Here is a 57671-nt window from a genome sequence, read left to right as displayed (position 1 = left end):
ACGAGCATTCCGAGCTGCATTGCCGGCTGGTCGACATCGAGCCGGGCTGCGCCGCGCCCCCCGCGCGGCTCGTGCGCGAGCTGCTGTCGCAGCAGAGCGGGGACGAGACGCTGCTCGCGTCGGGCGGCCGCTACGTCACGCGCATGGCGCCCGCCGCGCTGCGGGACCTGCGCGGCGAGTGGCGCGCTGCGTCCGCTTCGGCGCGGCCGGCGTATCTGGGCTTCGAGGCGCCGGGGTCGCTGCGGAACCTGCGCTGGTTCCCGCTGCCGGAGTGCGACCTCGGCGCGGATGAGGTGGAGATCGAGCCGGTTGCCGCCGGCCTCAATTTCCGCGACGTGATGTATGCGATGGGGCTGCTGTCGGACGAGGCAGTCGAGAACGGCTTTGCCGGGCCGACCGTCGGCATGGAAGTGTCCGGCCGGATCGTGCGCGCGGGGCGCGACGTCGCCGGCTTCAAGGTGGGCGACGCGGTGCTGGGCTTCGCGCCGGCCTGCTTCGCGTCGCGCGTCAGGACACGCGTCAGCGCGATCGCGCTGAAGCCGGAGCGGCTGAGCTTCGACGAGGGCGCGACGATTCCGACCACGTTCTTCACCGTCTATTACGCGCTTCACCGGCTCGCGCAGCTGCGCGCCGGCGAGCGCGTGCTGGTGCACGGAGCGGCGGGCGGCGTCGGCATCGCGGCCGTCCAGCTCGCGAAGCATCTCGGCGCGGAAGTGTTCGCGACCGCGGGCAGCCGCGAGAAGCGCGAATTCGTGCGGCTGCTGGGGGCGGACCACGTGTTCGACTCGCGCAGCCTTGCGTTCGCGGACGAGATCCTGGCGAGCACGGAAGGGCGCGGCGTCGACGTCGTGCTCAACTCGCTCGCGGGCGAGGCGATGGTGCGCAGCATCGACGTTCTGCGTCCGTTCGGGCGCTTCCTCGAGCTGGGCAAGCGGGACTTCTACGAGAACACGCGCATCGGCCTGCGTCCGTTCCGCAACAACATCAGTTACTTCGGCATCGATGCCGACCAGTTGATGCGCGAGTCGCCCGAGCTGACCTCGCAGCTCTTCAACGAGGTGCTGGACCTGATCGCCGACGGCACGCTGCACGCGCTGCCGTATCGGGTCTTTCCCGCCGAGCGTGCGGAGGACGCGTTCCGCTACATGCAGCAGGCCCGGCAGATCGGCAAGATCCTGCTGAGTTTCCGCGGCGGTGTTCCCGCGCCGCAGGCGGCGCCGGGCGGCACGCTGCAGCTCGAGCCGCGCGCGACCTACCTGGTGGTCGGCGGCACCAGCGGCCTCGGCTTTGCGACCGCCGCGTGGCTGGTCGAGAAGGGCGCGCGGCACGTCGTGCTCGCGAGCCGGTCGGCGACGCTCGCGCCGGAACTGGCCGCGCAGGCGCGGCGCTGGACCGAGGCGATGGGCGTGACGCTCACGCTGTCGTCGTGCGACGTCACCGACGCCGCGGCAGTCGCGCGGCTCGTCGAGAAGATCGACGGCGCGAGCACGCCGCTCAAGGGCGTCGTGCATTCGGCGCTGTCGATCGCCGACGGCCTGATCGCGAACCTCGACGATGCGCGCATGCGCGGCGTGATGGCGCCGAAGGTGGCCGGCGCGTGGAACCTGCATCGGGCCACTGCGGGCCGCGCGCTGGATTTCTTCGTCGTGTACTCGTCTGCCACGACGTTCCTCGGCAATCCGGGGCAGTCGAACTACGTCGCCGCGAACGCGTTCCTCGAATCGCTCGTGCGGCTGCGCCGCGCATCGGGGCTGCCGGCCTGCTTCATGGCGTGGGGGCCGATCGACGACGTCGGCTTCCTCGCACGCAACCGCCAGACGCGCGATGCGCTCGAGGCGCGCATCGGCGGCCGCTCGATCACGTCGCGCGAGGCGATGTCGGCGCTGGAGCGCGTGCTGCTCGCGGGCGCGGCCGGCGAAGCCGTCGCGTGGCTCGACTGGGACGCGATCGCGAAGGTGATCCCGTCCGCGCGTTCGGAGCGGTATGTCGAGATGCGCGGCCGCGATCAGCGCGATGCGCAGCGGGCCGAGGGCGGGAGCCTGCGCGAAGACATCCTGGGGCTGGCGCCGGACGACGCCCAGGCGGTCGTCGCCGAGGCGCTTCGCGCCGAAGTCGCGCGGATCCTGAACATGACGGCGGCGAAGATCGATCCGGACCGCTCCGTGCTCGAGCTCGGGATGGACTCGCTGATGGGCATGGAGCTGCGCATGGCGGTCGAGGAATGCTTCCAGGTCAAGCTGTCCGTGATGATGCTCGCGCAGGGCGCGACCGTGAATTCGATCGCGCGCAGGATCGTCGAGCTGATCCAGGCGGATGCCCGGCCCGAGCGTCCGGACGCCGAACTGGAGGAGCAGGTGGCCGCGCTGGCGGCCGCGCACGCGGTCGAGCTGACGGACGCCGATATCAGGGAGACCGCGGACGGCGCGCGGCAGGCGGCGCTCAACGAGGAGGGCGGCCGTTGACGCGCGCGGCGGGTGACGTGCGACAACGGATGCGGCGGCGGTGTCGCGAGGCCGGCCGGCGCGCGGCGCCGCCGGCCCGGCTCGCGCCGGCGCGCCGGCATGGCTAACGGGCAGGAGATCGGAGGACGATATGGGATTGGGTCAGCAACTCAGGCAGCAGCTCGCCGCGAAGGCGCTCAAGCGTCAACTCGACCGGGTGAGCAACGACGTCGGCGGCGTGGTGCCGGCCGTGTACGAAGCGCCCGGTTCGCCGGCGCCGGGCGGGCGCGCGCCCGCGCCCGGCGCGGCCGATCTGGCGGCGATGTGCCGTTTCGACACGATGCCGGGTTATCAGCAGGTGGCGATCCTGAGGCAAATGCGCGAGCAGCTGCGCATCGCGTCGCCGTTCTTTCGCGTGCATGACGGCGTTGCCGGCGCGACGACGCAGATCGGCGACAAGACCTACGTGAATTTCGCGAACTACAACTATCTCGGCTTCTCGGGATCGGCCGACGTGTCGGCGCGCGCGAAGGCCGCGATCGACCAGTTCGGCACGTCCGCGTCGGCGAGCCGCATGGTGGCCGGCGAGCGGCCGGTTCATGCCGCGCTGGAGCGCGCGCTGGCGGCGCTCTACGACGTCGACGACTGTGTCGCGTTCGTGAGCGGCCATGCGACGAACGTGACGGTCATTGGCGCGTTGTTCGGCCCGTCGGACCTCGTCGTACACGACGCGCTCGCGCACAACAGCGTCGTGCAGGGCGCGCAGTTGAGCGGTGCGAAGCGGCTGACCTTTCCGCACAACGACTGGCAGGCGCTCGACGAACTGCTCGCGCGCGTGCGGGGCGACTACCGGCGCGTGCTGATCGCGATCGAAGGGCTGTACAGCATGGACGGCGACTACCCGCAGCTCGACCGTTTCATCGAGATCAAGCGCCGGCACGCGGCGTTCCTGATGGTGGACGAGGCGCATTCGCTGGGCGTGCTCGGCGAGACCGGCCGCGGCGTGCGCGAGCATTTCGGGATCGACGGGCGCGACGTCGACATCTGGATGGGCACGCTGAGCAAGACGCTCGGCGGGTGCGGCGGCTTCATCGCGGGCGAGCAGGCGCTGATCGACATCCTGCGCCATCTCGCGCCCGGCTTCCTGTACAGCGTCGGGCTCGCGCCGGCGCTCGCCGCCGCGTCGCTCGCGTCGATCGAGGGCATGCTGGCCGAGCCGCAGCGCGTCGCGCAGCTGCGCGAGCGCGGCCGCCAGTTCCTCGACGAGGCAGCCGGCATCGGCCTGAACACGGGTACGAGCGCCGGATATGCGGTGATCCCGGTGATCACCGGAAGCTCGCGCAAGGCCGTCGAGTGGTCGAACGCGCTCTTCGAGCGCGGGATCAACGTGCAGCCGATCTTCTATCCCGCCGTCGAGGAGAAGCTGGCGAGGCTGCGCTTCTTCATCTGCTCGACGCACACGTCCGATCATGTCCATGCCGCGATCGACGCGCTCGCCCGCGTCGCGGCCGGCAAGCCATGAAACGGCCAGCGGCGCGCCGCGCCGCGTGACAACAACCATCGGGAGCTCGACATGCTGGTTGCCGCTCGTTCATACACCGACCATGCCGCCGAAATCGACGATCTGTGCGGCACGCTTTTCGATCGCTGGTGCAAGCTGCGCAGCGTCATTCCGCTCGCGCACCTGATGCGCGGCTGGCCGCTCGCGATGGGCTCGAGCGGCACGCTGCGGCAACTGTCGGGCGCGCTGCAGAACCTGATCGACTGGCACGCGGAATCGCTGGACGGCATCGATCTGCGCCTCATCCACGCAGTCCTCGAGCTGGTCGGCGAGGCAACGCAATGACCGCCGCCGATTGACGCCAGGGGGCCGCACAGTGTGCATCCGTTTCGTGCGTGCGCGGCCCGGTCCGGACTACGTGTCGCCGCTGATGTCCGGGCCGTGCGATTCGCGCCCGGCCGACGAGATCCGTCCGAGCTGGAATATCGCGCCGGGCACCGTTCAACCGGTCATCTATCCGGCCGGCGTCACGCGTTGCGTGCGCTGGGGCTATCGCGGACGGCGGAGCGCGGGCAAGCGGCTGCGGACGATCATGGATGCCGCGGTGGGCGGCGCGGCCGGATCGATGTGGGCGCCGTGCTGGCGCGAGGGCCGCGTGATCGTGCCTTGCGACGGCTGGTTCGAATGGCTGCCGCAGGCGGACGGCAGCCAGCCTTACTTCATCCGGCGTCTCGATGCCGAGCCGCTGTTCATGGCCGCCGTGACGACGCTGTGCGCGGACGACGATGTGCGCGACGACGACGGCTTCATGATCGTCGTCGCGCCAGCCGGCAACGGCGTCGTCGACCGGCATGCGCGCCGGCCGGTCGTGTTTGCTGCGCCGGACGCGCGCGCGTGGATCGACGCGCATACGACGCCCGAGCAGGCGAGCCGTCTCGTGCATCGAGGCGCGCTGCCGGCGGACGCGTTCCTCTGGTTTCCGGTCAGCCGGGCGGTGAATCGCGCCGGCACGCAGGATGGACCGGCGCTGATCGCGCGTGCGGCATCGCGCATCTAGCGCGTCGCGGAATCGGCCGCAGCTTCATCGCCGGTCGCGATCATGGCGATCTGCCCGTCGCGGACGATCTCGGCGAGCGGCATTGGCCGGCCGAGCAGGAAGCCCTGGGCTTCATCGCATCCTTCTTCCGCGAGCAGCGCGAGCTGATCCGGCGTCTCGATCCCTTCGGCCAGGATCGGAATCCCCAGGCTCTTGCCGAGCGCGAGCACCGCGCGGACGATCGCGCGATCCCGCGGGCTGGTCGCCGCCCGGGTCACGAACGACTGGTCGAGCTTGATCTTGTCGAACGGGAACGCGCGCAGGATGTCGAGCGACGAATAACCGGTGCCGAAATCGTCCAGCGCGACGCTCACGCCCAGCGCCTTGATCTGCTGCAGCGTATGCAGCGCCCGCTCGCGGTCCGCGAAGATCGTCGACTCCGTCAGCTCCAGTTGCAGGCGCCGGGCAGGCAGGCCGGTCTCGTCGAGCACGTCGGCGACGAGCTGAGTCAGGTCGACGTGCATGAACTGCACGGCCGACACGTTGACCGCGACCGTGTACGGCGGCTGCCAGGACGCGGCCGTCCGGCACGCGTCGCGCAGCACCCATTCGCCGATCGTCAGGATCAGGCCGTTTTCCTCGGCGAGCGGGATGAACCCGGATGGCGGAATGAGCCCGAGCGTCGGGTGCCGCCAGCGCAGCAGGGCCTCGAAGCCGCGAATCTCGCCGGTCGACAGCGATGTCTGCACCTGGTAGTGGAGGCTCAACTGGTTGCCGGCGAGCGCATCGCGCAGGTCGGCGGCCAGGCTGCGCCGAGCCCGCACCCGTTCGTCCATCGACGGCTCGTAGAAGCAGACGGCGCGTGTCATGCTGCCCTTGGCGCGGTACATGGCCAGGTCCGCGTTGTTGATGAGCGCCGCCTTGTCCGGTGCGTCGTCGGGGTAGATCGACACGCCGAAACTCGCGCCCGGCGCGACATCGTATTCGTCCAGCCGCACCGGCTTGTGAAGCGCGGTTTCGAGGCGGGACAGGAAATCCGGCAGGTCCGCGCCGTCCTCCATGCGGCAGATCGCCGCGAATTCGTCGCCGCCGACGCGCGCGACGAATTCGTTGGTCTCGAGCAGGTTCGTCATGCGCCGCGCGAGCACGCGGAGCACCTCATCGCCGCTATGGTGGCCGCGCAGGTCGTTGATTTCCTTGAATCGGTTCAGGTCGATCCCGATCAGCGCAAGCTGCCGGCCCCGCTGACGGGCGAGCGCGATTTCGTGGTCCAGGCGTTCGTTGAAGCTGCTCCGGTTCGGCAGGCCCGTCAGCATGTCGCTCAGCGCCATCCGGCGCAGGTGTTCGAGCGATTCGGCCCGCACGTTGCTGTCGATCAGGTAGCTCAGGAGCCCCGTGCAGACGATCACGAGCGACATGCCGGCAATCGCGAGCGCGAGCGTGTGCAGCGCGTCGGCGTCGGAAAACGCGCTGCCGACGTTCACGGGCGTGACGCTCAAGGCCGTCATGCCGGTGAAGTGAAGCGAGAGGATCGCGGCGGCGAGCGTGCCGGCCATGTGGTTGACTGCCTGCGGGTCCGGCCGCATCGCAAGGTGCAGCGCGACGGCCGACAGCGCGATGGACAGCAGGATCGATGCGCAGAGGTAGCCGATGTCCCAGGACACGATGCCCTGCAGCCGCCACGCGATCATGCCGGTGTAGTGCATCAGGGCAATCGACACGCCGACGATCGCGCCGCCCAGCGCCGGCGTGAAACGCGTGAGGCGGGTGCCCGCCAGGATGAAGCCGATGGTGCTGCCGCCGACCGCGATGAGCAGCGAGACGATCGTCAGGGCGGCGTTGAAGCCGATCGGCACATCCGCCTTGAAACCGAGTATCGCGACGAAGTGCGTGCACCAGATCGCCACGCCGGCCGAGATGGCCGCGAGGACGTGCCAGCCGATCTTCTGCGCGCCGGTCGTGTTGGCGGTGCGCAGGAACAGCCGTGCCGTGACCCACGAGCCCGCGCCGCACAGCAGCGCCGCGAGAATCACCAGCCAGATATTGTGCCTATGAACGATGCACCCTAGTACTGTCATCACGACAACGTGCCCTTTCGCATGGTTTCGTCGACCTGTGGCCCGATTGGCCTGCGCAATGCATTGCCTGCGTCACGGGCGATGAATTTTCTTGACTGCTTTCGCTGATTGTTTTTTCAGACCTTTTCAAATCATCCCGTCAGGGGATCGGGTCGTTGTGCGCGGCGAGGGCAGGGAACTTAACCCATCAATGGGCAATGCAAACGCTTCTAAACAATATTTAACGAATTCGCGGGCTGCGCTTTGAATGACAGGCGTGACATCGCATGTCATATGCGGGTGCAACGCAATGTTTCACGAATAACCCTAATTCGAGTGTGCTTATTTGCCGAAAACCTGATTGGGCAGGTGTACGTGCCCGCAACCTCAAGGAGAAGTTCATGAACGTCGGTTCTGTCGGCAGTAACCCGGTGACGCAGCAAGTCCATTCCGCGCAAGCCAAGGTGGCGCAGCGCGGCTCGTCCCCGGAAGCGCGTGAAGTGGGTCCGGACGTTGACGGCGACGGCGACGATGCCGGCGCAAAGGCGGTCAAGGCCACCGCGCAGCAACCGGCAGCGGCGACCGTCAACGCCAGCGGCCAGAAAGTGGGATCCGTCATCAACGTGACGGCCTGAGCCCGTCACGAACCTCGCCCGCTTTGCAAGCGGGCGTCTTTGTCCGGACGGCACGCGCTGCTCGGTACCGGGCATGGGCGGGCGCCGTTCGTTGTCGTTCGGATTCGGTCGCGTGACGGCAAGCGCGGGGCGGTGAGCGCCCGAGCGGAAGGTGCCGCGTCTTTCATGGCTCGCGGCGGGGCCGTTGGCTGTCCGACCGCCACGACGCCCGGACGCCGGACGTCATCGGGGCGAGGCGACGCGCTGCCAACGTTACAGCGGGATGCTTCAGCGAGGCGCGGTCACTTCAATGCCGCCTCGGGCGCCGAAGCGATCGCTTCGGCCGCGATGCAGACGCGGTTTCTTCCCAGGGATTTGGCTTCATACACCGCCAGATCCGCCACCCGGATCAGCGCGTCCCCGCCGTGGACGGCAGGATGGGCAGACGATGAAACGCCGATGCTGACCGTGACGTAGCCGAAGCGGCTTTTCACATGCGCGACATGCATGTCACGGATGCCTTGCCGAATCTTCTCCGCGACCATTGCGGCGCCGTCGACGGCGGTCTCCGGGAGAATCACGACGAACTCCTCGCCGCCGTAACGTGCCACATGATCGGACGGGCGGGCAACGCATGCGGAGATGCAACATGCGACCGCCTTCAATGCCCGATCGCCGGACTGGTGGCCGTAATGATCGTTATAGGACTTGAAGTGGTCGATGTCGATGAAGAGCAGTGACAGAGGCCTTCCCGTGCGCTGCGTGTTCGCCCATTCCTGACTCAATACCTCGTCGAACGCGCCGCGGTTCTCGAGCCCGGTCAGCGCATCCCGACGGGCCAGTCTCTGCAGGTCGCATTCGGCGCGCTGGCGTCGGCGAAGCTCGCGAGCCAGCAACAGTGTGCCAGCCCAGATGACCACGGAGAACAGCACCATGAACCCGGTCAGCCATTCGGCGCGGGTACGCCAGCCGGCGAAAACGACGTTCCAGGCCGGGCCCGCGGCAACGACGAACGGCAATCCCGGGAGGCGCCTGTAGACATACAGCCGATGCACGCCATCGATGCGCGAGATTCCGGAGACGGCGTCGGACGGGCTGTGCGACAGGCCGGAAAAAACAGCGGAACCCTGAAGATTTTTTCCGACGGCGTCACGGTTATACGGAAGTCGCGCGATCAGCGTGCCATCGGTTGCCATGACGAAGATGGTCTCGTCGCGCCCTACCGAGAGCCCGTCAAACAAGTGATTGAAATAATCGATGCTCAATCGCCCGACGACAACGCCAGTCAACGACCCGTCCGGTCCATTAATACGGCGGCTCAGTGCGATGACTTTCTCGTGCGGCGGAAATTCGGACGGATACGGCAAACTGATATACAAGCCGGAATCGATTTTTTCCTTGTGGATCCGAAAAAAAGGCAATTCGGACCAGTCCACTCTATCCGCCGGGGCGCTGCCGGAATTCACCAGGAGTTTCCCGTTGGCATCCAGCACGGAAATCGGGCCGAGATATTTGGCCGATGCAGCGCGGTCGAAGAGCACCGGGTCTCGCAGATCGGCGGGCAATGACATGACGCGCGGATTGGTGGCGCCTTGGGCCGCGGCGCTCAGTGACAGATCGTAAAGCTCGATGCTTCGCAGAATGTCGCGCTCGAGCGCGGTCTCCAGCTGGCGAGCGTTTTGCACTTCGTTGTTGTAGGCGTCTTCCCGAGCCGCGAGCAGCATCGCGGCAAAGAACACGCACGTGCACAGCCACAGCAACCCCGCGCAACCGATGACCCCAATGGGCGTCAGAACCATGGACGCCGCCGCCCGTATGCTGCGGCTTGCGAACTTCAAATGTCGGGACATCGCTTTCTTTGTGAGCTGCCAGGTGGGGCCGAAGCGGGTGCAAATTTCAGAGCCTGCGCCGAATCATAGCAAAAGTCGCACCATGATTGATTCGAGTCAAATATGCATGCGAAGGTTAATTGACGCGCGTGGCAAGTCGATGTAAATGGCCTGATTGTTTCTCATGCCGCGCAGGACGGGCATTCGCCGGTGATCGATCGCCCGGTGGCGATGGCCTTTGCGGGCAGAGCGGGACCCCCTCGGTGGCGAGCGGAAGTGCATTGTCGCGGAGGGGCATAGTGGGCATAATTAATCACACCAAATCTGGCTTCCAACCCTTTCAGATGAAGAGCCGTGAACGCGTTGCCCCCGAGTCGACTGGCGAATCTTCAGCTCCCGAGCTGGCCGTGGATTCTTCGGTCAGTAAACAGCCGTCGCGATGGTATGTGCCGGTCAGGCTCAAATTCACGGTGGCCATTCTGTGCGCCGTGCTATGGAGCATTGCGTCGCTTTACCTCGGCCGGCGCTGGCTCGGGGACATGGCCGCCATATTCGGCGTGGTGCCCGCCTATCTGATTCTGTTTGGCGTGGCGATCCTGCCGGGTTTCATGAATGCCTTCCTCATCGCGAGCCTGCTGCTGGATCGCCGGCCATCGTTTCGCCCTCTGGCCGGGCCTTTGCCGGATCTCAGCATTCTGGTTGCCGCGTACAACGAAGAGGCGTGCATCGCGCAGACGCTCGAGAGCATCGCCAAACAGGAATATGCGGGCGCGCTGCAGGTGATCGTCATCAACGACGGCTCTTCCGACGGCACCGCTGCCGTGCTCGACCAGCTCGACTATCCGTGGCTCAGCGTCATCCATCTGCCCCGCAACCAGGGCAAGGCGCAGGCCCTGAACGAGGGGCTGAAGCACGTGCGATCCGCCATTACCGTGACGGTGGACGGCGATTCCTACCTGTATCGCAACGCGCTGGAGAATCTGGTGCGTCGTTACCTGAGCGATCCGCCTGATACGAGAGCCGTGGCGGGCGCCGTGCTGGTGCGAAATTCGCGCACCAACCTCGTCACGCGTATCCAGGAATGGGACTATTTTCATGGCATCGCCGCGATCAAGCGGCTGCAGAGTCTCTATCAAGGCACGCTTGTCGCGCAAGGGGCATTTTCCGCGTACGACACCGACCTGCTGCGACAGGTCGGGGGCTGGCCGGTGGCGGTGGGGGAGGACATTGTCCTGACCTGGGCGATCCTGAGCGCAGGGTATCGCGTCGGCTTCGCGGAAAATGCATGCCTGTTCACCAACGCGCCTGCCACGTGGCGCCAGTTCATTCGGCAGCGGCAGCGATGGTCGCGCGGCCTGATGGAAGCGTTCAAGGTGCATTGGCGGCTGCTGTTCAAACCCCGGATGACCACGCTGTTCATCTGGTGGAACCTGCTGTTTCCGTACATGGACCTCGCCTATACGCTGGCGTTCATACCCGGGCTGGTGCTGGCGTGTTTCGGCATCTACTGGATCGCGGGGCCCATGACCCTGCTGGTGCTGCCGATGGCGATGGTCGTCAACGGGATCATGTTTCATATCCAGGCGGGCATGTTCAGGGAGCAGCACCTGAAGGTGCGGCAGAATCCGCTGGGTTTTCTGTTCTACAGCTTGTTCTACGGGCTTGTGCTGCAGCCCGCCTGCGTGGTCGGCTACGTGCAGGAATTCATCACCCGCAGCAAGCGCTGGGGCACCAAATAATTCGAAACATATAAAACCAGGAAGGGACTATTCATGCATGCGACGCGTACTCCGGACGTGCGGGTGCTTTGGGGTGCGTTATTCGCCGTCGGCACATTGTTGATCAGCACGCACGCGAATGCCGATTCCGGTTCCGGGCAAGGGGCGGGCGGCGCGCTGATCGGCGACGCGCTCTACAGCAACGACAGCGATCGCTTCGACGAACTGCGGACAAGCGCAGGCTATCTGTTCCCGAACAACTGGGGCGTGGGCGCGAGCGTGACGTATTTTCACGCGCCGGACTGGACGGCCAGCGGGCGCGGCCTCTACGCCATGTATCGCCAGGTCAATGCGCAGCAGACCATCGACGCGCGTCTCGGCGTCATGGATACGAACGGATACACCACGGCGGTGGGCATGCTCGACTACCAGCGGCACGTCACCGCCAGCACCGCGCTCGGCGTGAGCGCCGAGCGCGACGTGGTCGACTCGATCGTCGGCCTCCAGCGAGGGCTGACCTACAACAGCCTGGCGTTCGTGCTGGACCATCAATTCACCCCGCGTTTCACGATGGGCGCCGTGTTGGGCGGGATGTGGTTTTCGGATGACAACGCGCGTCCTTTGCTGCGTACGCGGTGGAATTACGAACTGGTGGCGAACAGCGGCTTCAATGCGTACGTCAAGACGAGGACTTACTACAACAGCCGGCCCTATCTGGGCGACTACTACTCGCCGCGCTGGCTGTCCGAGTATTCGGGGGGGCTGTCGTGGCGGACCGCGCTGAGCGACATCGCGGTGTTTTTCGTGAACGCCGACATCGGGCGTCAGAATACCGCCGATGCGGCAAACAACATCTGGAGCGCGCGGATCGGGTTGGAGAACCTCCGCAGGCGCTCGGTCCAATGGCGCATCGCGGTTGAAACGACCAACAACCGTGCGTCGAGCTTTGTGGGCGGGGGAGAGGGGTACCGCTATACGAGTGTGACGGGCAGGTTGCTGTTTCCGTTTCAGTGAGTGTCGCAGCGGCGAAGGCGTGGCGCCAGTCGGGCCGGATGACGGCCATCGCGGTGCCACGCACTGCCACGCACTGCGGTGGCTGTCGCCGAATTCACTTGTCGTTGCAGCTCAATGAAGCTCGCCGGCGCTGAGGGCTTCGATTATTTCCATTCGCTTCTTGCTCGAATCGGGCAATCGATTGGTGACGCTGATCAAGATTGCCTCGCACAGTGCAAGCGCCGGTACCTTGGTTTCGAGCATCGCGAAAGGGCGGCCCTTGATGGAAAGGATGACGTCGGCAAATTCTCCGATCGGTGAAATCCATTCGTCGGTTATCAACAAGATCCTGACGCCCAGTTTGCTTGCCGCTTCTGCGAATCTGACGCTGTCTTCCTGGTAGCGTCGAAAATCGAAGATCACCAGGATGTCCCCGGGTCCCATATCGGCCAACGCAATCGAGGCGATCTTCAGATCGGGCTCGATGCAGCGAACGTTGGGGCGCATGTAGCCCAGCGCATACGAGAACATCGAAGCCAGCGGCGAGGTGTACCGCCCGCCTCCGCAGAAAATGCGGGCGTCCAGCTCGACCAATAAGGACGCGGCCTCATTAAACGCCTTGATGTCGAGCCCCAGGATCATCGTATTGAGGGATTGGGACAGGCGCTGGAAAACAGTCATCGGACTTTCATTCTGAGCGGGAGTGGAATGAAAGGTGCGCATCCGATCCAGAGGCGAATTCATTGCCTCGTCAATTTCGTTGTGCAGCGCTTGCTGGAACGATGCATAGCTGGGGAAGCCCAGCCGGACGACGAAGCGAAAGACGGTCGGATCGCTGACGTTTGCCTGTTTCGCGACGCCCGAAATGGGTCCGAGTCCAAGGCTCGGATAGCGGTCGAGCAATGCTTGCGCAACCTTTTGCTCCCCCGGCGTAAATGAATCCATTTGAGACAACAACAACGCCCTGATACTTGCTTCCATTGAGGTGCTCCACCCTTCGTGCTTCTCGCTCCAATCGGCAGCGAGCGCTCCTGTCTGACCGTTATGGATCTTATCGCATCGTGTGAGGCGGCGATCCTTCGCGGGAACGGGCGTGCGTTGGCAAGAAATTGTCTGAAGATATGTAATGAAATAAATATTTCAGACCAATTTGCCGTGTGCATGCACCACAAGTAGGCGTTAACCCCAGATTTTCTTCACGAAATTTCATGTGTTATGCTCGCCGCCGCCTTGGATGTAATGAATGTTACATCTCTGCGCTTGCGGGCATGCACGCCGTGCCGCCGTGAATATCGATCTAACCCTACTTACGTCTGGAGACTCCTCTTATGAGGCGGTATGTTGCACTCACCCTGTTGGCCATCCATTGCTGTGCGTTCGCCGCATCCGAACCTGCGGTCGAAGCCCGAAACGGGATGGTCGTCTCCTCGCAGCGTCTCGCATCCGAGATCGGGGTCGAGATACTGAAAGAAGGGGGCAATGCCATTGATGCTGCCGTTGCCGTCGGCTACGCGCAGGCGGTCACGAATCCCTGTTGCGGCAATATCGGCGGCGGTGGTTTCATGACCATTCACCTTGCCAATGGCCAGGACCGGTTCATCAATTTCCGGGAGACCGCACCGGCTGCCGCGTCGGCGAACATGTATCTCGATACCTCGGGCAATGTCCGGCCGGACGAAAGCCTTTATGGCTATCGTGCCGTCGGTGTGCCGGGGACTGTCGCCGGTCTGGATCTCGCGCTGCGGAAATACGGCAACCTGACCCGCAAGCAGGTCATGGCCCCCGCGATTCGGCTCGCGCGTGATGGATTCATCCTGACGCGCGGCGACACCGACATCCTCGACACGACGGTTCAGCATTTCAAGTCGGACCCGGACGCGGCTCGCATCTTCCTCCGGGCCGACGGCACGCCGCTGCAACCGGGAGACCGTCTGGTTCAGAAGGATCTGGCGCGGACGCTGGAGCGAATCGCGGCGCAAGGGCCCGAAGCGTTCTATCGGGGCGAGATTCCGAAGAGGGTCGAGGCGGCGGCCAGGCAAGCCGGTGGCGTGATCACTGCCGCTGACTTCGCGTCCTACCGGGCCCAGGACATGGAGCCGTTGAAATGTACGTATCGCGGCTACGAGTTCGTTTCCGCCCCGCCTCCGAGTTCCGGCGGCGTGACCATGTGCGAGACGTTGAACGTCCTGGAAGGGTATGACATGCGCAAGCTTGGCTACCATTCCGCGTCGGCGATTCACTACATGACCGAAGCGATGCGGCACGCGTACGAGGACCGCAATACCCTTCTGGGCGATCCCGACTTCATCAGCAATCCGGTCAGCAAGCTGACGAGCAAGGAATACGCGGCGGACATTCGCAAGCGCATCAGCGGCGAGACGGCGACGGCATCGGTCGACGTGCAGCCCGGTCTCGGCGTGCACGAGAAGCCGGAGACCACGCATTACTCCGTCATCGATCATGCCGGCAATGCAGTCTCGACCACCTATACGGTCAACGGTCGCTTCGGTGCCGTGGTCATTCCGCCGGGAACGGGCTTCTTCCTGAACGACGAAATGGATGACTTCACCGTGAAGGTCGGCGCGCAGAACCTGTTCGGCCTCGTGCAGGGCACGCGCAACGCGATCGCGCCGGGCAAGCGGCCGCTCTCGTCAATGGCGCCGACGATCGTGAAGAAGGACGGCAAGGTGTTCATGGTGGTCGGCTCGCCCGGTGGCTCGCGCATCATCACCATTACGCTCCAGACGGTACTGAACGTGATCGACTACGGCATGTCGCCGCAGGATGCCGTCGATGCGCCGCGCATTCACCATCAGTGGCTGCCTGACGAGGTCTATTACGAAACCTATGGCCTGTCTCCCGACACGCTCGCGATCATGCGCAACATGGGCTACAAGATGGTCGAACAGACGCCGTGGGGTGCGGCAGAGCTGATTCTCGTCGGCCTGGCGGGTACCGAGGCCGCAAGCCGTCAGAGTTCCGGAAACGACTCGTCGGTATCCGGCAACGTGCGGGTTGGCTTCATCTACGGGTTCAATGACCCGCGCCGCCCTGCGGGATCGGCAGTCGGCTATTGACCGCTCATTGCTGAATCGCCGGAATCAGACGTTCGGGAGATTGCATGTTTGATCCGGCGACAGCGTGTGGGTGACTGCGCGCTCATGGCACGGCATGGGGCGCACATGTTTCATCTCTTTGTACGGTTACCGTGTACGGAATTCCAACATGAACAAAAGAATCCCTGCGGCCGTATGGATTTTGATCGCGATGGTGATCGGCATCCTCATCGGCTACATGATTTTTACGCAACTTCCGGACAAGAAGTCCGCCGTCGAGATCGCGGGATACATCTCGCTGGTCTCCGACGTGTTCCTGCGTCTGATCAAGATGGTAATCGGCCCGCTGGTGTTCTCGACACTGGTGGTCGGGATCGCGCATATGGGGGACGCGTCCACTGTCGGGCGAGTTTTCGCGAAAGCCCTTTGCTGGTTTGTCGCCGCGTCGCTGGTGTCGTTGATGCTGGGGCTCTTGATGGCAAACGTGCTCCACCCGGGCGAGAACCTTGGCTTGCCGCTGCCCGACATTGGTGCGTCGGCGAATCTTGCGACGTCCAAGTTCACGCTGAAGGATTTCGTCGGGCACATGGTGCCGAAATCGTTCGCGGAGGCGATGGCCAATAACGAGATTCTGCAGATCGTCGTGTTCTCGATGTTCTTCGGTGTCGCGCTTGCCGCGCTTGGGGAAAAGGGGAGGGTCCTGGTCGACGCCATCGAGCAACTGTCGCAGGTGATGCTCAAGGTGACCGGATACGTGATGAAGCTTGCCCCGCTTGCGGTGCTGGCGGCGATGGCCGCGACCGTTGCGGTCAATGGACTGTCGATTCTGTTGAAGTTCGTCGTGTTCATGCGTGACTTCTACATCAGTCTGATGCTGCTTTGGGCGGTGCTGGTCAGCGCGGGCCTGCTGGTCCTCGGGCCGCGCGTGTTCAAGTTGATGGCGCTGATCAAGGAAGCGTTCATGCTGTCGTTTGCGACCGCGAGCTCCGAAGCCGCCTATCCGAAAATCATCGATGCGCTCGATCGTTTCGGTGTGTGTCGCAAGATCTCGAGCTTTGTGATGCCGATGGGCTATTCGTTCAACCTCGATGGCTCGATGATGTACTGCACGTTCGCGTCGCTGTTCATCGCGCAGGCGTATGGCGTACATCTGTCGCTTGGCACGCAGGTCACGATGTTGTTGATTCTGATGCTCACGTCGAAAGGGATGGCCGGCGTGCCGCGCGCGTCCCTCGTCGTGATTGCGGCGACGCTTCACCAGTTCAACATCCCGGAGGCAGGTTTGCTGCTGATTCTCGGCGTCGACACGTTCCTGGATATGGGGCGGTCAGCCACCAACGCGGTGGGCAACTCGATTGCCAGCGCAGTCGTCGCGAAGTGGGAGGGCGGCCTCATGACGGAGGCCGAAGCCAAAGCGAGCGCGGAACGATCCGATGCGGCGCTCGAGACGCCGCTTGTCAGTCCGGCCTACGATTGACGGAGAGTGTGAAGCACAGTGCCGAACGTGGCGCGTTCTGCGCCATGTTCTTTCAAGGCCCGGTGGCGCGCTATCGCACGACTGAGTTTTGATTTGCTCACACCTCATTCCCGCGCGGCTTGGGTGAAACTCTTGTGCCTTACGACACTTTCAAAATATGCGGGGAAATTCGAATCGATCCGCACCATGTCATCTGCTGACGATGCCATCATTGTAAATTCTCTGTAAGTACCGCTCGACGCACGTTGACGTTTGGTGTCGGGGTCGCGCACGAGCGGTCAAGCAGCTTCCAGCTACGAGCTGCCAGTTACAGGGCAGTTGCCTGTTCAAGCGTCGGATAGTCGATATATCCGCGTTCCTCGCCTTGGTAGAAAGTCGACGAATCGGGAGCGTTGAAGGGGCCGCCGGCCGTGAATCGTTGAATGAGATCCGGGTTTGAAAGGAACAGGGTGCCAAACGAAACCAGATCGGCATCGCCGGCGTGGATAGCCGCGTTGGCGGTTTCTGACGTGTAACCGCCGTTTGCGATATAGGTACCGCCAAACCGCTGCTTCAGAGTGCGAAAGTCGAACGATTCTTCGCCGAGTTCGACAACATGCAGGTAAGCCAGTCCATACGGACGAAGTGCCTCGGCGACGTAGCCGAAAGTCGCCTGAGGGTCACTATCGCTCATCGAAAACACGTTGAAGCGTGGCGAGATACGCACACCCACTCGTTCCGCGCCAAAGACGGGGATGACGGCATCGAGCACCTCCTGCAAAAAGCGAGTTCGATTCTCGATCGAGCCACCATATTCGTCGGTCCGGGTATTTGTCCCGCTGCGAAGGAACTGATCGATGAGGTAGCCATTTGCGGCATGAACCTCGACACCGTCAAAACCGGCGGCCTTCGCGTTTTCCGCAGCACGCTGGAAGTCGCCGACGATCTCGCGAATCTCGGCAGTCGTCAGCGCGTGTGGAGTTTCATAGGGCTTCATCCCTTCGGTCGTGAAAATTTCCCCCGTTGCAGGGATGGCGGAAGGAGCGACAGGGAGTTCGCGTCCGGGTTGCACGGCGCTATGCGAAAGGCGTCCGACATGCCAGAGCTGAAGAAAGATACGGCCTCCCTTCTTATGCACGGCTTCGGTCACGGCTTTCCAGCCGGCAATTTGTTCCGGCGTGAATATGCCGGGTGTCCTCGGATAGCCCTTTCCCTGGGCAGAGATCTGTGAACCTTCGGTGATGATCAGGCCTGCATCGGCGCGTTGACGGTAGTACTCGACGACAAGCTGCCCTGGTACGTCGCCATCGTCGGCTCGGCTACGCGTAAGGGGTGGCATGACGGCGCGATTACGCAGCGACAGGTTGCCCAGCTGAACCGGTGACAGCAGATGATTGGTTGACGGTGATTGAGTCGATTGCACGAAAGTTCTCCTTCTCCTTAAGGAAGTCCTCGGTCACATCAATATTCAGGACCGATCGGTCCAATATAGCGCAAAGATATAGGGCGCGTTGTGGTAGGAAGGGAACTCACTGTTGCGGATATGAGGAAAATCCACCCGGGTTGGGCGCTTGACGTTTCGAGCGCCGGTTGATAACGTTGGTCATAACTGGACCAATCGGTCCAGTAAGTCGAGGTGGATCGCGTCGAGCGACGCCCGGTAGCCGAAGAGCCCGCATTGGAAACACACGGCCTTTGGCGTCCAAATTGGACCATTTGGTCCTGAAAATTTTGCGCGTGATGCTTGGCCCGGTGTTGACGTCCTCGTCATGGGCAGGTGTCGCGCACGACGACCGGTGGCGTAGCCGCCAGCAGCAACCAAGGAGAGTAAACATGAGTTATGAACGTCTTACCGCCGACAATGCAGCTCTGCTGTTGATCGACCACCAGACTGGCCTCTCGAACGGCATTCAGGATCAAAGCATCCCGGAGTACATGGCCGCAGTCACGGCACTGGCCAAACTCGGCAAGATCTTCAGCCTGCCCACGGTTGCCACGACGAGCGCTTCGGACGGTCCGAATGGCCCTCTGCTACCGACGATTTCCCAGATCCTGCCGAACGCACCGGTGATTCATCGTCCGGGTGAAATCAACGCTTGGGACAACAAGGATTTTGTCGAGGCGGTTCGCAAGACCGGGCGTAAGAAGTTGATTGTTGCAGGCGTGTCGACGGAAGTATGTGTCGCATTCGTCGCACTGTCGGCAGCGAAGGAAGGCTTCGATGTGTACGCCGTCATCGACGCGTCGGGTACCTGGAACAAGCTGGTTCAGGAGGTGGCCGTCGCACGCATGGTGCAAGCCGGTGTCACTCCGATTACGTGGGTCGCGGTCGGCGCGGAGTTGCAGGCCGATTGGCGCAATCCGCACGGTCAGGACCTCGGCGCCGTCATGGGTGAACATCTTCCGTTCTATGGCAACCTGATTGGCAGCTTCCTCGCGACGAAGGGTGCCTCTCTGTAACTCACTTTGTCCGATTGCGGGGTCATGTCGCTTTTCCGTCGTGGCCTCGCGCCCGAATAGCAGGTATTGAATATGGCCGTACACGTTTCCTCACTCACCCATAATCAGATGTCGCCGCGAGGTACGAATTTTGCAGCGGCTCGTATCGATCTGCGTGAACTCGAGGGCTTTATCAATCCAGTCGTGGGTCTTGATCATTTCAGGATGCGCGGACCGACATTTTCGCCGCATCCCCACGCGGGTTTTTCTGCGATCTCATACTTGTTCGAGGATTCCGCCGGGGCTATGCGTAACCGAGACTCCCTGGGGCACGACTTCGTGGCTGCTCCGGGGGATGTCATCTGGACGCAAGCGGGCTGCGGTGTGGTGCATGACGAGTTTCCCGCTGAGAACGGTCGCGAGGTCCATGGTATTCAACGCTTTGTCAATCTGAGTGCCGCGAATAAGCAACTCAATCCGAAGGTGTTTTGGGTCAAGCGAGACGATATTCCAGTGGCCGGTGACGACAGTGCAAACCGCGTTCGCGTAGTTGTCGGCGACTACGACGGGATATATTCGCCTCTCATGCCGGCTGAACCTTTTCAGCTACTTGATGGCACATGGAACGTTCCGGGCCAACTGCCGCTTCGTGGCAACTGGAATACCATTCTTTATGTGCTGGAAGGAATGCTTCAGGTAGATGCGGCAGGTAAGCAAATCGCCTTGCGTCGTGGGGATGCAGTAGGATTGCGGAGCGATGCCCCCGCCTTGCTTCATTTGATGCCGCAAGCGTCAACACGCATGCTCGTCCTGGCAGGGCCGGCACTCACGGAGCCGCTAGTCATGCATGGTCCCTTTATTATGAATTCGGTGGGACAACTGGCTGACGCTGTGGCACGGTTCAATGCGGGCGAAATGGGGCGATTGCAACCAGTAGGGGCGGCGCAATAATTATAGGTTTGATGCATGATGGCAGCGCGGCCCAGCCGCGCTAGCATCGATCGGCAGTGGCAAATCGGCAGCCTTGCCCCACTTACGTGCACCTGCTACATTGATCGAACGGGACTGTTCAGTCCGGAAAAATGACGCTTTGCTCGCAGGAAGAAATGCATGGGACGGGTGCAACAATTCGACACCGATGAAACGCTACATCGGGCAATGGCCGTATTTTGGAACAAGGGCTACGAGGCCACTTCGCTGAGCGACCTGCTTGCCGCTACAGGGCTGAGCAAGAGCAGTCTGTATGCGGCGTTCGGGGGAAAGCGCGAACTGTTTCTTTCAGCATACGACGCCTATCGAGATGAGCGTGCGCGAGAGATGTACAGCATTTTGGAGCGCGGAAATGCTCGCGGGGCGATTGAGGCTTTTTTCCGCATGATCATCGGGCATGCAGAGCAACTTGAATTTTCTCATGGTTGCATGAGTGTCAATCAGGCCGTGGAAATGGCGCCACACGATCCGGATGTTCAGTCGCGGGTCGAGGCAGATTTTCAACTTATAGAGGATGCGCTTGCAAGGACGATCGCTCGTGGCCAGGGCGACGGTTCGGTGCGCACTAAGGAGAATGCGCGCCGGCTTGCACGGCTATTCACGGTTGCGTTTCCCGGTTTGCAAGTCATGGTGCGGGCGGGAGCGAGCGGTGCTCGCATGAAGGACGCCTTGGCGATGCTGCTTGCAAATCTGGGCTAGCAGTCGGCTCGGGGGGATGTCACCGCTGAAATGTACCGGTCGGGCGGGCGAGGCCGCGATGTTGTATCCGGATCTAATCAAGAGTTGCATTCACTTCCAATCAAGTTCGACGCGCCCCCTGCCGGGTAATCCTGATACAGGTATTGAGACTACCAGCCAAGCTCATGTTTTTAATGGGTTTTTTCTCGGCCGGCCTGCGCGGCGGCGGGCTCTGCGTGGCATAATCGGCTCCATCCGCAAGGCTTGTAGTCACAAGGACCCCGCATACCCATGGCACAGACTCTCTACGACAAACTGTGGAATTCCCACGTCGTCCACACCGAGGAAGACGGCACCGCGCTGCTCTACATCGATCGCCATCTGCTGCATGAGGTGACGAGTCCGCAGGCGTTCGAAGGGCTGAAGCTCGCTCATCGCCCGGTCTGGCGCAACAGCGCGAACCTGGCCGTGTCGGACCACAACGTGCCGACGACCGATCGCAGCGAAGGCATCGCCGATCCGGTCTCGAAGCTGCAGGTCGACACGCTCGACGCGAACTGCGACAGCTTCGGCATCACCCAGTTCAAGATGAACGACGTGCGTCAGGGCATCGTCCACATCATCGGCCCGGAACAAGGCGCGACGCTGCCGGGCATGACGATCGTCTGCGGCGATTCGCACACGTCGACGCACGGCGCGTTCGGCGCGCTCGCGCACGGCATCGGCACGTCCGAAGTCGAGCACGTGCTCGCGACGCAGACGCTGCTGCAGAAAAAGAGCAAGAACATGCTCGTGAAGGTCGAGGGCCAGCTGCCGCGCGGCTGCACCGCGAAGGACATCGTGCTGGCGATCATCGGCAAGATCGGCACCGCGGGCGGCACCGGCTACGCGATCGAATTCGGCGGCTCGACGATCCGCGCGCTGACGATGGAAGGCCGGATGACGGTCTGCAACATGGCGATCGAGGCGGGCGCACGTGCCGGCATGGTGTCCGTCGACGACACGACGATCGACTACCTGAAGGGCCGTCCGTTCGTGCCGGCCGGCGCGGAGTGGGATCAGGCCGTCGAATACTGGCGCCAGTTCAAGTCGGACGACGGCGCGCAGTTCGATCACGTCGTCGAGCTGAACGCCGCCGAGATCGTGCCGCAGGTCACGTGGGGCACGTCGCCGGAGATGGTCACGTCGATCGACGGCCGCGTGCCCGATCCCGAGCGCGAGAAGGATCCGGTCAAGCGCGACGCGATGGAGCGCGCGCTGGCGTACATGGCGCTCGAGCCGAACACGCCGATCGAGGCGATCACGGTCGACAAGATCTTCATCGGCTCGTGCACGAATGCGCGCATCGAGGACATCCGCGCCGCCGCGTACGTCGTGAAGAAGCTCGGCCGCCGCGTCGCGCCGAACGTGCGTCTCGCGATGGTCGTGCCGGGCTCGGGTCTCGTGAAGGCGCAGGCCGAGCGCGAAGGCCTCGACAAGGTGTTCACGGAAGCCGGCTTCGAATGGCGCGAGCCGGGCTGCTCGATGTGCCTCGCGATGAACGCCGACCGCCTCGAGCCGGGCGAGCGCTGCGCGTCGACGTCGAACCGCAACTTCGAAGGCAGGCAGGGCGCGGGTGGCCGCACCCACCTCGTCAGCCCGGCGATGGCAGCGGCCGCGGCGATCGAAGGCCATTTCGTCGACATTCGCAAGCTGGGGTAACGGGACACCGATCATGGATAAATTCACTGTGCACACCGGCGTCGTGGCGCCGCTCGATCGCGAGAACGTCGACACGGACGCGATCATCCCGAAGCAGTTCCTGAAGTCGATCAAGCGCACCGGCTTCGGCCCGAACGCGTTCGACGAATGGCGCTACCTGGATCACGGCGAGCCGGGCCAGGACAACTCGACGCGTCCGCTGAACCCGGATTTCGTGCTGAACCAGCCGCGCTACCAGGGCGCGTCGGTCCTGCTCGCGCGCAAGAACTTCGGCTGCGGCAGCTCGCGCGAGCACGCGCCGTGGGCGCTGCAGCAGTACGGCTTCCGCGCGCTGATCGCGCCGAGCTTCGCCGACATCTTCTACAACAACTGCTTCAAGAACGGCGTGTTGCCGATCGTGCTGACCGAGCAGCAGGTCGATCACCTGTTCAACGAGACGTACGCGTTCAACGGCTATCAGCTGACGATCGATCTGGACGCGCAGGTCGTGCGTGCGCCGGACGGCCGCGAGTATCCGTTCGAGGTCGCGGCGTTCCGCAAGTATTGCCTGCTGAACGGTTTCGACGACATCGGCCTCACGCTGCGTCACGCCGACAAGATCCGCCAGTTCGAAGCGGAGCGCCTCGCGAAGCAGCCGTGGCTCAACCACAAGCTGGTCGGCTGAGATCGCCCGCCAGGCGGGCGCGCGCTCGCGGCGTGCGTCCGCCGTTCGGAATTCACACTCTACCCAGTCAGGAATAACGCATGAAGATTGCAGTGCTGCCCGGCGACGGCATCGGCCCGGAGATCGTCAAGGAAGCGGTGAAGGTGCTGAACGCACTCGACGAGAAGTTCGAACTCGAGGAAGCGCCCGTCGGCGGCGCCGGCTACGAGGCGAGCGGCCATCCGCTGCCGGACGCGACGCTCAAGCTCGCGAAAGAGGCGGACGCGATCCTGTTCGGCTCGGTCGGCGACTGGAAATACGACTCGCTGGAGCGCGCGCTGCGTCCCGAGCAGGCGATTCTCGGCCTGCGCAAGCATCTCGAGCTGTTCGCGAACTTCCGTCCGGCGATCTGCTATCCGCAGCTCGTCGACGCGTCGCCGCTGAAGCCCGAGCTGGTCGCGGGCCTCGACATCCTGATCGTGCGCGAGCTGAACGGCGACATCTACTTCGGCCAGCCGCGCGGCATCCGCCAGGCGCCGGACGGCCCGTTCGCCGGCGCGCGCGAGGGCTTCGACACGATGCGCTATTCGGAGCCGGAAGTGCGCCGCATCGCGCACGTCGCGTTCCAGGCCGCGCAGAAGCGTCAGAAGAAGCTGCTGTCGGTCGACAAGTCGAACGTGCTCGAAACCTCGCAGTTCTGGCGCGACGTCATGATCGACGTGTCGAAGGAGTATGCGGACGTCGAGCTGTCGCACATGTACGTCGACAACGCGGCGATGCAGCTCGCGAAGGCGCCGAAGCAGTTCGACGTGATCGTGACCGGCAACATGTTCGGCGACATCCTGTCCGACGAGGCGTCGATGCTCACCGGCTCGATCGGCATGCTGCCGTCGGCGTCGCTCGACAAGAACAACAAGGGCCTGTACGAGCCGTCGCACGGCTCCGCGCCGGACATCGCCGGCAAGGGCATTGCGAACCCGCTCGCGACGATCCTGTCGGCCGCGATGCTGCTGCGCTACTCGCTGAATCGCGCGGAGCAGGCCGATCGCATCGAGCGCGCGGTGAAGAAGGTGCTCGAGCAAGGCTATCGCACCGGCGACATCGCGACGCCGGGCTGCCAGCAGGTCGGCACGGTCGCCATGGGCGACGCGGTAATCGCGGCGCTGTAAGCATTGAAGGCTTGAAACAAAAGGGCGCGAACGATGCCGCGAAAACGGCGCGTTCGCGCTGCGCGGCCGCACCGAATTAGCCGTTGTGCGGCCAACCGGGTTTGTGTAGACTCAAACGATGGCGCTGATTTCCCTGATCTCCCCGGTCTTGAAACTCCACGGCAAGATTGCCCGTGCGGGTGCGCGCGCCATCATCACCACGAAAACCATTACCACGAAAGCGTTCATTAAACGCTGATCGTCCGTCGTGCCCGCCTGTTTCCCCGCGCGGTCACGCAGGGGACGGAAATGGCGGGGAAGCTCCATTCAAAGGGTTAGTCATGAACGTAGGTCTCGTAGGTTGGCGCGGCATGGTCGGCAGCGTCCTCATGCAACGCATGCAGGAAGAGGGCGATTTCGACCTGATCGAACCGGTGTTTTTCAGCACCAGCAACTCGGGCGGCAAGGCGCCGTCGTTCGCGAAAAACGAGACTACGCTCAAGGACGCGATGAACGTCGACGAGCTGAAGAAGTGCGACGCCATCATCACCTGCCAGGGCGGCGACTACACGAACGAAGTGTTCCCGAAGCTGCGCGCAGCGGGCTGGAACGGCTACTGGATCGACGCGGCGTCGTCGCTGCGGATGAATGACGACGCGGTCATCATTCTCGATCCGGTCAACCTGAACGTGATCAAGGACGCGCTCGTCAACGGCACGAAGAACTTCGTCGGCGGCAACTGCACGGTCAGCCTGATGCTGATGGCGCTGGGCGGCCTGTTCCGCGAGAACCTCGTCGACTGGATGACGGCGATGACGTACCAGGCCGCGTCGGGCGCGGGCGCGCAGAACATGCGCGAACTGCTGTCGCAGATGGGCGCGCTGAACGGCGCGGTGAAGGAGCAGCTCGCCGATCCGGCGTCGGCGATCCTCGACATCGACCGCCGCGTGCTGGCCACGATGAACAGCGATGCGATGCCGACGAGCCACTTCGGCGTGCCGCTGGCCGGCTCGCTGATTCCGTGGATCGACAAGGATCTCGGCAACGGCATGTCGAAGGAAGAGTGGAAGGGCGGCGCGGAAACCAACAAGATCCTCGGCAAGCCGGCGATGGGCGAGCCGGGCTCGATCCCGGTCGACGGCCTGTGCGTGCGGATCGGCGCGATGCGCTGCCACTCGCAGGCGCTGACGATCAAGCTGAAGAAGGACGTGCCGCTCGACGAGATCAACGGCATCCTCGCGTCGGCGAACGACTGGGTGAAGGTCGTGCCGAACGAGCGCGAAGCGTCGATGCGCGACCTGTCGCCGGCCAAGGTGACGGGCACGCTGACGGTGCCGGTCGGCCGCCTGCGCAAGCTGGCGATGGGCGGCGAATACCTGTCCGCGTTCACGGTCGGCGACCAGCTGCTGTGGGGCGCGGCCGAGCCGCTGCGCCGCATGCTGCGCATTCTGCTCGACAAATGATCGCGCATGCCTGCGATGTCCGCCGTTCAGGCGGGCACGCGGGCCGTGCCGGTCGCGCCCGAGCCGGCTGCATATGAGAACACGGAAGCCCCGGACCGCTCGCGCGGCCGGGGCTTTTTCGCATGGTGTTCCCCGTCGTCGGGCAGTGACATCCGGGGCTTTCATCGACACCCCTCGTGCACCGGCTTGCCGCGCAAGAGCTGAAGCGGCCCATTCGGCACTTCATCTTCTGTGGCCGCCACTCCGGCTGAAGCAGAAGACAGGATGTGTGAATGTACAATGCACATCATCGATGTACATTAAACATCTTGGCCGCCGAGCATCGTTGATGTATCCTGCACATCACCGATGTCGATTGCACACCGAGGATTTCATGAAGAACGCCATGCTGAGCGAGCTGTTTGGGGGGGCGCAACGCTTTTCCCTGCTTCGCGCGTTGTATCAGGACCCGACGTGCAGTTACACCACGGTTGAGCTCGCCCGAATGGCTGGCGCCGATCGAGGCAACGTTTCCAGATGGCTGCGGAAGTGGGCGGAGGTCGGGTTGGCGAAGCGAGTCGCACATGGCCAGCACATCACTTATCAAGCGGCGAATGACCCCTTGCTGGCCGGGCTGACCGACATGGCCCGTCGGAGCGACGAAATACTGGATGACATTGCGAGCGCCCTGCCTGAAGAGGCCGAAGCGGCCGTCATATTTGGGTCGGTCGCTCGAGGGAAGGAGTTGGCTCGATCGGACGTCGATGTGCTGGTGTTGGGGGAGCACCTGAGCAGCCTGAAGGTCAACGCCCGACTGAAGCCGGTCGGCCGAAAGCACCATCGCGAGATTCATGCGACCGTTGTTTCACGCAGGGAATTCGAGGAAAAGCTGGCCGATGGGGAAGGCTTTGCAAGTAATGTCGTATCGCACCCCGTTATTCCGGTGAAGGGAGTGTTCAACTATGCTGCGTAATCCGTTTTCCTTGTCTCAGGACGAGCCGGAACTGGTCCGCCAGGAGCGCACGAGAAACCGGCAGACAATCCAGTCCCAACTGCGCGCCGCTGTGCAGAAATACAAGGATTCCCAGAACGCCAGCGTGTCCGGCCCGACGCGACTCGATGCGGCTTACGATGCAATCCTGTTCTGTGCCCTGGCTGTTTTTGCTGCGCAAGGCTATCGCATTTCTTCGAGACCTGGTCACCACCGGATCGCAATGGAAGGGCTCGCCGGTGCGCTGGATTTGGGCGAAGGCACGCTTGATGAACTCGAAACGCTGCTCGACCTGCGCAACAGCAAGTACGACGGCTTCGAATCAGTGGATGAGCAGACGTTGAGGGACGTATTGCAGTTATCCAGCACCGTTCTGACCACCGTGTCGACCTGGCTGGTGCAGCATCATCCCGATCTCGTTGCGACAACCTGATCCTCGTGCCGGGCCAATGCGTCGCGAAGGATGGCTTCGTCGGCAGTGTCGCGCCGGCGGCATGCGCGATGTCGTGGCGGCGCCATCGTTTGTTGACGATTTCGGCCTGAATTCGACCTCCTGAAGTAAACTACGCGGTCACGACGCGCAGACACGCCCGAAGCGTCGCGTTTTACGCGACGCTTTTGCATTTCTGCGACGACCTTTGCATTTCCCCAAACGCGAATTCCAGCCGCGCGTCAGCGCGGCGATAGAGTCAACGATGTCCCGATCCTCTTCGTTTCCGTTTCCGTCGCGTCTGTCACATGCTATTTGCGGCGCGGTCGCCGTCCTGACCCTGAGCGCGGCCGCCGCGCCCGTCTGGGCGACGGGCGCCGGTGAGAAAGCGGCGCCTGCCGGGCAGGCGCCGCACGCCATTACGGTTCAGCCGGGCCAGTCTCTCAACGACATCGCCGCCGCGGTCACGCAGTCGCGCGATCCGACGGTGCTTGCCAACGCGGGACGCGCGCTGTTCGATGCGAACCAGCAGGCGTTCATGAAGCGTGATCCGAGCCGCCTCAGGCTGGGCGCGACGCTGACCGTGCCGCCACTCGATGCGTCGGGCGCGGCGATCGTGCATGGCGCATCGGCAAGCGCTGCCGGTTCGGCCGCGCATGCGGCGACGTCGGCGCCTGCCGTGTCGGGAACGCACGTTGCGCCTGCTTCGCATGCGGCGTCGCCTGCGCCCGCTGTGTCAGGATCGCAAGTTGCGCCCGCTCCGCACGCCGCATCGCCTGCGCCCGCGGTGTCGGGAGCGCATGCCGCGCCTGCTGCGCATGCGGCATCGCCCGCGCTCGGTGTGTCCGGCGCGCAGGTCGCGCCGGCTACGCATGCGGCACCATCAGCGGCTGGCGCGTCGGGCGTGCAGGCCGCACCTGCCGCGCATCCGGGGCCGGCCACCGATGCCGGAATTACGGCGAAGGCGGCGCCGTCGACGCCTGTCGGCGTGTCCGCCGCGCAAGCGGTACCTGCCGAGGGCGGGGGGAGTGGGCCGCACGTCTGGAGCGGCGCGATCCAGTCGGCGCCGGTGGCAGGAAGCGATGCGGGGGTGCCGTCCGCTCCGGCCGGCGTACCCGCTCCGGTGACTCACGCGAGCCCGGCGCCCGCCGCGGCCGCGCCGCAACCTCGTCCGTCCAGCCTGCAGCAACTGCTTGCCCTCAAGAACCGCGTGCTGATGGAGTTGCAAAAACACGGCATCGGCAAGGCGCCGGCTGCTGGTCCGGGGGGGGGCGGCCGCTCGCAGGCCGACGCGCCTGCGCCACGGCCCGGTGCGGCCGTGACCGCCGCCGCATCGGCGGCAAGCGGGGTTCCGGCGAGTGGCGGGGCGACGGGCACGGCCCGGGCGGCGAAGCCGGCGGCCCGCCCGGCTGCATCTGCCGCGGCGCCTTCGCTGGCGGCTATTGCGAGCCAGATCGACTGGCGCGCGGTTGGCGGCGCGGGTGGCGTGCTGGCCGCGTTGTTGGCGGGTTGGGCATGGCGCAGGCGCAGGCAGGCGCGTCGTGCCGATCAGGTCGAGGGGCAGGAGGCCGAAGCGGCCGCGCCGTCCTCGGCCGGTGGCGCGGAACCGCTTCTGACCGTTGCGCCGGAAATGTCGAGCCAACCCGAGGCATCGGGCGCGCAGGATGCATCTATCGCGCGCGCACCGGTAACGGCCGGGAAGCGGGCAGCGGCTGGCGTCGCGGCGGACGCGTTTGCGGCACAATCCGCTGCCGATCCGCTGCCGGTTCCCGCGCGCGAGGTCGCATTCGTGTCCGTGCAACAGCGGCCCACGCAGCCGGAGGTCGAGCAATCGAAGGCCGAGCAATCGAAGATTGAGCAGCCGAGGGCCGAACGGCTGGAGATGGAGCAGCCGCGAATCGAGCAACCGAGGGTCGAGCAACCGAAACCCGAGCAACCGAAACCCGAGCAACAGCAGGATAAGCAACAGCAGGACGAGCAACAGGTAATGGAGATTCACAACGAGCCGCTAGTCCAGGGCGCAATCGACGACGTGCCCGCCGGGCAGTCGTCCGCACCGTCCGCTGCCGATGCGCAGCAGGCGTTTCCTCACGATGCGATCGAGGCGCTCGACAGCCTCGACATGCCGTTGCCGCCGCGCACGGCGAGTGAGCCGTCGGCATTGGAGAGCGACGCGTCCATTTCGGGCGGGCTTTCCATTGATGAAAAAAATGCAACTAACGGTCTAGCCTCTTCACATCCGCCCGTTGCGGATCATGCATCCGCTTCGCTGCACGATGCCGAGCAGGAGGGCGGCCCGCTGGACGATGACGGAATCAGGCCGTTCACCGGCAACGGCGACGGCGCAGCCAACCGTCCGTCGGTGCTGCCGCCGCTGGGCGGCGCGCAATTCGGCGTGCTGAAGCTCGACTTCGATCTCGACCTGCCGTCGGTGCCGGGCGCCGTGCTGCCTGCGTTCACGCCGGCGGAACTGGCGAAAATCGCGCGCAACAAGCTGGATCTCGCGAGCGAATATGTGGAGCTGGGTGACTTGTCCGGCGCGCGGACGCTGCTGCAGGAGGTGCTCGACGCGAGCGACGCCGGCACGCGCGACGACGCGCGCGCATTGATGACGAAGCTGGCGGACGCGTCGTGATGCGGATCGCGCTGGGCATTCAGTACGACGGTGCCGCGTTTTGCGGCTGGCAATCGCAGCCGCACGGCAAGACGGTCCAGGATGCGCTCGAGCGCGCGCTGGCCAAGTTCGCGCAAGCGCCGCTGCACACCACGGTGGCAGGGCGCACCGACACCGGCGTGCACGGGCTCGGCCAGGTCGTCCACTTCGACACGGAGCTGGACCGCGCGGACTTTTCGTGGGTGCGCGGCACGAACGCGTTCCTGCCGTCGACGGTGTCGGTGCAGTGGGCCAAGCCGATGCCGGAAGCATTCCATGCGCGTTTCTCGGCGTTCGAACGCACCTATTACTACGCGCTGTACGTGCATCCGGTGCGTTCGCCGATGCTCGCGGCGCGGGCCGGCTGGATCCACACGCCGCTCGACGATGACGCGATGCGCGAGGCGGCGGCGCTGCTGATCGGCGAGCACGACTTTTCCGCGTTCCGGTCGTCGGAATGCCAGTCGAAGACGCCGGTCAAACACCTGTATCAGATCGACATCCGGCGCGCCGGGCACTTCATTCATTTCCGGTTCCGGGCCAATGCGTTCCTGCACCACATGGTTCGCAACCTGATGGGCTGCCTCGTCGCCGTCGGGCGCGGGCGCTATCCGGCGGCGTGGATCTCGGACGTGCTGGCCGGCCGCGACCGCAACCGCGCCGCGCCGACTTTCATGGCCGACGGGCTGTATCTCGCCCACGTCGGCTATCCGGCGGAATTCGCCGTCCCGCCCGCGCAGCTCGGCAGCGTGCCGTGGAGCGACGTATGGGCCGACCTGGATCGACAGTCATGACCGACAACGCTTTCCCTTCGACTGCCGCGCCCGATGACGCGGCGTTGCCGCAACGCACGCGCATCAAGCTGTGCGGCCTGTCGCGCGCCGAGGATGTCCAGCACGCGGCGGCACTCGGCGCCGACGCGATCGGCCTCGTGTTCTACCCGAAAAGCCCGCGCGCGGTGACGATCGCGCAGGCGGCCGAACTGGCGCGGCTTGCGCCGCCGTTCGTGTCGGTGGTCGGCCTGTTCGTGAACGCGACCGTCGACGAGATCGAGGCGGTGGTGCGCGACGTGCCGCTGACGCTGCTGCAGTTCCACGGCGACGAAACCCCCGGGCAGTGCGACGCGCTCGGCCGCGCGGCCCGGCTGCCGTGGCTGCGCGCGGTGCGCGTCGGGCCCTCGACGCAGTCGGCCGATTTGGTAGAATCGTCACTTCATTATTCGAAAGCGCGCGGCCTCCTGTTCGACACTCTCGTGCCCGACTACGGCGGCAGCGGCAAGGTCTTCGATTGGTCACTTATTCCTGCAGAGCTCGCGCGTCGGGCCGTTTTGAGTGGTGGGTTGAACGCGCAAAACGTCGGTGATGCGATCCGTCAGCTGCGTCCGTTTGCGGTCGATGTCTCGAGCGGCATCGAAGTGCCGGGCGCAAAGGGCGTGAAGGATCACGCCCGGATGGCGGCGTTCGTGCGCGCGGTGCGCGCGGCGGACGCCGGGTGATGCAAGCCGGTGCGCGGCCGCCTGGAGCAGGGCGCGCACCGTCCGAATGAGAGCGACATCATGTACAACTTGCCTGACGATCATGGCCATTTCGGCCCCTATGGCGGCGTATTCGTTGCGGAGACGCTGATCCACGCGCTGGACGAGTTGCGCGCCGCCTACGCGAAATTCCAGAACGATCCCGATTTCGTCGCCGAATTCCAGCGCGAGCTCAAGCACTTCGTCGGCCGGCCTTCGCCGATCTATCACGCGCAGCGCTGGAGCGACACGCTCGGCGGCGCGCAGATCTACCTGAAGCGCGAAGACCTGAACCACACCGGCGCGCACAAGATCAACAACGTGATCGGCCAGGCGCTGCTCGCGAAGCGGATGGGCAAGACCCGCGTGATCGCCGAGACCGGCGCGGGCCAGCACGGCGTCGCGACCGCGACGATCTGCGCGCGCTTCGGGATGGAATGCGTCGTCTACATGGGCGCAGAGGACGTGCGCCGCCAGGCGTCCAACGTCTACCGGATGAAGCTGCTCGGCGCGACCGTCGTGCCGGTCGAATCCGGCTCGCGCACGCTGAAGGACGCGCTCAACGAGGCGATGCGCGACTGGGTCACCAACATCGAGAACACGTTCTACATCATCGGCACGGTCGCGGGCCCGCACCCGTATCCGATGATGGTGCGCGACTTCCAGCGCGTGATCGGCGACGAGTGCAAGGTGCAGATGCCCGAGCTCGCCGGCCGGCAGCCGGATACGGTGATCGCGTGCGTCGGCGGCGGCTCGAACGCGATGGGCATCTTCTATCCGTATATCGACGACGCGTCGGTGCAGCTGATCGGCGTCGAGGCGGCGGGCGACGGTCTGGAGACGGGCCACCACGCGGCGTCGCTGATCGCCGGCAGCCCGGGCGTGCTGCACGGCAACCGCACGTACCTGCTGCAGGACGAGAACGGCCAGATCATCGAGACGCATTCGGTGTCGGCAGGCCTCGACTATCCGGGCGTGGGCCCGGAGCACGCATGGCTGAAGGACAGCGGCCGCGCGCAGTACGTCGCGATCACCGACGACGAGGCGCTGAAGGCGTTCCACGATTGCTGCCGGATCGAAGGGATCATCCCGGCGCTCGAATCGAGCCACGCGATCGCGTATGCGCTCAAGCTCGCGCCGACCCTGCCGAAGGACAAGATCCTGCTCGTCAACCTGTCGGGCCGCGGCGACAAGGACATGCACACGGTCGCCGAGCGATCGGGCATCGTACTCTGACAGCCCGCCGATGCGAGACCTGATCGAAGATCCGGCGGCCAGCGAAGCGGGGGCGGCGGCTGCCGTCGCCGCGCCGCGCGCGCTGCCCGCCGGCATCGAACTCTTCAACCGCGATTTCCTGACCGAAGCCGCGCGCCTGCCCGACGCGTCGATCGACCTGATCGTCGCCGATCCGCCTTACGGGCTCGGCAAGGATTACGGCAACGATTCCGACAAGCGCTCGGGCGAAGAACACCTCGCCTGGACGTGCGAATGGCTCGAGCTGGCGATCCCGAAGCTCAAGCCGAGCGGGTCGCTGTACGTGTTCTGCACGTGGCAGTATGCGCCGGAGATCTTCAGCTTCCTGAAGACGAAGCTCACGATGATCAACGAGATCATCTGGGACCGGCGCGTGCCGAGCATGGGCGGCACGACGCGCCGCTTCACGTCGGTGCACGACAACATCGGTTTTTTCGCGGTATCGAAAGCGTATTACTTCGATCTCGATCCGGTCCGCATCCCGTACGACGCCGACACGAAGAAGGCCCGCTCGCGCAAGCTGTTCGAAGGCAGCAAGTGGCTGGAGATGGGCTATAACCCGAAGGACGTCTGGTCCGTCTCGCGCCTGCACCGGCAGCACGCGGAGCGCGTCGACCATCCGACCCAGAAGCCGCTCGAGATCATCGAGCGGATGGTGCTCGCGAGCTGCCCGCCGGGCGGCCGCGTGCTCGATCCGTTCATGGGCAGCGGCACGACGGCGGTGGCCTGCGCGCGTCAGGGGCGCGACTTCGTCGGCTATGAGATCAACGAAAGCTATTGCGCGATCGCGCGCGAGCGCGTCGCCGCGCTTGCCGCGCCGGCGGATGCGTGATGCCCGCCGCCGATCGCGAACGAATCGAGGAAAATTGCCATGTCCCGTATCAAGCAGACCTTCGCCGCGCTCGCCGAACAAGGCCGCAAGGGCCTGATCCCGTTCATCACCGCGGGTGATCCCGATCCGGCGAAGACCGTCGACTTCATGCACGCGCTCGCCGAGGGCGGCGCCGACGTGATCGAGCTCGGCGTGCCGTTCTCCGACCCGATGGCCGACGGCCCGGTCATCCAGCGCTCGTCCGAGCGCGCGCTCGAACGCGGCGTGACGCTCAGGAGCGTGCTGGCCGACGTCAAGCGCTTCCGCGAGCGCGATGCGAAAACGCCCGTCGTGCTGATGGGGTACGCGAATCCGATCGAGCGGATGGGCGTCGACGCGTTCGGCGCCGAGGCGAAGGCGGCCGGCGTCGACGGCGTGCTGGTCGTCGATTACCCGCCCGAGGAAGCGGCGGTATTCGCCGACCGGATGCGCGCCGCGCAGATCGATCCGATCTTCCTGCTCGCGCCGACGTCGACCGAGGAACGTATCTCGGAAGTCGGCAAGATCGCGAGCGGCTACGTGTATTACGTGTCGCTCAAGGGCGTGACCGGCTCCGGAAATCTGGATGTTTCGAGCATTGCGGGTAAAATCCCGACCATCAAGTCGCGTGTGCCGGTTCCGGTCGGCGTCGGCTTCGGCATCCGCGACGCCCAGACGGCGCGCGCGGTGGCCGAGGTGTCGGACGCCGTCGTGATCGGCAGCCGTCTCGTGCAGCTCCTCGAGGAGGCTGCGCCGGAGGCCGCCGTCGCCGCGCTGAAGACGTTCATCGCCGAGCTGCGCGCCGCGCTGGACGGCGCGGGCAAGACGGCCGCATAAACAACATGAAGCGGGCCCGGGCGCATGCCGCCCGATCCGCCACGGAACAGGAAACCATACGATGAGCTGGCTCGACAAACTGTTGCCGCCGAAGATCAAGCAGACCGATCCGAAAAGCCGCAAGGGCATTCCGGAAGGGCTGTGGGTCAAGTGTCCGTCCTGCGAGGCCGTGTTGTACCGCAACGACCTCGATGCGAACCTGCACGTGTGCCCGAAGTGCGATCACCACATGCGGATCGGCGCGCGCGAGCGCCTCGACGGCCTGCTCGACGCGGAAGGCCGCTACGAGATCGGCCAGGAGATCCTGCCGGTCGACTCGCTGAAGTTCAAGGACAGCCGCAAGTATCCGGATCGTCTGAAGGAAGCGATGGACGACACCGGCGAAACCGATGCGATGGTGGTGATGGGCGGCGCGATCCACACGCTGCCCGTCGTCGCCGCGTGCTTCGAGTTCTCGTTCATGGGCGGCTCGATGGGCTCGGTCGTCGGCGAGCGCTTCGTGCGCGGCGCGCAGAACGCGCTGGAACAGCAAGTGCCGTTCATCTGCTTTACCGCATCGGGCGGCGCGCGGATGCAGGAAAGCCTGCTGTCGCTGATGCAGATGGCAAAGACCACCGCGATGCTGACCAAGCTCGCGGCAGCGAAGCTGCCGTTCATCTCGGTGCTGACCGACCCGACGATGGGCGGCGTGTCGGCGAGCTTCGCGTTCCTCGGGGACGTCGTGATCGCCGAGCCGAAGGCGCTGATCGGCTTCGCCGGCCCGCGCGTGATCGAGCAGACCGTGCGCGAAAAGTTGCCGGAAGGCTTCCAGCGCGCCGAGTTCCTGGTGAAGACGGGCGCGGTCGACATGCTCATCGACCGCCGCAAGATGCGTGACGAGATCGCCCAGCTGCTCGCGCTGCTGCAGCGTCAGCCGGCCGACGCGCTGGCCTGATCCTGCGTCACGCGTGTCCGTCGCCCGCGCGTCGTCCGGCTTTGCCGCCGGGCGGCGCGCTTCGTTTTTTTGCGTTGTCGTCCTGATTCACGAATTGATCCGATGAGCACTTTTCCCACTCTCGACGCGTGGCTGTCCCATCTCGAAAGCGCGCACCCGGTCGGCATCGACATGGGCCTTGCCCGGATCGGCAAGGTCAAGGCCGCGCTCGGGCTCGAATTCACGTGTCCCGTCATCACGGTGGGCGGCACCAACGGCAAGGGCTCGACCTGCGCGTTTCTCGAGACCATCCTCGTGCGCGCCGGATACAAGGTCGGCTGCCACACGTCGCCGCACCTGCTCGCGTTCAACGAGCGGGCGAGGGTGAACGGCGAGCCCGTCGGCGACGACGCGCTGCTGCCGCATTTCGAGGCCGTCGAGCGCGCGCGCCTGTCGCTGGCCGAGCCGGTGTCGCTGACCTATTTCGAATTCACGACGCTCGCGATCCTGCACCTGTTCGCGTCGCGCGGGCTCGATGCGGTGATCCTCGAAGTCGGCCTCGGCGGCCGGCTCGACGCGGTCAACATCATCGACACCGACTGCGCGATCGTGACGAGCATCGACATCGACCACACCGAGTATCTCGGCGACACGCGCGAGCAGATCGGGTTCGAGAAGGCCGGGATCTTCCGGCCGGGCAAGCCGGCGATCTGTGGCGATCCGGCTGCGCCGCAGACGCTGATCGACCATGCGCAGGCGATCGGCGCCGACCTGTGGCTGGTCGGGCGCGACTTCCGCTACGCGCCGCAGCCGGGCACCGAGCGTCAGCAATGGAGCTACCTCGGTCGCGACAAGCGCTACCCGGCGCTTGCGTATCCGGCGCTGCGCGGTGCGAACCAGCTCATCAATGCGTCCGCCGCGCTGGCCGCGCTCGAAGCGTTGCGCGCGCAGCTGCCGGTGTCCGCGCAGGACATCCGCCTCGGGCTCGCGAACGTCGAGCTGCCGGGTCGCTTCCAGGTGCTGCCGGGCAAGCCGTCGATCGTGCTCGACGTCGCGCACAATCCGCATGCGGCGGCCGTGCTCGCGCAGAATCTCGGCAACATGGGCTATTTCCCGTACACCTATGCGGTGTTCGGCGCGATGCACGACAAGGACATCGACGGCGTGCTGCAGCACCTGAAAGGCGAGATCGACCACTGGTGCGTGACCGACCTGCCGCTGCCGCGCGCGGCCTCCGCCGGGCAGCTCGAAGCGGCGCTGCGCAAGGCGGGCGTGGAGGATGGCGCGGATCGCAGCGTGACCCGCTTCGCGTCGCCGGCCGACGCGTTCCGCGACGCACTCGAAAGAGCGTCCGAGAATGATAGAATCGTAGTTTTCGGCAGTTTCCATACGGTAGCGGGCGTGATGGCCTATCGTAAATCGCAGCAACACTGACGGGCAGTTTCGGACTCAGCCATTCATGGGAATCTTCTCGTTCGGCAATAAAGGCGACGACGCGCCCACCCGGCGCGGCAGTCGTACCGGGGGCGCGCGAAACGGTCGCGCCGAGCGTGTCGAGCGGCGCGCGCGCCGCACCGAGCGCCCGGAAACCGACACGCTGCTCCTTGATCCGACCCTTCCGGAAAAGCAACGGGCGCGCCGCCGCCTCGTCGGCGCGATCGCGCTCGTCGTGGCCGCCGTCGTCGTGTTGCCGATGGTGCTCGACTCTCACCCGAAGCCGGTGACCGACGACATCGCGATCGATATTCCGAGCCGGCCCGCACACCAGGCACGCACGCCGCGTGACGACGACACCGCCGATCTGCAGGCGGGCGTCGCGCACGAGGCGCCGCCCGCGTCGGATACCCCCGTCGCAGCCGCCGTGCCGCCCGTCAGGCGGCCGGCCCCGGCACCCACTCCCGACATGACCGCCAGCGTGGCGCCCAGGGCGGCGCAAAAGCCTGCCGCGCCTGCGCCGGCGGCGAAGCCCGTGCCCGCACCGGCGGCTGTCGCCAGCGTCGACGCATCCGGCGCGGACGACGGCGATGCCGCGACGCCGTCGGCGCCGGCCGGCGCGCGCTTTGCGTTGCAGCTCGGCGCGTTCAAGGATGGCGCGACGGCCAAGGCCTGGGCCGCGAAATTGAAATCGGCGGGGGTGCCCGCCTACGTCGAGCACGGCAAGCAGGCTGACGGCAGCACGACTACACTCTTGCGTGCGGGGCCGTTCGCCGACCGTGCTGCGGCTGCCGCCGCGATCGCGAAGGTGCGCGAGGCGGGGCTGACCCAGTAAACGCACGATGCTGACTGCTTTTGACTACGCTGTATTGGCGGTAATTGTGTTGTCGGCGCTGCGCGGTGCGTGGCGCGGCTTCGTATCCGAGATTTTCGGGCTGATCGGCTGGATCGCGGCGATCGCGATCGCCAGCCGCTACGTCGGGCTCGTCGAGCCGTACATTCCGGCCACCTGGCCGGGCGGCGCGCTGACGCAGTGGGTGGTCGCGTTCGCGGTGCTCGTGATCGGCGTGGTGCTGGTCGCCGGCGTGGCGAATGCGCTGCTGTCGCGCGTCGCGCAGGCGACCGGGCTCGGCGGCGTCGATCGCTCGCTGGGCATGATGTTCGGCCTCGTGCGGGGCGTGCTGCTGGTGGTATTGCTGGCGGCGGCGGCCGGGCTGACCGAACTGCCCAAAGAGGAATTCTGGCGCAATGCGCTTTCGCGTCCGCTTGTCGAACAGGGTGTGCACGAGCTGAAGGCGCTCCTGCCCGACGGCATGGCCCGGTACGTGCGCGTCTGACGACGCGGCCGGGCAGGACGAAACCGTTTTTGTATTCATGAAGGACATGCCATGTGCGGCATCGTAGGCGTTATCTCCCAATCCCCGGTCAACCAGCTGATCTATGACAGCCTGCTGCTCCTGCAGCATCGCGGTCAGGACGCGGCGGGCATCGCGACCGCGAACGGCAGCACTTTCCACATGTACAAGGCGAACGGCCTGGTGCGCGACGTGTTCCGCACGCGCAACATGCGCAGCCTGCCGGGCACGGCCGGCATCGGCCAGGTTCGTTATCCGACCGCCGGCTCGGCGTCGAGCGAAGAAGAGGCCCAGCCGTTCTACGTGAACGCGCCGTTCGGCGTCGTCCTCGCGCACAACGGCAATCTCACCAACTGCGAGCAGTTGAAGGACGAGATGTTCCGGATCGACCGCCGCCACATCAACACGCATTCCGACAGCGAAGTGCTGCTCAACGTGCTCGCGCACGAGCTGCAGCTCTCCAGCTCCGGCATGGAGCTCGATCCGGCCGCCGTGTTCAAGGCGGTCGCGGGCGTGCATCGCCGCGTGCGCGGCTCGTACGCGGTCGTGTCGGTGATCGCCGGCTATGGCCTGCTCGCGTTCCGCGACACGTTCGGCATCCGCCCGCTGTGCATCGGCAAGCAGGAAACCGCGCAGGGCGTCGAATGGCTGGTGGCGTCGGAATCGGTCGCGCTCGAGGGCGTCGGCTTCGAGTTCGTGCGCGACGTGAAGCCGGGCGAGGCGATCTTCATCGACAACGACGGCAACTTCCACAGCCAGCAGTGCGCGGCCAGCGCGCGCCTGAACCCGTGCATGTTCGAGTACGTGTATCTGGCCCGCCCGGATTCGTGCCTCGACGGGGTGCCCGTCTACAACGTGCGCCTGCGCATGGGCGACTACCTCGCCGAGAAGATCAAGCGCGAGCTGCCGAACGTGCCGATCGACGTCGTGATGCCGATCCCCGATTCGTCGCGTCCGGCGGCGATGCAGGTCGCGGCGAAGCTCGGCGTCGAGTATCGCGAAGGCTTCTTCAAGAACCGCTACGTCGGCCGGACCTTCATCATGCCGGGGCAGGCGGTGCGCAAGAAGTCGGTGCGCCAGAAGCTCAACGCGATGAGCATCGAGTTCAAGGACAAGCACGTGCTGATCGTCGACGATTCGATCGTGCGCGGCACGACGTCGCACGAGATCGTGCAGATGGCGCGCGACGCGGGCGCGAAGTCGGTGATCTTCGCGTCGGCGGCGCCGCCCGTGAAGTACCCGAACGTGTACGGCATCGACATGCCGACGCGCGGCGAGCTGGTCGCGCACGGCCGCACCGATGAGGAAGTCGCGAAGATCATCGGCGCCGACTACCTGATCTATCAGGACGTCGAGGACCTGAAAAAGGCGGTGCGCGACATCAACCCGTCGATCGAGCGCTTCGAGGCGTCATGCTTCGACGGCGACTACGTCACCGGCGACATCACGCCCGAGTATCTCGACGGCATCGAGCGCGCGCGTCTCGCGCCGTCCGCGCAGGCGGACCGCGACGCGAACGGCGATGCGTCGGGGAAATCTCAGTTGCACCTGCAACTGTCGATGGAGTGAACCGGAACCACATCGACGTACGAGCGTGATACGATGTGGCCTTGCGTCGATTTGATTTCAGCTTGCGGACGCGGGGCTACTTCCCAAAACAGCTAAAGCGAAGGCCGGCGGATGCCGGCCCGAGTCGACCGCTGTCGTACCGCACCGAAGCCCGCTGATGCCGACGCATAGCGGGCTTTTTTGTTGGCCTGATGCCGTGCGCGCCGCGCACGGACATCGATAACGGAAGAACGGAACATGGACGACTCTCTCAATTTCGACACGCTTGCCGTGCGCGCGGGCACGATTCGCAGCGAATTCAACGAACATTCCGAAGCGCTGTTCCTCACGTCGAGCTTCTGCTTCAAGAGCGCGGCGGAAGCGGCCGAGCGCTTCGCGAACTCGGAAGACTATTACACCTATTCGCGCTTCACGAACCCGACCGTGACGATGTTCCAGGATCGTCTCGCGGCGCTCGAAGGCGGCGAGGCGTGCATCGCGACCGCGTCCGGCATGGCTGCGATCCTGTCGGTCGTGATGTCCGCGCTGCAGGCGGGCGACCACCTCGTCAGCTCGCGCAGCCTGTTCGGCTCGACGCTCGGCATGTTCTCGCAGATCTTCAGCAAGTTCGGCATTACGACGACCTTCGTCGATCCGACCGACCTGAACGCATGGCGGGAGGCCGTGCGTCCCGAAACGAAGATGTTCTTCCTCGAGACGCCGTCGAACCCGCTCACCGAGCTGGCCGACATCGAGGCGATCGGCAAGATCGCGAAGTCCGTGAACGCGCTGTTCGTCGTCGACAACTGTTTCTGCAGCCCGGTGCTGCAGCAGCCGCTGAAACTGGGCGCCGACGTCGTGATGCATTCGGCGACGAAGTTCCTCGACGGCCAGGGCCGCGTGCTCGGCGGCGCGCTGGTCGGCTCGAAGGACTTCATCATGGGCAAGGTGTTTCCGTTCGTCCGCAGCGCCGGGCCGACGCTGTCCGCGTTCAACGCGTGGGTGCTGCTCAAGGGGATGGAGACGCTGTCGCTGCGTGTCGAGCGCCAGTCGGCGAACGCGCTGGAGATCGCGCGCTGGCTCGAGCAGCATCCGGCCGTCGCCCGCGTGTTCTATCCGGGGCTCGAGTCGCATCCGCAGCATGCGCTCGCCAAGCGCCAGCAAAAGGCGGGCGGCGCGATCCTGTCGTTCGAGGTGAAGGGCGACACGCCGGAAGCGCAGCACGCGAATGCATGGCGCGTGATCGACGGCACGAAGCTGATCTCGATCACCGGCAACCTCGGCGATACGCGCACGACGATCACCCATCCGGCTACCACGACGCACTCCCGCGTCACGCCGGAAGCGCGCGCGGCGGCAGGGATCACGGAAGGGCTGCTCCGTCTTGCGGTCGGTCTCGAGGACGTGGCGGACCTGCGCAACGACCTCACGCGCGGTCTCGTCGGCTGACGTGTTTGCGATGCGCGCGGCGCGTGCCGTGCGCATCGTCACCCCTTGTTTTACCGCCCCGTGGCAGCAGGGCATGTCGCCGGCGGGGGCGGCTTCGATCGGCCGCAGAGGCCCTGTCGTGACGTCGCCCGGCGCTTTTCATGCCGGGGGGGCGGGCAGGATGCGCGACCCGGTGCGCATCTTCACGACTGCCTGCCCGCGCTTGTCCGGATCGATTAGTATCCCTGCACATTATGCTTCTCCGGGACACCGGTCCGACCACGCCAGGTTCGCGTCGTACCATGCATTCCACCCGGGCAGGAATGCACCGGCCAGGAATGCCAGGGAGTGGATCGCCCCACGCAGCATTCCCCTGCGCCCAAAAGTGCGTTGCAGCGTACCTGTCCGCGCTTTTCGAGCGGCGAGAGCGGCACGGAATCAGCAGCATGCAACAAAACCTGCTGGAAACCCGTGTTTTCCGCACAAAAGTACTGCACGAAGCGTCGCTGCGCTTGTAGAATCCGGCCTTGAAGTGCGCGCGTTGCGCGCTTCGCGTAACCAACGACCACACCTGGTAGGAGAAACATGGCGACTTCCGCAAAAAAGGTGGCTAAGAAGGCTGCCGCACCGGCCAAGAAAGTGGCTGCCAAGAAAGCAGCGCCCGCGAAGAAAGTAGTGGCCAAGAAGGCTGTTGCGAAGGCGCCGGCCGCTCCGACGCCGATCAAGGACACCTTCACGAAGGCATCGCTCGCGTCGCACATCGCCGAGCGCGCCGCCGTCGAGCTGAAGGCAGTGAAGGCTGTGCTCGCCGCACTCGAGAGCGCCGTGCTGGGCTCGATCCACAAGAAGGGCGCGGGCGAATTCACGCTGCCGGGCCTGCTGAAGATCACGGCTCAGGCTGTGCCGGCGAAGAAGAAGCGCTTCGGCAAGGACCCGTTCACGGGCGAAGAGCGCTGGTTCCCGGCGAAGCCGGCCAGCGTGCGCGTGAAGGCACGCGCGCTGAAGAAGCTGAAGGACGCGGCTGCGTAATCGCGGCGTGCCAGGGTGCCGGACATGCGCCGGCAGCCTGCAGTGTCCGGCGATCCCCATGTGCGAAAGCGCGTGGGGATTTTTTTTGTCGAGACGATCGTGTGCGGCCAGCCTGATTTCCGTTCCGGCCATGGCTGGATAATTCCGGCTCTTCCGGACGGGGTCGTGCATAAAACAAAAAAGCCAGCCGGAGCTGACGCCGCCGGCTGGCTTTCGATCCGTCCGAGCGGCACCCGAAGGCGCCGCGCGAGCCGGATGCGCGGTGCTTAGAACTTGTGACGCATGCCGAGCGCCACGATCTCTTGCGAGTTCGTGCCGGCGGCACCCGACGAAGCGATCGACGCTTGCGCGCTCTGGACCGTCGTCGCGTTCACGCGCTGCTCGCCGCTTGCATGCTGGTAAGCGCCGATCAGGTACACGTCCGTGCGCTTCGACAGCGCGTAGCTCGCGCTCGCCGAGACCTGGTGGTACTTCGCGTCCGTATCGCCGCTCGCACGCGTGAACGCATAGCCAAGGCCGAGCTGGACAGCCGGCGTAGCCTGGTACGTCACCCAGCCGCGACCCGTGTTGTACTTCTCGGTCGAAGCGAACGCCGACGAGCCGTCCTGGTAGTACTGCGCGTTGCTGTAGCCGAGGCCGAAAGCCACCGGGCCAATCGTGTACTGACCTGCTACGTGCGCGATGCCGACCGAGCTTGCCGTTTTATAGCCGGCGTTGATCGGGCCGTCGAACACCGCGCCTGCGTCTGCCGTCGGGCTCGTCCAGTCCGTGCGCGTCGTGCCGTTCGTCAGGTGCAGGTAGCCGGCTGCAACAGCAAACGGACCGTTGTTGTACGCACCCGCGGCCGACCACGTCTGGCCCGTGCCCGGCTTGCCGGCGACGCCGCTCAGCGAGTACATGCCGACGAACTGGAAGCCGCCCAGGACCGGCGACGTGTACTTGATCGCGTTGTTGAAGCGAGCGCTGTTGTCGTTGTTGTCGACGTCACCCGGCGTCGCGTATTGGAACGCGATGTTGTCGCCCGTCAGGCCTTGAACCAGGTCGGTGAGCGGATCGTACTGACGACCCAGCGTCAGCGCGCCGTACGTTTCGCTTTGCAGGCCAACGTAGGCCTGGCGACCGAAGATGCCCTTGTTCTGACCCAGGCCGCCGTTGGCCGGATCGAAGCCGCTTTCGAGCTGGAAGATCGCCTTCAGGCCAGCGCCCAGATCCTCGGAGCCCTTGAGGCCCCAGCGGCTGCCGCTTTCATTGCCCGACAGCATCTGCCATGCATTGTTGGCCTTACCACCATTGCCGTGGACGTACGCGATCGACGTATCGATCACGCCGTAAAGCGTCACGCTGTTTTGAGCATGAGCCGCACCCGTGGCGCCAAGTAGTGCGAACGAGAGGGCAGACAGTGCAAGTTTCTTCATTGTTGAGTTTCTCCACGCGAGTCAATCGTTATTTGTTGCGGATTGGAGAATAGCGCAGTGCTGTACGCGCAAGAAAGCTCAAAAAATAAAGTGTCGCCAAAACATCACAGAACGAAAAAGTCCTTACTTTTCAGGGATGTTAAGGACTATTCCGAAATTTGAAATAGTTGACAATTGCTGCGCTGCGATTGTTGTGATCGCCGGTGAACCGTCTGCAGTCGCGCGGGATCGGCGGCTATCGTGCGGTACCGGCCGATCCGCCGGCTGGTCGTGCGCGACCGTGTACGCATGGGCTGCGAAGGCAGTATGAACGAGGATGGACACCGAAAGGACACCGTGCTAATGCGTTTCGCCCGGGCGCGCGCAGCGCCGGTTGCGGGCCGAATGACACGGCCCGGCGAGGTGACGGCGCTTCGGCGGATTAGTCCGTCTCGTCGGTGGCGGGCGATCGCGCGGCGCCACGCGCCGCCGCGAATTCCGCGCCGAGCAGCAGCACGGCGGCAGAGAAATACAGCCACATGAGCAACACCGCGAACGATCCCGCCGCGCCGAATGCGCTCGCCGTCCCGGTGCGCGCGAGATACAGCGCGAACAGCTTCTTGCCGCCGGCAAACAGGATCGACGATACGCTGCCGCCGATTGCGGCGTCGCGCCACTCGACGTGCGCGTCGGGCAGGAACTTCATCAGCGCGGCGAGCGCGGATGCGAGCACGGCGATGCCGACGAAGAACTGCAGCAGGTTGCCGGCCAGCAGGTACGGCGAATCGTCCCACAGCCAGCGTCCGACGAACGTGATCGCCGTGTCGAGCACGAGCGACACGGTCAGCAGGAATGCGACGCCCAACACCAGCGCGAACGAGACCAGCCGGACGCGCACCAGCCCGAGCACGCTCGACCAGCGGCTTTCGGTCGCCGGCCAGATGACGCTCAACGCGGTATTGAGCGACGCGAACGTCGCCGACGCGCCGAGCGCCAGCGCCGCGAACGACATCAGCGCGGCGGTGCCGCTGCGATTGCCGCTGCGATGCGCGTGCTCGACGATGGCCTGCACGCTCGCGGCGGCCTCGTCGCCGATCAGGTGGTGCGCCTGCTCGAACAGCAGTCCGCGCGCCGCGTCGTCGCCGAAGAACGAGCCCGCCACGGCAATCACCATCACGAGCATCGGCGCGAGCGAGAACGCCGAGTAGAACGCGATGCTCGCGGCCATGGTCGAGCAGCGGTCGCCGGAGTAGCGCCGGAATGCGGCGAGCGCCCAGTCGAAGTGCGCTCGCGCGGTGCGCGTCGCATGGGCGGATATCGATGGCTTCATGTCGTGTCGGAGGGTAGTGCGGGTGCCGATTGCCTGGGCGGGAAATTGTGGATGAGGATACGAGCGAATTGAAGGCGAACGTCTATAATTTCTTTCGATTCCCCCACGATAACAGCCGAGACCATCATGCTACCCATGTCCCGGCGCCAGTTCCTCAAAGTGACGGCTACGTCGCTTGCCGGATCGAGCCTGGCCCTGATGGGCTTCTCGCCGGCCGAAGCGCTCGCGGAGGTCCGTCAATACAAACTGGCGCGTACCGTTGAGACCCGCAACACCTGTCCGTACTGCTCCGTCGGGTGCGGCATCCTGATGTACAGCCTCGGCGACGGCGCGAAGAACGCCCGGCCGAGCATCATCCACATCGAAGGCGATCCGGACCACCCGGTCAACCGCGGCACGCTGTGCCCGAAGGGCGCGAGCCTGATCGACTTCATCCACAGCCCCAGCCGCCTGGTGCACCCGGAATACCGCGCGCCCGGCTCGGACAAGTGGGAGCGCATCGCGTGGGGCGATGCGCTCGACAGGATCGCGAAGCTGATGAAGGCCGACCGCGACGCGAATTTCGTCGAGACGGCGGACGACGGCGCGAAGGTCAACCGCTGGCTCACGACCGGCATGCTGGCCGCGTCGGCCGGCAGCAACGAAGTCGGCTACCTGACCCACAAGACTGTCCGCAGTCTGGGGATGCTCGCATTCGACAATCAGGCGCGTGTCTGACATGGCCCGACGGTGGCAGGTCTTGCCCCGACGTTTGGCCGTGGAGCGATGACGAACCATTGGGTCGACATCAAGAACGCGGACGTGATTCTCGTGATGGGCGGCAATGCGGCCGAGGCCCATCCATGCGGCTTCAAGTGGGTGACGGAAGCAAAGGCGCACCGCAAGGCGCGGCTGATCGTCGTCGACCCGCGCTTTACGCGCACGGCGTCGGTGGCCGATTACTACGCGCCGATCCGCACCGGCACGGACATTGCGTTCCTCGGCGGGATCATCAATTACCTGCTGACGAACGACAAGATCCAGCATGAGTACGTGAAGAACTACACGGACTTCTCGTTCATCGTGCGCGAGGATTTCGCGTTCAACGACGGCATCTACTCCGGCTACGACGCGGAGAAGCACGGCTATCCCGACAAATCGAGCTGGGACTACGAGCGCGGCGACGACGGCTTCGTGAAGGTCGACCCGACGCTCGCGCATCCGCGTTGCGTGTACAACCTGATGAAGCAGCACTACGCGCGCTACACGCCCGAGAAGGTCGAGCAGGTCTGCGGCACGCCGAAGGAGAAATTCCTGAAGGTGTGTGAGATGCTCGCGACGACGGCCGTGCCCGGCCGCGCCGGCACGATCCTGTACGCGCTCGGCTGGACGCATCACTCGATCGGCGCGCAGATGATCCGCACCGGCGCGATGGTGCAGCTGCTGCTCGGCAACATCGGCATCGCGGGCGGCGGCATGAACGCGCTGCGCGGCCACTCGAACATCCAGGGCCTCACGGACCTCGGCCTGATGTCGAACTTGCTGCCGGGCTACATGACGCTGCCGATGCAGTCGGAGCAGAACTTCGACGACTACATCAACAAGCGCACGCAGCAGCCGCTGCGGCCGAACCAGCTCAGCTACTGGAAGAACTACCGCGCGTTCCACGTCAGCTTCATGAAAGCATGGTGGGGCGACGCCGCGACCGCCGACAACAACTGGGGCTACGACTACCTGCCGAAGCTCGACAAGCAGTACGACCTGCTGCAGACGATCGAGCTGATGCACCAGGGCAAGATGAACGGCTACATCGCGCAGGGCTTCAACCCGCTCGCGGCGGCGCCGTCGAAGGGGAAGACGGCCGAGGCGCTCGCGAAGCTCAAGTGGCTCGTCATCATGGATCCGCTCGCGACCGAGACGTCCGAGTTCTGGAAGAACCACGGCGACTACAACGACGTCGATGCGTCGAAGATCCGGACCGAGGTGTTCCGGCTGCCGACGACGTGCTTCGCCGAGGAGCGCGGCTCGCTCGTCAACTCGGGCCGGGTGCTGCAGTGGCACTGGCAGGGCGGCGAGCCGCCGGGCGAGGCGAAGAGCGACCTCGAGATCATGTCCGGGCTGTTCCTGCGCATGCGCCGGATGTACCAGACCGAGGGCGGCAAGTATCCCGATCCGATCGTCAACCTGAGCTGGCCGTATGCGCACCCGGAAAGCCCGACGCCCGAAGAGATCGCGATGGAGTTCAACGGCCGCGCGCTCGCCGACCTGCCCGACCCGAAGGACCCGGCGAAGACGCTCGTGAAGAAGGGCGAGCAGCTCGCGGGCTTCGCGCAGCTGAAGGACGACGGCACGACGGCGAGCGGCTGCTGGATCTTCTGCGGCGCGTGGACCCAGGCGGGCAACCAGATGGGGCGGCGCGACAACGCCGACCCGACCGGCATCGGCCAGACGCTCGGCTGGGCATGGGCGTGGCCGGCGAACCGGCGGATCCTGTACAACCGCGCGTCGTGCGACGCGAACGGCAAGCCGTTCGACCCGACCCGCAAGCTGATCGGCTGGAACGGCAGCGCGTGGACGGGGCCGGACATCCCGGACTACAAGGCCGACGAGCCGCCCGAGAACGGCATGGGCCCGTTCATCATGAACCCGGAAGGCGTCGCGCGCTTCTTCGCGCGCGCCGGCATGAACGAAGGCCCGTTCCCCGAGCACTACGAGCCGTTCGAGACGCCGCTGGCCGCGAACCCGTTCCATCCGAACAACCCGCAGGCGCTGAACAACCCGGCCGCCCGCGTGTTCCCGGGCGACCGGGCGGCGTTCGGCAAGGCCGCGCAGTTCCCGCACGTCGCGACGACCTACCGGCTGACCGAGCATTTCCATTACTGGACCAAGCATGCGCGGCTGAACGCGATCATCCAGCCCGAGCAGTTCGTCGAGATCGGCGAGGATCTGGCGAAGGAGGTCGGCGTGGTGCACGGCGACCGCGTGAAGGTGTCGTCGAACCGCGGCCATATCGTCGCAGTGGCGCTCGTCACGAAGCGGATCAAGCCGCTCATGGTCGACGGCAGGAAGGTTCAGACGGTCGGCATCCCGCTGCACTGGGGCTTCAAGGGGCTGACGAAGCCCGGCTATCTCGCGAATACCCTGACTCCGTCCGTGGGCGACGGCAACTCGTACACACCGGAATTCAAGTCGTTCCTGGTGAAGGTCGAAAAGGCGTAAGGGGGACGAGATGGCATGGCAATCGCTGGATATCAAGCGCGTCTCCGCCACCACGACGCCACCGCCGACCGCGCGCGAGCCGGTGACGGGCAGTGTCGCGAAGCTGATCGACGTGTCGAAGTGCATCGGCTGCAAGGCGTGCCAGACGGCGTGCATGGAGTGGAACGACCTGCGCGACGAAGTCGGCACCAGCGTCGGCGTGTACGACAACCCGGCCGATTTGTCCGAGCATTCGTGGACGGTGATGCGGTTCGCCGAATACGAGAACCCGGACGGCAACCTCGAATGGCTGATCCGCAAGGACGGCTGCATGCACTGCGAGGACCCGGGCTGCCTGAAGGCGTGCCCGTCGCCGGGCGCGATCGTGCAGTACAACAACGGCATCGTCGATTTCCACGAGGAGAACTGCATCGGCTGCGGCTATTGCGTGACCGGCTGCCCGTTCAACATCCCGCGGATCTCGAAGAAGGATCATCGCGCGTACAAGTGCACGCTCTGCTCCGACCGCGTCGCGGTCGGCCAGGAGCCCGCCTGCGTGAAGACCTGCCCGACGGGCGCGATCGTGTTCGGCACCAAGGAGGACATGAAGCAGCACGCGGCCGAGCGGATCGAGGACCTGAAGGAGCGCGGCTTCGACAAGGCCGGGCTGTACGATCCGCCGGGCGTCGGCGGCACGCACGTGATGTACGTGCTGCACCATGCCGACAAGCCGTCGCTGTATCACGGCCTGCCGGACAACCCGTCGATCAGCCCGATGGTGAAGCTGTGGAAGGGCATCGCGAAGCCGCTCGCCGTCGCGGGCATCGCGCTGTCGGCGCTCGCGGGCTTCTTCCACTACACCCGGGTCGGCCCGAACGAGGTGACCGAGGACGACGAAGCCGCCGCCCGCGACGAGGCGCGACGCATCAAGGAGGACGCGAAATGAAGCATGACGACCCCAACCTGATCGTCCGCTACACGGCGAACGAGCGGACGAACCACTGGATCACCGCGATTGCGTTCGTGCTGCTCGCATTGTCGGGACTCGCGCTGTTCCATCCGTCGATGTTCTGGCTGACCGCGTTGTTCGGCGGCGGCCAGTGGACGCGGATCCTGCATCCGTTCGTCGGTCTCGTGATGTTCGCGTCGTTCGCGGTGATGGCCGTGCGGTTCTGGCGTCACAACGTGCTCGATGCGGGCGACCGCCAATGGCTGCGCCAGCTCGGCGACGTGGTCGCGAACCGCGACGACAAGCTGCCCGAAGTCGGCCGCTATAACGCGGGACAGAAGCTGCTATTCTTCGCGATGGTGGCGTGCCTCGCGCTGTTGCTGCTGTCCGGGATCGTCATCTGGCGGCGGTATTTCTCGTTCTATTTCCCGATCGGGGCGATCCGCCTCGCGTCGGTGATCCACGCCGCCGCGGCGTTCGTGCTGATTGCCGGCATCGTCGTGCATATCTACGCGGCGTTGTGGATCAAGGGCTCGATACGGGCGATGGTGCGCGGCACCGTCACGCCCGGCTGGGCGCGCAAGCACCACCCGAAATGGTTCCGGGAAAGCGTGAAGTGAGCGTACCCCGGAGCCCGGGGCGGAACGCCGGTCACGGCGAGCCGCTCCGCGCGGGCCGGAGCAGTCGATAGCGCCGATCCGTCGGCGCTTGTTTTTTTGAAAGGCACAGTGTGACTCAACGTATTCTCGAACCGAATGACATCGCGGCGCTCGATCATTCGGCCATTCCGCGCTTCCGGCTGCCGGAACGCGCGACGGTTTTCTCGGCGCGCGCCGCGCGCCTGCGCAAGCTCGCCGACCTGAATCCGATCGGTGGCTACCTGCGCCTGATGGCGGTCGTCGCCGACGCGCAGCAGGCGGTGCTGGACGCGTTGTTCGCGCAGGCGCCGCCGGCGGATGCGATCGCGCATGCGCAGCAGCATTCGATGCCGCTCGTGCCGGCGCTGTCCGGCGAGCGCGATCCGCAGTGGCGCGACGTGCTGCAGCATCTGCTCGACCGCATCGAACGGGCCGGGCTCGTCAATCCGCCACTCGCGAAGCTGATCGACCGGCTGCGTCTGATGACGCCCGCCGAACTGGACGCGCAGGCCGACGCCATTCTCGCGCTGCGCCATGCGGAGGTCGAACTGGCATCGGCGCCGTTCGTCGCGGCCGCGCTGCAGGTGGTCTGGACCGACCTGGCGAGCCGCGTGATGCCCGCCGACGTGCCGTTTCTCGATCAACCGGGGCTGTGCCCGGTGTGCGGCTCGCATCCGGTCGCGAGCATTGTGCGGGTCGGCGGCCAGTATCAGGGCTACCGGTTCCTGCAGTGCGGCCTGTGCGCGACCGAATGGCACATGGTTCGCACCAAGTGCTCGCACTGCGACTCGACAAAGGGCATTGCGTACCACGGCATCGAAGGCGGCAGCGAGGCCGTGAAGGCCGAGTCGTGCGACGAATGCAAGACGTACCGCAAGATCGGCTATCAGGACAAGGATTTCGAGTTCGAGCCGCTTGCCGACGATCTCGCGAGCCTCACGCTCGATCTGTTGATGAACGAGGCCGGCTATCGGCGCAGCTCGCCGAACCCGCTGCTGTGGCCGGCTTCGCCCGACGAAGAATGAGGCTTTGCGTGCGGCGGGAGCGCGCTGCATCGGGCAGCCTTGCATGGGGCCAAACTAAGCACTAAAGCGCAAAGTTTGGCCGACATCTGGTCGACATCCAGCCGACAGGAGACCCACCACGTGACCGAACCTGGCCTGAACGAGTTGAACGCCGTGCTCGCGCGCGTGCCGTCCGTCGAGCGCGTGCTGGCGTCCGTCCCTGTCCGGCCGCTCGTCGACGAGTATGGCCGCACCCGCGTGCTGAACGCGGTGCGCGCCGAGCTGGCGCGCTGGCGCACGGCCGCGCAGCGCGATCCGGCGGCCGCCGAGCCGCTCGACGAGACGCGCATCGCCACAGCCGTCGCGCGCGCGCTGGCCGAGCAGAGCGCCGGCGCGATGCGGCCGGTCTTCAACCTGACGGGCACGGTGCTGCACACCAATCTCGGCCGCGCGTTGCTGCCGGACGACGCGGTGCGCGCGGTCGTGACCGCGCTGACGCAGCCGACGAATCTCGAATTCGACCTGTCGAGCGGGCGCCGCGGCGATCGCGACGACCTGATCGACGGCCTGATCTGCGAGCTGACGGGCGCCGAGGCGGCAACCGTCGTCAACAACAATGCGGCAGCGGTGCTGCTGACACTGTCGGCGCTCGCGTCGAAGCGCGAGGTGATCGTGTCGCGCGGCGAGCTGGTGGAAATCGGCGGCGCGTTCCGCATTCCCGACATCATGAGCCGGGCCGGCGCACGGCTGCGCGAGGTCGGCACGACGAACCGCACGCACCTGCGCGACTACGCCGATGCGATCGGCCCGCGCACCGCGCTGCTGATGAAGGTGCACTGCAGCAACTACGCGATCAGCGGATTCACCAGGGAAGTGACGCTCGCCGAGCTGGCGCCGCTCGCGCGCGCGCACGGGCTGCCGGTCGCGGTCGATCTCGGCAGCGGCGTACTGGCCGATCTCGCGCAATGGGGGCTGCCGCACGAAGCGACGGTGCGCGAAACCGTCGAAGCCGGCGCCGACCTCGTCACGTTCAGCGGCGACAAGCTGCTCGGCGGGCCGCAGGCCGGGCTGATCGTCGGCCGCCGCGCGCTGATCGACAAGATCAAGAAACATCCGCTCAAGCGCGCGCTGCGCGTCGGCAAGCTGACGCTGGCCGCGCTGGAGCCGGTGCTGCGCCTGTATCAGGCGCCGGAATTCCTGCGCGACCGGCTGACGACGCTGCGCCTGCTCACGCGCTCGCAGCAGGAGATCGCCGACGCGGCCGCGCGCGTGCAGCCGGCGTTGCAGGCGGTGCTCGGCGCGGCCTACGAAGTGAGCGTCGAGCCGATGTTCAGCCAGATCGGCAGCGGCGCGCTGCCGGTCGACCAGTTGCCGAGCTGCGGGCTTGTCGTGCGCACGCCGGACGGCAAGCGCAGCGGCCGCGCGATCGTGCAGCTCGAAAAGCGCTTGCGCGAGTGGCCGCGCCCGGTGCTCGGCCGCGTCGCCGACGGCGCGCTGCGGCTCGACCTGCGCTGCCTCGAAGCCGCCGACGAGGCCGCCTTCGTCGCGCAATGCGCAAGCGCGGGGCCCGCCGCATGATCGTCGGCACCGCCGGACACATCGACCACGGCAAGACGACGCTGGTGCGCGCGCTTACGGGCGTCGACACCGATCGCCTGAAGGAAGAGAAGGCCCGGGGCATCTCGATCGAGCTCGGGTATGCGTATGTGCCGCTCGACAACGGCGACGTGCTCGGCCTGGTCGACGTGCCGGGACACGAGAAACTCATTCATACGATGGCCGCCGGCGCGTGCGGGATCGATTTCGCGCTGCTCGTGATTGCCGCCGACGACGGCGTGATGCCGCAAACGCGCGAACATCTGGCGATCCTGCAATTGCTCGGCGTCGCGCATGGCGCGGTTGCGCTGACGAAATGCGACCGTGTCGACGCGGCGCGGCGTACGCAGGTGCGCGAGGAAATCGCCACCTGGCTCGCCGGCTCGGCATTGGCCGGCGCACCGGTCTTCGAGACCTGCGCGACCGATCCGGACGACGCGGGCGTCGCGGCGCTCAAGCGCCATCTGTGCGACACGGCGATCGCGTGGCGCGCGCGCCGGGACGACGGGCTGTTCCGCCTCGCGGTGGATCGCGTGTTCACGCTTGCCGGGCAAGGGACGGTCGTGACCGGTACCGCGTTCGCCGGTCAGGTGCGAAGCGGTGACACGCTCGCGATCGTGCGTACCGGCGACGCGGCGCGGGTGCGCAGCATCCATGCGCAGAACCGGCCGGTCGAGGCCGGGCATGCAGGCGAGCGCTGCGCGCTGAATCTCGCGGGCATCGACAAGGCGGCGGTCGCGCGCGGCGATACGGTCGCGGATACGCGCCTGGCGGAGATCTCGCCGCGGCTGGACGTCGACCTGTCGCTGCTGCCGGACGCCGGCCTCACGCTGACGCACTGGGCGCCGCTGCACGTCCATCTCGGCACGCTGCATCGCGTCGCGCACGTGGCGCTGCTCGACGGGGACGCGCTCACGCCGGGCCAGCACGCGCGCGCGCAACTGATTTTCGACGAACCGGTGTTCGCGCTGCCGGGCGACCGCTTCATCGTGCGCAATCCGCAGGCGATGCGTACCGTCGGCGGCGGGCGCGTGCTCGATCCGTTCGGTCCCGCGCGCAAGCGGCGCACGCCGGCGCGCCGCGCGTGGCTCGATGCGCTGGCGGCCTGGCTCGACGAGGGCCGGCTCGATGCGTTGCTTGCGCATGCGCCGCTGGGGATCGCGCGCGCGACGCTGACGCATCTGACCGGCTATGCGCCCGATGCGCTCGTGCTCCCTGACGATGCGCTGCCGATCGGTCAGCGCGGCCCCGCGTCGAATGACGGCTGCGTGATCGCGCGTGCGCACTGGCTCGCGTTGCGGGGCAAGGCTGTCGACACGCTCGGCGTGTTTCACGAACGCATGCCGGATGAGCAGGGCATCGATTCGGCGCGCCTGCACCGCATGGTCGCGCCGCTGGCGGGCGGTGCGCTGTGGCGCGCGCTGGTCGAGTCGCTCGTGGCGGAGGGGGACGTCGTCCGGAGCGGGCCGTGGTTGCATCTGCCGTCGCATGCGGTCAGTTTCGATGCGCGCGAAGAGGCACTTGCGCAGAAGCTGCTGCCGTCGATGCTTGCCGGGCGCTTCGATCCGCCGTGGGTGCGGGATCTGGCCAGCGAATGCGGCGCGCCGGAGGACGCGGTGCGCGCACTGCTGCGCAAGCTCGCGCGGCGCGGCGACGTGCATCAGGTCGTCCGCGATCTGTTTTATCACGCGCAAGTGGTGCGTGAGCTGGCGCAGCTCGTCGCGCAGCTCGCCGACGCGCGCGGCGGCGCGCTCGATGCCGCGACGTTTCGCGATGCGACCGGCCTGGGACGCAAGCGCGCGATCCAGATTCTCGAGTTCTTCGATCGCGTTGGATATACTCGCTTTCACCGCGATTTGCATCTCCTGCGCCCCGATAGCGGTTGGCTCGATACGGCGTAGGCAGTCAATTCGTCGCGACGGAAGGCATTCGCATCCGGTGGTGCGGCTGGGCTTCAAACTCAGTTGGGGGCGTCAGCCGCTCCCAGGTCGGTTCGACTCCGGCTGCCTTCCGCCAAAAGGGTTTCAAGGGAATTGCGTGCTCCGTGTTGTAGCGGTAATCGTAAAATTTCCGCCAGGAAGTTATTTGATTGAAAAAAGCCTGCCAGATTTACGTTTTGATACATCTCCCGCCAACAGTTTGCCATCTATTTCCACCGTCGTAATGGCCTGTCATGTATCGCCAGTATCCGCCTACCCATATGGCAGAGATCGCGATTAAAAGAACGTGACACTCAGGCAGGCCAGCGTGACGGGCGGTGTTTTGTCTAGCGGCGATCAGTCATCGTGCTCTTCGTCGCCGAGATGACCGCCTGGATGCCCGCGTGCCGCCGGGAATGCTTGAAATCCCTGACCAATGTGAAACGACCGCGCCGCAAATGCGACCGGGTCGCTGAGGCCTGTTCTTTCCGCTATACCGTTCGATTTCTTAACGGGAACGGTAACTGAATGGCATTTTCCCGGCATTCGGTTTACGCGTCGTAAACCGAGTGTCGGACAGGCTCTACATGCGAGTGGCGGGAGGCACCAAAAAGGTAGCCCAACATTCGTCATAAATTTGCGCCACTTCCTTCCTTAGTCTCCCTCCTGCGCGTCTGTCCGGCACGCATCAAGCCAAAACGGACCCAATCAATAAATGCGGCCTGCGGGGTGTGCATCGGCGTACCGATGCACGGGCAGGCGCGTTCGTCAGAGCCTGCCTGCAGCCCGGCAATCAATCCAAATGACACGCACACGCTCCCGTTCCAGCCGTCTTTCGTTTCGTTGCACGTGGTTGGCCGTGGGTCTCCTCGTCGTTCGATTCGCACAAGCGCAGGTCATGCTGAACTTTGCGAACGTCGACGTGAGCCAGGTCGCCAAGGCGATCGGCGCCGCGACCGACACGACGATCATCGTCGATCCACGCGTGAAAGGGCAGATCAACCTTGTGTCCGACAACCCGGTGACCAAGGAGCGTGCGCTGAAGAGTCTCGAAGCATCGTTGCGGATGCAGGGCTTTGCGCTCGTGCGCGATCACGGCATCCTTAAAGTCGTGCCCGAGGCCGACGCGAAGCTGCAGGGCGGCCCGACCTACGTCGGCAACACGCCGCGCGCGAGCGGCGACCACGTGATCACGCAGATATTCCGGTTGAGAAACGAATCGGCGACGAATCTGCTGCCGGTGCTCAAGCCGCTCGTCAGCCCGAACAACGCGATCGCCGCGTACCCGAACGACAACTCGATCGTCGTGACCGACTACGCGGACAACGTGCGCCGCATCGCGGAGATCATCGCCGGCATCGATGCAGGCTCTTCGCAGAAGGTCACGGTCGTGCCGCTGAGCCACGAAAGCGCGGTCGACCTCGCGCCGATCGTGCAGAAGATGCTCGATCCGAGCGCGACCGGCAACACGGATGCGACGTTGAAGGTGTCGGTCAGCGCGAACCCGCGCCTGAACGCGATCCTGCTGCGTGCGACCGACCCCGGCCGCATCAGCGACGCGAAGGCGCTGATCAAGCAACTCGACGCGCCGACGCGCGTGCCGGGCAACATGCACGTCGTGCGGCTGCAGAACGCGAACGCAGCCGAACTCGTGAAGGTGCTACGCGGAATGATGGGCATGCCGGGCGACAGCGGCACGACATCCGGGAATCCGACACTGAAGAACTACAGCGATGCCGCAGGCGGCAGCACGAGCAAGAGCGGCACCGGCGGATCGAGCACGTCGACGGGCACGCCCGGATTGCCGCCGCTGCCCGGCTCGATCGATGCGTCGTCCGGTTCGACGGGCAGCGACTCGACGACGAGCCGGGGCGGCTTGCTCGCCGGCGCGACGGGCGGCAGTGACGGCAGCGCGGGCACGATCCAGGCCGATCCGGCGACGAACTCGCTCGTCATCACCGCGCCCGAGCCGGTCTACCAGAACATCCGCAACGTGGTCGACCAGCTCGACTTGAGGCGAGCGCAGGTCTATCTCGAGGCGATGATCGTCGAGATCAGCGCGACATCGGCGGCGAACCTCGGCGTGCAGTGGCAGGGCGCGATTCAATCCGGGAACGGCAACAACGCGCTGTACGGCAGCACGAACTTCGGCACGGCGACGAGCCAGAGCATCGTCGATCTGACCGCGAAAGGCCAGACGCTCGGACAGACGCTGTCGACCTCGACCGTGATGACGCTGCTCAACAACGGCATCAACATCGGCCTGCTGCACAAGTTCGGCAAGTTTTTCGGGCTTGGTGCGCTGGTGCAGGCGCTGGCGACGGTCAGCAACGCGTCGATCCTGTCGTCACCGAACCTGATCACGCTCGACAACGAGGAGGCGCGCATCGTCGTTGGCTCGAACGTGCCGGTGCAGACGGGCTCGTATTCGACAGCGACGGCGGTGTCGAGCACTGGCGTCAGCGCGTTCAATACCTTCGACCGCAAGGACGTGGGGATCGTGCTGCACGTGAAGCCGCAGATCACGAAGGGTGGCGTGATCAAGCTGCAGATCTACTCGGAGGACTCGTCGGTGGACCCGACGTCGATCAATAACCCCGGCGGCGTCACCATCGTCAAGCGTTCGGTGCAGTCGACGGTGCTGACCGACGACGGCGAGATCATCGTGCTCGGCGGTCTGATCCAGGACAACTATGCGGACGGCAACGACAAGGTACCGTTCCTCGGCAATCTGCCGCTGATCGGTTCGCTGTTTCGCACGGAGAACAAGAACCGCACGAAGACCAACGTGATGGTGTTCCTGCGCCCGGTGATCCTGCCGGACAGCGACACGACCGCGAGCGTTTCCGGTGTGCGCTACGACCAGCTTCAGCAGCAGATGAGCGACTACCGCTCGGACAACCGGATCGAGCGCGACCACGACAGCCCGGCGCTGCCGCCGCGCGCGCCGGGGCCGGGGCAGGGCGTGCCGGCGTCGGAAGGTATCTTCGACCTGAGCCGGATGACGCGCCCCGATCCGGCGGCAACGGCCGGCGCGGCATCCGGTGCTCAGGCTGGCGCAGCGGATGGCGCAGATGCCGGCGCGCGCGACGAACGCGCGCCACCCCCGGTGACCGGCGCGTCGACCGAACCGGACGCGATGAGGGCACGGCCGTGACGCCCGACGCATTGCTCGCCCCGGCCATCGCAGCGCCACCCGATTCGCCGCCGCAACCGTTGCCGAGGTTGCCTTACGGCTTCGCACGCAACGGGCAGATCCTGATCGCGCGCGCGCATCCCGAGATGCTCGAAGTCTGGGTCAGCGCCCGTACGCCGACGAGCGCGATCGCGGAAGTCGCAAGGCGCATGGGCAGGATCTTGCTCGTTTGTCTGCCCGACGACGAACTTGCGGATGCGATCAACGAGGCCTATGCGCGCCAGGACGGCAGCGCGGCGCAGGTGGTCGGCGAGGTCGAGGGCGAAGTCGACCTGTCGCGGCTGATGCAGGACATTCCCGAAGTCGAGGACCTGCTCGAATCGGAAGACGACGCGCCGATCATCCGGATGATCAACGCGCTGCTCACGCAGGCGGCCCGCGAGCAGGCGTCGGACATCCATATCGAGCCGTTCGAGAACGCGTCGGTCGTGCGCTTTCGCGTCGACGGCACGCTGCGCGACGTCGTGCGACCGAAGAAGGCGCTGCACGGC

Annotated in this window: 47 protein-coding genes and 1 tRNA gene (1 of these 48 running past the window's edge); 41 read left to right on the top strand and 7 right to left on the bottom strand. The window is 65.3% G+C overall.

Annotation, left to right across the window (positions count from 1 at the left end; genetic code table 11):
- The 4 genes from LIG30_RS08655 to LIG30_RS08640 all read left to right on the top strand — a co-directional run.
- Positions 1-2462, top strand: the end of a protein-coding gene (locus LIG30_RS08655; protein WP_038711306.1) for a type I polyketide synthase. It extends 5125 nt beyond the left edge of the window; 2462 of the gene's 7587 nt are visible here — the last part of the coding sequence; the start codon falls outside the window, past its left edge; the stop codon is at positions 2460-2462.
- A 130-nt stretch (positions 2463-2592) separates the two neighbouring features.
- A complete protein-coding gene (locus LIG30_RS08650) occupies positions 2593-3963 on the top strand; it encodes an aminotransferase class I/II-fold pyridoxal phosphate-dependent enzyme (RefSeq protein WP_038711304.1) in 1371 nt (456 codons plus the stop codon).
- 51 nt (positions 3964-4014) lie between these two features.
- The gene (locus LIG30_RS08645) at positions 4015-4287 is read left to right on the top strand and encodes a hypothetical protein (RefSeq protein WP_051994924.1); all 273 of its coding nucleotides are present in this window, start codon (positions 4015-4017) and stop codon (positions 4285-4287) included.
- A gap of 31 nt (positions 4288-4318) precedes the next feature.
- A complete protein-coding gene (locus LIG30_RS08640; RefSeq protein ID WP_051994923.1) occupies positions 4319-4999 on the top strand; it encodes an SOS response-associated peptidase family protein in 681 nt (226 codons plus the stop codon).
- Here LIG30_RS08640 and LIG30_RS08635 read toward each other — a convergent pair.
- Positions 4996-7056 carry a putative bifunctional diguanylate cyclase/phosphodiesterase gene (locus tag LIG30_RS08635; RefSeq protein WP_038711302.1) on the bottom strand — a complete coding sequence of 687 codons (2061 nt, stop codon included), beginning with the start codon at positions 7054-7056 and terminating at the stop codon, positions 4996-4998. The two genes, LIG30_RS08640 and LIG30_RS08635, sit on opposite strands and share 4 nt — an antisense overlap.
- A gap of 380 nt (positions 7057-7436) precedes the next feature.
- Between LIG30_RS08635 and LIG30_RS08630 the strand changes: the two genes are divergently transcribed.
- Positions 7437-7670: a hypothetical protein gene (locus LIG30_RS08630; RefSeq protein ID WP_152986043.1), complete on the top strand. Its 234-nt coding sequence runs from the start codon at positions 7437-7439 to the stop codon at positions 7668-7670.
- A 281-nt stretch (positions 7671-7951) separates the two neighbouring features.
- Here the strand turns inward: LIG30_RS08630 and LIG30_RS08625 are convergent, their stop codons facing one another.
- A complete protein-coding gene (locus LIG30_RS08625; RefSeq protein ID WP_235510254.1) occupies positions 7952-9448 on the bottom strand; it encodes a sensor domain-containing diguanylate cyclase in 1497 nt (498 codons plus the stop codon).
- Between the two features lie 437 nt (positions 9449-9885).
- On the opposite strand from LIG30_RS08625, the gene LIG30_RS08620 reads away from it, so the two are divergent.
- Positions 9886-11217, top strand: coding sequence for a glycosyltransferase (locus LIG30_RS08620; RefSeq protein ID WP_051994922.1), 1332 nt, complete (start codon positions 9886-9888; stop codon positions 11215-11217).
- A gap of 33 nt (positions 11218-11250) precedes the next feature.
- Positions 11251-12210, top strand: coding sequence for a hypothetical protein (locus LIG30_RS08615; protein ID WP_056405835.1), 960 nt, complete (start codon positions 11251-11253; stop codon positions 12208-12210).
- A gap of 111 nt (positions 12211-12321) precedes the next feature.
- Here LIG30_RS08615 and LIG30_RS08610 read toward each other — a convergent pair whose 3' ends face one another.
- Positions 12322-13170: a MurR/RpiR family transcriptional regulator gene (locus LIG30_RS08610; RefSeq protein ID WP_038711295.1), complete on the bottom strand. Its 849-nt coding sequence runs from the start codon at positions 13168-13170 to the stop codon at positions 12322-12324.
- Between the two features lie 347 nt (positions 13171-13517).
- Between LIG30_RS08610 and ggt the strand changes: the two genes are divergently transcribed.
- The gene (gene ggt, locus LIG30_RS08605; protein WP_038711294.1) at positions 13518-15266 is read left to right on the top strand and encodes a gamma-glutamyltransferase; all 1749 of its coding nucleotides are present in this window, start codon (positions 13518-13520) and stop codon (positions 15264-15266) included.
- A 148-nt stretch (positions 15267-15414) separates the two neighbouring features.
- The gene (locus tag LIG30_RS08600; protein ID WP_038711293.1) at positions 15415-16722 is read left to right on the top strand and encodes a dicarboxylate/amino acid:cation symporter; all 1308 of its coding nucleotides are present in this window, start codon (positions 15415-15417) and stop codon (positions 16720-16722) included.
- Between the two features lie 307 nt (positions 16723-17029).
- Here the strand turns inward: LIG30_RS08600 and LIG30_RS08595 are convergent, their stop codons facing one another.
- Positions 17030-18124 (bottom strand): alkene reductase, encoded by a 1095-nt coding sequence (locus LIG30_RS08595; RefSeq protein ID WP_038711291.1) that lies wholly within the window; start codon positions 18122-18124, stop codon positions 17030-17032.
- A gap of 410 nt (positions 18125-18534) precedes the next feature.
- On the opposite strand from LIG30_RS08595, the gene LIG30_RS08590 reads away from it, so the two are divergent.
- The 10 genes from LIG30_RS08590 (at position 18535) to LIG30_RS08545 (ending at position 27166) form a co-directional block, all read left to right on the top strand.
- The gene (locus tag LIG30_RS08590) at positions 18535-19161 is read left to right on the top strand and encodes an isochorismatase family protein (RefSeq protein ID WP_038711353.1); all 627 of its coding nucleotides are present in this window, start codon (positions 18535-18537) and stop codon (positions 19159-19161) included.
- A gap of 72 nt (positions 19162-19233) precedes the next feature.
- Entirely contained in the window at positions 19234-20091 is an 858-nt protein-coding gene (locus LIG30_RS25185) for a pirin family protein (RefSeq protein ID WP_083493953.1), read from the top strand.
- A gap of 159 nt (positions 20092-20250) precedes the next feature.
- Positions 20251-20829 carry a TetR/AcrR family transcriptional regulator gene (locus LIG30_RS08580; RefSeq protein ID WP_038711288.1) on the top strand — a complete coding sequence of 193 codons (579 nt, stop codon included), beginning with the start codon at positions 20251-20253 and terminating at the stop codon, positions 20827-20829.
- Positions 20830-21099: 270 nt separating this feature from the next.
- Positions 21100-22509, top strand: coding sequence for a 3-isopropylmalate dehydratase large subunit (gene leuC / locus LIG30_RS08575; protein WP_038711286.1), 1410 nt, complete (start codon positions 21100-21102; stop codon positions 22507-22509).
- Between the two features lie 13 nt (positions 22510-22522).
- Complete coding sequence (leuD, locus tag LIG30_RS08570) at positions 22523-23173, top strand: 3-isopropylmalate dehydratase small subunit (RefSeq protein ID WP_038711284.1); 651 nt, start codon at positions 22523-22525, stop codon at positions 23171-23173.
- Between the two features lie 80 nt (positions 23174-23253).
- Positions 23254-24321, top strand: coding sequence for a 3-isopropylmalate dehydrogenase (gene leuB, locus LIG30_RS08565; protein ID WP_038711282.1), 1068 nt, complete (start codon positions 23254-23256; stop codon positions 24319-24321).
- Positions 24322-24439: 118 nt separating this feature from the next.
- The gene (locus LIG30_RS25180; RefSeq protein WP_083493952.1) at positions 24440-24559 is read left to right on the top strand and encodes a 3-isopropylmalate dehydrogenase; all 120 of its coding nucleotides are present in this window, start codon (positions 24440-24442) and stop codon (positions 24557-24559) included.
- A gap of 82 nt (positions 24560-24641) precedes the next feature.
- Complete coding sequence (gene asd, locus LIG30_RS08555) at positions 24642-25763, top strand: aspartate-semialdehyde dehydrogenase (RefSeq protein WP_038711281.1); 1122 nt, start codon at positions 24642-24644, stop codon at positions 25761-25763.
- Between the two features lie 373 nt (positions 25764-26136).
- Positions 26137-26715 (top strand): nucleotidyltransferase domain-containing protein, encoded by a 579-nt coding sequence (locus LIG30_RS08550; RefSeq protein ID WP_160326686.1) that lies wholly within the window; start codon positions 26137-26139, stop codon positions 26713-26715.
- On the top strand, positions 26705-27166 hold the full coding sequence (locus LIG30_RS08545) for a hypothetical protein (protein WP_038711278.1): 462 nt from the start codon (positions 26705-26707) through the stop codon (positions 27164-27166). Before LIG30_RS08550 ends, LIG30_RS08545 begins: the two co-directional genes overlap by 11 nt.
- A gap of 301 nt (positions 27167-27467) precedes the next feature.
- Here LIG30_RS08545 and LIG30_RS27205 read toward each other — a convergent pair whose 3' ends face one another.
- A complete protein-coding gene (locus LIG30_RS27205) occupies positions 27468-27785 on the bottom strand; it encodes a hypothetical protein (RefSeq protein ID WP_235510252.1) in 318 nt (105 codons plus the stop codon).
- A 366-nt stretch (positions 27786-28151) separates the two neighbouring features.
- Between LIG30_RS27205 and LIG30_RS08540 the strand changes: the two genes are divergently transcribed.
- From LIG30_RS08540 to LIG30_RS08480, 13 genes are all read left to right on the top strand, one after another.
- Entirely contained in the window at positions 28152-29798 is a 1647-nt protein-coding gene (locus LIG30_RS08540) for a FimV/HubP family polar landmark protein (RefSeq protein WP_235510249.1), read from the top strand.
- On the top strand, positions 29798-30610 hold the full coding sequence (gene truA, locus LIG30_RS08535) for a tRNA pseudouridine(38-40) synthase TruA (protein WP_038711275.1): 813 nt from the start codon (positions 29798-29800) through the stop codon (positions 30608-30610). Before LIG30_RS08540 ends, truA begins: the two co-directional genes overlap by 1 nt.
- Positions 30607-31311, top strand: coding sequence for a phosphoribosylanthranilate isomerase (locus LIG30_RS08530; protein WP_038711273.1), 705 nt, complete (start codon positions 30607-30609; stop codon positions 31309-31311). Before truA ends, LIG30_RS08530 begins: the two co-directional genes overlap by 4 nt.
- 60 nt (positions 31312-31371) lie before the next feature.
- Positions 31372-32565 carry a tryptophan synthase subunit beta gene (trpB, locus tag LIG30_RS08525; protein ID WP_038711348.1) on the top strand — a complete coding sequence of 398 codons (1194 nt, stop codon included), beginning with the start codon at positions 31372-31374 and terminating at the stop codon, positions 32563-32565.
- Between the two features lie 10 nt (positions 32566-32575).
- Positions 32576-33415 carry a DNA-methyltransferase gene (locus LIG30_RS08520; RefSeq protein ID WP_038711272.1) on the top strand — a complete coding sequence of 280 codons (840 nt, stop codon included), beginning with the start codon at positions 32576-32578 and terminating at the stop codon, positions 33413-33415.
- 39 nt (positions 33416-33454) lie between these two features.
- The gene (trpA, locus tag LIG30_RS08515) at positions 33455-34270 is read left to right on the top strand and encodes a tryptophan synthase subunit alpha (protein ID WP_038711270.1); all 816 of its coding nucleotides are present in this window, start codon (positions 33455-33457) and stop codon (positions 34268-34270) included.
- Positions 34271-34331: 61 nt separating this feature from the next.
- The gene (gene accD, locus LIG30_RS08510; protein WP_038711269.1) at positions 34332-35204 is read left to right on the top strand and encodes an acetyl-CoA carboxylase, carboxyltransferase subunit beta; all 873 of its coding nucleotides are present in this window, start codon (positions 34332-34334) and stop codon (positions 35202-35204) included.
- A gap of 102 nt (positions 35205-35306) precedes the next feature.
- Positions 35307-36617, top strand: a complete 1311-nt coding sequence (gene folC, locus LIG30_RS08505; RefSeq protein WP_038711267.1) for a bifunctional tetrahydrofolate synthase/dihydrofolate synthase — start codon at positions 35307-35309, stop codon at positions 36615-36617.
- 25 nt (positions 36618-36642) lie between these two features.
- On the top strand, positions 36643-37452 hold the full coding sequence (locus LIG30_RS08500) for an SPOR domain-containing protein (protein ID WP_038711265.1): 810 nt from the start codon (positions 36643-36645) through the stop codon (positions 37450-37452).
- A gap of 7 nt (positions 37453-37459) precedes the next feature.
- A complete protein-coding gene (locus LIG30_RS08495; protein WP_038711264.1) occupies positions 37460-37954 on the top strand; it encodes a CvpA family protein in 495 nt (164 codons plus the stop codon).
- A gap of 51 nt (positions 37955-38005) precedes the next feature.
- Positions 38006-39541 carry an amidophosphoribosyltransferase gene (purF, locus tag LIG30_RS08490; protein ID WP_038711262.1) on the top strand — a complete coding sequence of 512 codons (1536 nt, stop codon included), beginning with the start codon at positions 38006-38008 and terminating at the stop codon, positions 39539-39541.
- A gap of 237 nt (positions 39542-39778) precedes the next feature.
- Positions 39779-40969, top strand: a complete 1191-nt coding sequence (locus LIG30_RS08485; RefSeq protein WP_038711261.1) for an O-succinylhomoserine sulfhydrylase — start codon at positions 39779-39781, stop codon at positions 40967-40969.
- Positions 40970-41533: 564 nt separating this feature from the next.
- On the top strand, positions 41534-41977 hold the full coding sequence (locus LIG30_RS08480) for an HU family DNA-binding protein (protein ID WP_038711259.1): 444 nt from the start codon (positions 41534-41536) through the stop codon (positions 41975-41977).
- A 266-nt stretch (positions 41978-42243) separates the two neighbouring features.
- Here LIG30_RS08480 and LIG30_RS08475 read toward each other — a convergent pair whose 3' ends face one another.
- Positions 42244-43392 carry a porin gene (locus tag LIG30_RS08475; RefSeq protein WP_038711257.1) on the bottom strand — a complete coding sequence of 383 codons (1149 nt, stop codon included), beginning with the start codon at positions 43390-43392 and terminating at the stop codon, positions 42244-42246.
- Between the two features lie 421 nt (positions 43393-43813).
- Positions 43814-44701: a YihY/virulence factor BrkB family protein gene (locus LIG30_RS08470; protein ID WP_038711347.1), complete on the bottom strand. Its 888-nt coding sequence runs from the start codon at positions 44699-44701 to the stop codon at positions 43814-43816.
- A 126-nt stretch (positions 44702-44827) separates the two neighbouring features.
- Here LIG30_RS08470 and fdnG point away from each other — a divergent pair, with 126 nt between their 5' ends.
- From fdnG to LIG30_RS08425, 9 genes are all read left to right on the top strand, one after another.
- A complete protein-coding gene (gene fdnG, locus LIG30_RS08460; RefSeq protein WP_083493949.1) occupies positions 44828-47899 on the top strand; it encodes a formate dehydrogenase-N subunit alpha in 3072 nt (1023 codons plus the stop codon).
- 10 nt (positions 47900-47909) lie between these two features.
- Positions 47910-48824, top strand: a complete 915-nt coding sequence (fdxH, locus tag LIG30_RS08455; protein WP_038711252.1) for a formate dehydrogenase subunit beta — start codon at positions 47910-47912, stop codon at positions 48822-48824.
- Positions 48821-49447 (top strand): formate dehydrogenase subunit gamma, encoded by a 627-nt coding sequence (locus tag LIG30_RS08450; RefSeq protein ID WP_038711250.1) that lies wholly within the window; start codon positions 48821-48823, stop codon positions 49445-49447. The genes fdxH and LIG30_RS08450 overlap by 4 nt, the downstream gene beginning before the upstream one ends.
- Positions 49448-49557: 110 nt before the next feature.
- On the top strand, positions 49558-50490 hold the full coding sequence (gene fdhE / locus LIG30_RS08445; protein WP_038711249.1) for a formate dehydrogenase accessory protein FdhE: 933 nt from the start codon (positions 49558-49560) through the stop codon (positions 50488-50490).
- 120 nt (positions 50491-50610) lie between these two features.
- Positions 50611-52047 carry an L-seryl-tRNA(Sec) selenium transferase gene (gene selA, locus LIG30_RS08440; RefSeq protein ID WP_038711247.1) on the top strand — a complete coding sequence of 479 codons (1437 nt, stop codon included), beginning with the start codon at positions 50611-50613 and terminating at the stop codon, positions 52045-52047.
- A complete protein-coding gene (gene selB, locus LIG30_RS08435) occupies positions 52044-53966 on the top strand; it encodes a selenocysteine-specific translation elongation factor (protein ID WP_038711345.1) in 1923 nt (640 codons plus the stop codon). The genes selA and selB overlap by 4 nt, the downstream gene beginning before the upstream one ends.
- Before the next feature lie 19 nt (positions 53967-53985).
- Positions 53986-54081, top strand: a tRNA-Sec gene (locus LIG30_RS26125).
- Between the two features lie 705 nt (positions 54082-54786).
- A complete protein-coding gene (gspD, locus tag LIG30_RS08430; protein WP_083493948.1) occupies positions 54787-57141 on the top strand; it encodes a type II secretion system secretin GspD in 2355 nt (784 codons plus the stop codon).
- 11 nt (positions 57142-57152) lie between these two features.
- Positions 57153-57671 (top strand): ATPase, T2SS/T4P/T4SS family (locus tag LIG30_RS08425; RefSeq protein ID WP_038711343.1); only part of this gene is annotated, 519 nt, incomplete at its 3' end.

The organism is Burkholderia sp. lig30 (assembly GCF_000687455.2).
In the GTDB taxonomy this organism is placed as follows: Bacteria; Pseudomonadota; Gammaproteobacteria; order Burkholderiales; family Burkholderiaceae; genus Burkholderia.
The sequence above is the reverse complement of the archived record's forward strand: the minus strand, read 5'-3'. Positions and strand labels throughout refer to the sequence as shown.

Bases quoted from the DNA above. Each gene is read 5' to 3' on its own strand.
- LIG30_RS08645 (WP_051994924.1), top strand. From the start codon at position 4,015: ATGCTGGTTGCCGCTCGTTCATACACCGACCATGCCGCCGAAATCGAC.
- LIG30_RS08530 (WP_038711273.1), top strand. From the start codon at position 30,607: ATGACCGACAACGCTTTCCCTTCGACTGCCGCGCCCGATGACGCGGCG.
- LIG30_RS08545 (WP_038711278.1), top strand. From the start codon at position 26,705: ATGCTGCGTAATCCGTTTTCCTTGTCTCAGGACGAGCCGGAACTGGTC.
- gspD (WP_083493948.1), top strand. From the start codon at position 54,787: ATGACACGCACACGCTCCCGTTCCAGCCGTCTTTCGTTTCGTTGCACG.
- LIG30_RS08450 (WP_038711250.1), top strand. From the start codon at position 48,821: ATGAAGCATGACGACCCCAACCTGATCGTCCGCTACACGGCGAACGAG.
- LIG30_RS08635 (WP_038711302.1), bottom strand. From the start codon at position 7,056: ATGACAGTACTAGGGTGCATCGTTCATAGGCACAATATCTGGCTGGTG.
- LIG30_RS08480 (WP_038711259.1), top strand. From the start codon at position 41,534: ATGGCGACTTCCGCAAAAAAGGTGGCTAAGAAGGCTGCCGCACCGGCC.
- LIG30_RS08615 (WP_056405835.1), top strand. From the start codon at position 11,251: ATGCATGCGACGCGTACTCCGGACGTGCGGGTGCTTTGGGGTGCGTTA.
- LIG30_RS08495 (WP_038711264.1), top strand. From the start codon at position 37,460: ATGCTGACTGCTTTTGACTACGCTGTATTGGCGGTAATTGTGTTGTCG.
- accD (WP_038711269.1), top strand. From the start codon at position 34,332: ATGAGCTGGCTCGACAAACTGTTGCCGCCGAAGATCAAGCAGACCGAT.
- leuC (WP_038711286.1), top strand. From the start codon at position 21,100: ATGGCACAGACTCTCTACGACAAACTGTGGAATTCCCACGTCGTCCAC.
- purF (WP_038711262.1), top strand. From the start codon at position 38,006: ATGTGCGGCATCGTAGGCGTTATCTCCCAATCCCCGGTCAACCAGCTG.
- leuB (WP_038711282.1), top strand. From the start codon at position 23,254: ATGAAGATTGCAGTGCTGCCCGGCGACGGCATCGGCCCGGAGATCGTC.
- ggt (WP_038711294.1), top strand. From the start codon at position 13,518: ATGAGGCGGTATGTTGCACTCACCCTGTTGGCCATCCATTGCTGTGCG.
- LIG30_RS08610 (WP_038711295.1), bottom strand. From the start codon at position 13,170: ATGGAAGCAAGTATCAGGGCGTTGTTGTTGTCTCAAATGGATTCATTT.
- LIG30_RS08470 (WP_038711347.1), bottom strand. From the start codon at position 44,701: ATGAAGCCATCGATATCCGCCCATGCGACGCGCACCGCGCGAGCGCAC.
- LIG30_RS08485 (WP_038711261.1), top strand. From the start codon at position 39,779: ATGGACGACTCTCTCAATTTCGACACGCTTGCCGTGCGCGCGGGCACG.
- folC (WP_038711267.1), top strand. From the start codon at position 35,307: ATGAGCACTTTTCCCACTCTCGACGCGTGGCTGTCCCATCTCGAAAGC.
- leuD (WP_038711284.1), top strand. From the start codon at position 22,523: ATGGATAAATTCACTGTGCACACCGGCGTCGTGGCGCCGCTCGATCGC.
- LIG30_RS08550 (WP_160326686.1), top strand. From the start codon at position 26,137: ATGAAGAACGCCATGCTGAGCGAGCTGTTTGGGGGGGCGCAACGCTTT.
- selB (WP_038711345.1), top strand. From the start codon at position 52,044: ATGATCGTCGGCACCGCCGGACACATCGACCACGGCAAGACGACGCTG.
- LIG30_RS08500 (WP_038711265.1), top strand. From the start codon at position 36,643: ATGGGAATCTTCTCGTTCGGCAATAAAGGCGACGACGCGCCCACCCGG.
- truA (WP_038711275.1), top strand. From the start codon at position 29,798: ATGCGGATCGCGCTGGGCATTCAGTACGACGGTGCCGCGTTTTGCGGC.
- LIG30_RS27205 (WP_235510252.1), bottom strand. From the start codon at position 27,785: ATGCACGATCGCCGCGCCCGACGCATCGAGTGGCGGCACGGTCAGCGT.
- LIG30_RS08650 (WP_038711304.1), top strand. From the start codon at position 2,593: ATGGGATTGGGTCAGCAACTCAGGCAGCAGCTCGCCGCGAAGGCGCTC.
- LIG30_RS08625 (WP_235510254.1), bottom strand. From the start codon at position 9,448: ATGGTTCTGACGCCCATTGGGGTCATCGGTTGCGCGGGGTTGCTGTGG.
- LIG30_RS25185 (WP_083493953.1), top strand. From the start codon at position 19,234: ATGGCCGTACACGTTTCCTCACTCACCCATAATCAGATGTCGCCGCGA.
- fdxH (WP_038711252.1), top strand. From the start codon at position 47,910: ATGGCATGGCAATCGCTGGATATCAAGCGCGTCTCCGCCACCACGACG.
- LIG30_RS08590 (WP_038711353.1), top strand. From the start codon at position 18,535: ATGAGTTATGAACGTCTTACCGCCGACAATGCAGCTCTGCTGTTGATC.
- LIG30_RS08630 (WP_152986043.1), top strand. From the start codon at position 7,437: ATGAACGTCGGTTCTGTCGGCAGTAACCCGGTGACGCAGCAAGTCCAT.
- trpB (WP_038711348.1), top strand. From the start codon at position 31,372: ATGTACAACTTGCCTGACGATCATGGCCATTTCGGCCCCTATGGCGGC.
- LIG30_RS25180 (WP_083493952.1), top strand. From the start codon at position 24,440: ATGGCGCTGATTTCCCTGATCTCCCCGGTCTTGAAACTCCACGGCAAG.
- LIG30_RS08600 (WP_038711293.1), top strand. From the start codon at position 15,415: ATGAACAAAAGAATCCCTGCGGCCGTATGGATTTTGATCGCGATGGTG.
- LIG30_RS08475 (WP_038711257.1), bottom strand. From the start codon at position 43,392: ATGAAGAAACTTGCACTGTCTGCCCTCTCGTTCGCACTACTTGGCGCC.
- LIG30_RS08520 (WP_038711272.1), top strand. From the start codon at position 32,576: ATGCGAGACCTGATCGAAGATCCGGCGGCCAGCGAAGCGGGGGCGGCG.
- asd (WP_038711281.1), top strand. From the start codon at position 24,642: ATGAACGTAGGTCTCGTAGGTTGGCGCGGCATGGTCGGCAGCGTCCTC.
- LIG30_RS08580 (WP_038711288.1), top strand. From the start codon at position 20,251: ATGGGACGGGTGCAACAATTCGACACCGATGAAACGCTACATCGGGCA.
- trpA (WP_038711270.1), top strand. From the start codon at position 33,455: ATGTCCCGTATCAAGCAGACCTTCGCCGCGCTCGCCGAACAAGGCCGC.